Source organism: Massilia sp. HP4 (genome assembly GCF_005222695.1).
Taxonomy (GTDB): Bacteria; Pseudomonadota; Gammaproteobacteria; order Burkholderiales; family Burkholderiaceae_D; genus Telluria.
In genome coordinates this window covers 1-57,671 of the sequence record NZ_STGG01000012.1, presented here as the reverse complement: position 1 = coordinate 57,671, position 57,671 = coordinate 1, and the positions used below count along the sequence as shown (strand labels likewise).

At 66.2% G+C, this 57,671-nt stretch carries 46 protein-coding genes (1 of these 46 running past the window's edge); 27 read left to right on the top strand and 19 right to left on the bottom strand.

What is annotated here, in order from left to right; all coding sequences use genetic code 11:
- The 3 genes from E8M83_RS05710 to E8M83_RS05700 all read right to left on the bottom strand — a co-directional run.
- Positions 1–1,066 carry the 5' end (the start) of a GH92 family glycosyl hydrolase gene (locus E8M83_RS05710; RefSeq protein WP_137172411.1) on the bottom strand. 1,274 nt of this gene lie to the left of the window's left edge, so 1,066 of the gene's 2,340 nt are visible here — the first part of the coding sequence; it begins with the start codon at positions 1,064–1,066; its stop codon lies beyond the left edge, outside the window.
- A 142-nt stretch (positions 1,067–1,208) separates the two neighbouring features.
- On the bottom strand, positions 1,209–1,610 hold the full coding sequence (locus E8M83_RS05705) for a RidA family protein (protein ID WP_137172410.1): 402 nt from the start codon (positions 1,608–1,610) through the stop codon (positions 1,209–1,211).
- A 74-nt stretch (positions 1,611–1,684) separates the two neighbouring features.
- The gene (locus tag E8M83_RS05700) at positions 1,685–2,587 is read right to left on the bottom strand and encodes a LysR family transcriptional regulator (protein WP_137172409.1); all 903 of its coding nucleotides are present in this window, start codon (positions 2,585–2,587) and stop codon (positions 1,685–1,687) included.
- Between the two features lie 138 nt (positions 2,588–2,725).
- Between E8M83_RS05700 and E8M83_RS05695 the strand changes: the two genes are divergently transcribed.
- Positions 2,726–4,336, top strand: coding sequence for a CehA/McbA family metallohydrolase (locus E8M83_RS05695; RefSeq protein ID WP_229491427.1), 1,611 nt, complete (start codon positions 2,726–2,728; stop codon positions 4,334–4,336).
- Positions 4,337–4,339: 3 nt separating this feature from the next.
- Here the strand turns inward: E8M83_RS05695 and E8M83_RS05690 are convergent, their stop codons facing one another.
- Complete coding sequence (locus E8M83_RS05690) at positions 4,340–4,915, bottom strand: TMEM165/GDT1 family protein (RefSeq protein ID WP_137172408.1); 576 nt, start codon at positions 4,913–4,915, stop codon at positions 4,340–4,342.
- A 186-nt stretch (positions 4,916–5,101) separates the two neighbouring features.
- Between E8M83_RS05690 and E8M83_RS05685 the strand changes: the two genes are divergently transcribed.
- Together E8M83_RS05685 and E8M83_RS05680 are read left to right on the top strand one after the other, a co-directional pair.
- Positions 5,102–6,958 (top strand): M1 family metallopeptidase, encoded by a 1,857-nt coding sequence (locus E8M83_RS05685; protein WP_137172407.1) that lies wholly within the window; start codon positions 5,102–5,104, stop codon positions 6,956–6,958.
- The gene (locus E8M83_RS05680; protein WP_137172406.1) at positions 6,955–8,568 is read left to right on the top strand and encodes a serine hydrolase; all 1,614 of its coding nucleotides are present in this window, start codon (positions 6,955–6,957) and stop codon (positions 8,566–8,568) included. The genes E8M83_RS05685 and E8M83_RS05680 overlap by 4 nt, the downstream gene beginning before the upstream one ends.
- Before the next feature lie 54 nt (positions 8,569–8,622).
- On the opposite strand, the gene E8M83_RS05675 is transcribed toward E8M83_RS05680, so the two are convergent.
- Together E8M83_RS05675 and E8M83_RS05670 are read right to left on the bottom strand one after the other, a co-directional pair.
- Entirely contained in the window at positions 8,623–10,233 is a 1,611-nt protein-coding gene (locus E8M83_RS05675) for a S1C family serine protease (RefSeq protein ID WP_137172405.1), read from the bottom strand.
- Between the two features lie 121 nt (positions 10,234–10,354).
- Entirely contained in the window at positions 10,355–11,140 is a 786-nt protein-coding gene (locus tag E8M83_RS05670) for a class I SAM-dependent methyltransferase (RefSeq protein ID WP_137172404.1), read from the bottom strand.
- Between the two features lie 331 nt (positions 11,141–11,471).
- Here E8M83_RS05670 and E8M83_RS05665 point away from each other — a divergent pair, with 331 nt between their 5' ends.
- From E8M83_RS05665 to E8M83_RS05620, 10 genes are all read left to right on the top strand, one after another.
- The gene (locus tag E8M83_RS05665; protein WP_137172403.1) at positions 11,472–13,106 is read left to right on the top strand and encodes a TldD/PmbA family protein; all 1,635 of its coding nucleotides are present in this window, start codon (positions 11,472–11,474) and stop codon (positions 13,104–13,106) included.
- 13 nt (positions 13,107–13,119) lie between these two features.
- The gene (locus tag E8M83_RS05660) at positions 13,120–14,454 is read left to right on the top strand and encodes a TldD/PmbA family protein (RefSeq protein ID WP_137172402.1); all 1,335 of its coding nucleotides are present in this window, start codon (positions 13,120–13,122) and stop codon (positions 14,452–14,454) included.
- Between the two features lie 63 nt (positions 14,455–14,517).
- Positions 14,518–16,155: a TldD/PmbA family protein gene (locus E8M83_RS05655; protein WP_137172401.1), complete on the top strand. Its 1,638-nt coding sequence runs from the start codon at positions 14,518–14,520 to the stop codon at positions 16,153–16,155.
- A gap of 10 nt (positions 16,156–16,165) precedes the next feature.
- The gene (locus E8M83_RS05650) at positions 16,166–17,503 is read left to right on the top strand and encodes a TldD/PmbA family protein (RefSeq protein ID WP_137172400.1); all 1,338 of its coding nucleotides are present in this window, start codon (positions 16,166–16,168) and stop codon (positions 17,501–17,503) included.
- Positions 17,504–17,518: 15 nt separating this feature from the next.
- Entirely contained in the window at positions 17,519–18,142 is a 624-nt protein-coding gene (locus tag E8M83_RS05645) for a DUF4159 domain-containing protein (protein ID WP_137172399.1), read from the top strand.
- Between the two features lie 84 nt (positions 18,143–18,226).
- Positions 18,227–19,150 carry an AAA family ATPase gene (locus tag E8M83_RS05640; RefSeq protein ID WP_373995033.1) on the top strand — a complete coding sequence of 308 codons (924 nt, stop codon included), beginning with the start codon at positions 18,227–18,229 and terminating at the stop codon, positions 19,148–19,150.
- A 14-nt stretch (positions 19,151–19,164) separates the two neighbouring features.
- Positions 19,165–20,049 carry a DUF58 domain-containing protein gene (locus E8M83_RS05635; protein ID WP_137172397.1) on the top strand — a complete coding sequence of 295 codons (885 nt, stop codon included), beginning with the start codon at positions 19,165–19,167 and terminating at the stop codon, positions 20,047–20,049.
- A 3-nt stretch (positions 20,050–20,052) separates the two neighbouring features.
- Positions 20,053–21,036, top strand: coding sequence for a BatA domain-containing protein (locus E8M83_RS05630; protein ID WP_137172396.1), 984 nt, complete (start codon positions 20,053–20,055; stop codon positions 21,034–21,036).
- On the top strand, positions 21,020–23,128 hold the full coding sequence (locus E8M83_RS05625) for a hypothetical protein (protein WP_137172395.1): 2,109 nt from the start codon (positions 21,020–21,022) through the stop codon (positions 23,126–23,128). Before E8M83_RS05630 ends, E8M83_RS05625 begins: the two co-directional genes overlap by 17 nt.
- Positions 23,125–24,660, top strand: coding sequence for a hypothetical protein (locus E8M83_RS05620; protein WP_137172394.1), 1,536 nt, complete (start codon positions 23,125–23,127; stop codon positions 24,658–24,660). The genes E8M83_RS05625 and E8M83_RS05620 overlap by 4 nt, the downstream gene beginning before the upstream one ends.
- 22 nt (positions 24,661–24,682) lie before the next feature.
- Here the strand turns inward: E8M83_RS05620 and E8M83_RS05615 are convergent, their stop codons facing one another.
- Positions 24,683–27,106: a TonB-dependent siderophore receptor gene (locus tag E8M83_RS05615; protein ID WP_137172393.1), complete on the bottom strand. Its 2,424-nt coding sequence runs from the start codon at positions 27,104–27,106 to the stop codon at positions 24,683–24,685.
- A gap of 349 nt (positions 27,107–27,455) precedes the next feature.
- Between E8M83_RS05615 and E8M83_RS05610 the strand changes: the two genes are divergently transcribed.
- Together E8M83_RS05610 and E8M83_RS05605 are read left to right on the top strand one after the other, a co-directional pair.
- Complete coding sequence (locus tag E8M83_RS05610) at positions 27,456–27,653, top strand: hypothetical protein (protein WP_137172392.1); 198 nt, start codon at positions 27,456–27,458, stop codon at positions 27,651–27,653.
- A 2-nt stretch (positions 27,654–27,655) separates the two neighbouring features.
- On the top strand, positions 27,656–28,177 hold the full coding sequence (locus E8M83_RS05605) for a hypothetical protein (protein WP_137172391.1): 522 nt from the start codon (positions 27,656–27,658) through the stop codon (positions 28,175–28,177).
- On the opposite strand, the gene E8M83_RS05600 is transcribed toward E8M83_RS05605, so the two are convergent.
- The 8 genes from E8M83_RS05600 to E8M83_RS05565 all read right to left on the bottom strand — a co-directional run bounded on the left by E8M83_RS05600 (position 28,140) and on the right by E8M83_RS05565 (position 38,208).
- Positions 28,140–28,910 (bottom strand): spermidine synthase, encoded by a 771-nt coding sequence (locus E8M83_RS05600; RefSeq protein WP_137172390.1) that lies wholly within the window; start codon positions 28,908–28,910, stop codon positions 28,140–28,142. The two genes, E8M83_RS05605 and E8M83_RS05600, sit on opposite strands and share 38 nt — an antisense overlap.
- Before the next feature lie 50 nt (positions 28,911–28,960).
- A complete protein-coding gene (locus E8M83_RS05595) occupies positions 28,961–30,328 on the bottom strand; it encodes a PAS domain-containing sensor histidine kinase (RefSeq protein ID WP_137172389.1) in 1,368 nt (455 codons plus the stop codon).
- Positions 30,325–31,656, bottom strand: coding sequence for a sigma-54 dependent transcriptional regulator (locus E8M83_RS05590; protein WP_137172388.1), 1,332 nt, complete (start codon positions 31,654–31,656; stop codon positions 30,325–30,327). The genes E8M83_RS05595 and E8M83_RS05590 overlap by 4 nt, the downstream gene beginning before the upstream one ends.
- Before the next feature lie 28 nt (positions 31,657–31,684).
- Positions 31,685–32,917: an ABC transporter permease gene (locus E8M83_RS05585; protein ID WP_137172387.1), complete on the bottom strand. Its 1,233-nt coding sequence runs from the start codon at positions 32,915–32,917 to the stop codon at positions 31,685–31,687.
- Between the two features lie 18 nt (positions 32,918–32,935).
- On the bottom strand, positions 32,936–34,243 hold the full coding sequence (locus E8M83_RS05580) for an ABC transporter permease (protein WP_137172386.1): 1,308 nt from the start codon (positions 34,241–34,243) through the stop codon (positions 32,936–32,938).
- A gap of 9 nt (positions 34,244–34,252) precedes the next feature.
- Entirely contained in the window at positions 34,253–34,978 is a 726-nt protein-coding gene (locus E8M83_RS05575; protein WP_137172385.1) for an ABC transporter ATP-binding protein, read from the bottom strand.
- Between the two features lie 24 nt (positions 34,979–35,002).
- Positions 35,003–36,271, bottom strand: coding sequence for an efflux RND transporter periplasmic adaptor subunit (locus E8M83_RS05570; RefSeq protein WP_137172384.1), 1,269 nt, complete (start codon positions 36,269–36,271; stop codon positions 35,003–35,005).
- Between the two features lie 158 nt (positions 36,272–36,429).
- Positions 36,430–38,208: a YbhB/YbcL family Raf kinase inhibitor-like protein gene (locus E8M83_RS05565; RefSeq protein ID WP_137172383.1), complete on the bottom strand. Its 1,779-nt coding sequence runs from the start codon at positions 38,206–38,208 to the stop codon at positions 36,430–36,432.
- Positions 38,209–38,429: 221 nt separating this feature from the next.
- Here E8M83_RS05565 and E8M83_RS05560 point away from each other — a divergent pair, with 221 nt between their 5' ends.
- The gene (locus E8M83_RS05560; RefSeq protein WP_229491426.1) at positions 38,430–39,977 is read left to right on the top strand and encodes a hypothetical protein; all 1,548 of its coding nucleotides are present in this window, start codon (positions 38,430–38,432) and stop codon (positions 39,975–39,977) included.
- On the opposite strand, the gene E8M83_RS05555 is transcribed toward E8M83_RS05560, so the two are convergent.
- The gene (locus E8M83_RS05555) at positions 39,974–41,803 is read right to left on the bottom strand and encodes a phytase (protein WP_137172382.1); all 1,830 of its coding nucleotides are present in this window, start codon (positions 41,801–41,803) and stop codon (positions 39,974–39,976) included. The genes E8M83_RS05560 and E8M83_RS05555 overlap by 4 nt on opposite strands.
- Positions 41,803–44,331, bottom strand: a complete 2,529-nt coding sequence (locus E8M83_RS05550; protein WP_137172381.1) for a TonB-dependent receptor — start codon at positions 44,329–44,331, stop codon at positions 41,803–41,805. Before E8M83_RS05550 ends, E8M83_RS05555 begins: the two co-directional genes overlap by 1 nt.
- Before the next feature lie 279 nt (positions 44,332–44,610).
- On the opposite strand from E8M83_RS05550, the gene E8M83_RS05545 reads away from it, so the two are divergent.
- From E8M83_RS05545 to E8M83_RS05525, 5 genes are all read left to right on the top strand, one after another.
- Positions 44,611–45,474 carry a GGDEF domain-containing protein gene (locus tag E8M83_RS05545; RefSeq protein ID WP_137172380.1) on the top strand — a complete coding sequence of 288 codons (864 nt, stop codon included), beginning with the start codon at positions 44,611–44,613 and terminating at the stop codon, positions 45,472–45,474.
- On the top strand, positions 45,471–46,520 hold the full coding sequence (locus E8M83_RS05540; protein ID WP_137172379.1) for an AraC family transcriptional regulator: 1,050 nt from the start codon (positions 45,471–45,473) through the stop codon (positions 46,518–46,520). The genes E8M83_RS05545 and E8M83_RS05540 overlap by 4 nt, the downstream gene beginning before the upstream one ends.
- Positions 46,521–46,599: 79 nt before the next feature.
- Positions 46,600–47,091 carry a hypothetical protein gene (locus E8M83_RS05535; RefSeq protein WP_137172378.1) on the top strand — a complete coding sequence of 164 codons (492 nt, stop codon included), beginning with the start codon at positions 46,600–46,602 and terminating at the stop codon, positions 47,089–47,091.
- A 21-nt stretch (positions 47,092–47,112) separates the two neighbouring features.
- Positions 47,113–47,343 (top strand): hypothetical protein, encoded by a 231-nt coding sequence (locus E8M83_RS05530; protein WP_137172377.1) that lies wholly within the window; start codon positions 47,113–47,115, stop codon positions 47,341–47,343.
- Complete coding sequence (locus E8M83_RS05525) at positions 47,340–48,311, top strand: alpha/beta hydrolase (protein WP_137172376.1); 972 nt, start codon at positions 47,340–47,342, stop codon at positions 48,309–48,311. The genes E8M83_RS05530 and E8M83_RS05525 overlap by 4 nt, the downstream gene beginning before the upstream one ends.
- A gap of 7 nt (positions 48,312–48,318) precedes the next feature.
- Here E8M83_RS05525 and metE read toward each other — a convergent pair whose 3' ends face one another.
- The gene (metE, locus tag E8M83_RS05520; protein ID WP_137172375.1) at positions 48,319–50,610 is read right to left on the bottom strand and encodes a 5-methyltetrahydropteroyltriglutamate--homocysteine S-methyltransferase; all 2,292 of its coding nucleotides are present in this window, start codon (positions 50,608–50,610) and stop codon (positions 48,319–48,321) included.
- Between the two features lie 104 nt (positions 50,611–50,714).
- Here metE and E8M83_RS05515 point away from each other — a divergent pair, with 104 nt between their 5' ends.
- Positions 50,715–51,599, top strand: a complete 885-nt coding sequence (locus tag E8M83_RS05515) for a LysR family transcriptional regulator (RefSeq protein WP_137172374.1) — start codon at positions 50,715–50,717, stop codon at positions 51,597–51,599.
- Here the strand turns inward: E8M83_RS05515 and E8M83_RS05510 are convergent.
- A complete protein-coding gene (locus E8M83_RS05510) occupies positions 51,592–52,497 on the bottom strand; it encodes an AraC family transcriptional regulator (protein WP_137172373.1) in 906 nt (301 codons plus the stop codon). The genes E8M83_RS05515 and E8M83_RS05510 overlap by 8 nt on opposite strands.
- Before the next feature lie 99 nt (positions 52,498–52,596).
- On the opposite strand from E8M83_RS05510, the gene E8M83_RS05505 reads away from it, so the two are divergent.
- The 5 genes from E8M83_RS05505 to E8M83_RS05485 form a co-directional block, all read left to right on the top strand.
- A complete protein-coding gene (locus E8M83_RS05505; protein WP_137172372.1) occupies positions 52,597–53,337 on the top strand; it encodes an SDR family oxidoreductase in 741 nt (246 codons plus the stop codon).
- A 342-nt stretch (positions 53,338–53,679) separates the two neighbouring features.
- Positions 53,680–54,063 carry a 30S ribosomal protein S12 gene (rpsL, locus tag E8M83_RS05500; protein ID WP_005663517.1) on the top strand — a complete coding sequence of 128 codons (384 nt, stop codon included), beginning with the start codon at positions 53,680–53,682 and terminating at the stop codon, positions 54,061–54,063.
- Between the two features lie 140 nt (positions 54,064–54,203).
- On the top strand, positions 54,204–54,674 hold the full coding sequence (gene rpsG / locus E8M83_RS05495) for a 30S ribosomal protein S7 (protein ID WP_137172371.1): 471 nt from the start codon (positions 54,204–54,206) through the stop codon (positions 54,672–54,674).
- A 129-nt stretch (positions 54,675–54,803) separates the two neighbouring features.
- Positions 54,804–56,909 carry an elongation factor G gene (gene fusA, locus E8M83_RS05490; protein ID WP_137172370.1) on the top strand — a complete coding sequence of 702 codons (2,106 nt, stop codon included), beginning with the start codon at positions 54,804–54,806 and terminating at the stop codon, positions 56,907–56,909.
- Positions 56,910–56,984: 75 nt separating this feature from the next.
- Positions 56,985–57,671, top strand: a 687-nt coding sequence (locus tag E8M83_RS05485; RefSeq protein ID WP_137172369.1) for a GTP-binding protein, incomplete at its 3' end; no start/stop codon positions are given.

Sequence of the window (57,671 nt, the reverse complement as noted above, 5' to 3'; positions counted from 1 at the left end):
CCAGGTCCATGAACAGCGACGGCGCCAGCATGCTGTGGTACAGGGCGGTGTAGAACTTGGTGCGCATCGGGCCTTCGGCCTCGGCCTGCACCGCGCCCAGCGCGTCGTTCCAGGCCTTGCCGGCGCGCTCGCGCTCCTTGTCGAAGTCCCAGCCCGGCATCTCGGCCAGGTTGGCGATGGCGTTGTCTTCGCTCACCGCCGACAGCGCGACCTTGACCAGCAAGGTGCCGTCTGGCGGCACGCCGAAATTGAAGTCGGCCATCAGCTGCTTGCCTTCGACCAGCGCTTTATCTCCAGGCGTCTTGCCCGGCGGCGCGAAGCCGCGGTAGGCGATGGCCTCTTCGCGGTTGAGCAGCTGGCGGGTATCGATCGGGCGCGAGAACTGGATCGCGAAGTGCACCTGGCGGCCGGGCGCCCAGCCACGCGTCTCGCGCATGCCGGTGATGGTGGTGCTGTTGCGCACGCGCAGGCGCGCCCACAGGTTCTTTTCGTCGTAGTTGTAGATGCTGGTGCGTAGGTCGAGCAGCACCTTGGCCGGCTCGCCGGCCTTGAATTTATAGCGGTGCAGGCCCACGCGCTCGCTGGCGGTCAGTTCGACGTCGACTTCGTGGTCTTTCAGGCGCACGGCGTAGTAGCCCGGCTCGGCCTTTTCCTGGTCGTGCGAGAAGCGCGAACGGTAGCCCGAGAACGGACGCTCCGGATAGCCCGGCTCCAGCTTGGTCTCGCCGCTGTAGGGCATCAAGAGCACGTCGCCCAGGTCCGAGTGGCCGCTGCCCGAGAAGTGGGTGTGCGAAAAACCCAGGATCGAGCTGTCGGCGTAGTTGTAGCCCGAGGCCCAGGGATAGCTCTGGCGGAAGTGGCGGTGCTGGGTGTCGGGACTGAGCTGCACCATGCCGAACGGGCGCGATGCGCCGGGGAAGGTATGGCCGTCGCCGCCGGTGCCGATGAAGACGTTCACGGCCTCCGCCGGGCTGCCCGGCGGGGCGGCCAGCGCGGGAACCGCACTAAACAAAAGCGCCGCAGAGGCGACGATCGAGAGTTGTCCGAAATTGAGTCTGGCCGTCATGAGGTCTCCACACGTGGCGGCGGCGAAGCGCGCCGCCTGTTTTAATTGCACTATGCCCATCTGCAACTTATAGGTGGAGTCCGGTTTTCGGGCAATCTTTACTGTGTTTTAACCCATTTGTTTAGCCAGTTTACTAAACATTTCAAGCGTGGCGCTTGGCGACCGCTTCGATTTCGACCAGCGTATCGGGGGACGCCAGCGAGGCCACGCCGATCCCGGTCAGGGCCGGGCGCGGCAGGCCGAGGTGCTGCACCAGGATCGGCGCCACGGTCTCGAGGTGTTCGCCGATCTCGCCGCGCACATAGACGCGCAGCTGCAGGATGTGCTCGACCGAGGAGCCGGCCGCGGCCAGCACGACGATCAGGTTGCGCGCCGCGCCCTCGGTCTGTTCGGCCAGCGTGGTGTGCCTGACCTTGTACTCGCGGTCCCAGTCGACCTGGCCCGATACGAATACCAGGCCGCTGTCGTGGTCGATGGTGGCGTGCGACAGGCCGTGCGGGGCGCCGTCGTACAGCGCGGGTGGGTTGATGCGTTCGATGCTCATGCGGGGTCCTTTGCCGGTGATGGCGATGTGAATGGTGACTGCGGCAGCTTAGGCAAACGGCGCGCTTGCGGCAATCAAGCCGGGCTTGTAGCCGATACAAGGCGCGCCCTGGCCCGCTCCAGCACCCAGGACAGGAAAGGATCGTTGCGCGCATTCGGATGGCAGGCCGCGACGACCTGGTAGCCGGGCGGGTACTTGGGCAGCGCGATCTCGAACACCCCGTCTTGCGGCAGCAGCCGCGATGGCATGAAGGCGACCAGCGTCGATCCTCTCAGGTATTCGAGCGCCATGAAGAAGGAGGGCGCCGAGGCCACCACCCGGCGCCGCAAGCCCTGGCGCGCGAACCAGCCGTCGGCCGATCCCCTGAAGCTGGCCACGCCCGGGTTGGTGACGATGAAGTCGTGCTCCCCCAGCGCCGTTAGCGGCATGACGCCGCCCTCGGCCAGGGCCCGGTTGCCGGTGACGCAGCGGTACTGTTCGGTAAACAGCGGCTGGGTCACCAGGCCTGGCGCCACATATCCGTCCACCGTGAAGATCAGGTCGATCTCGCCCTGGTGCAGCTTGCGGGTGAGGGCGCTGACCTCGATGTCGACCACGGCCACCTTGACCCTTGGCGCCGCGACCCGCAGCTCGCGCACCAGGTCGGCCACGATCACCTTCTGGGTGTAGTCGGTGCCCGAGATTACCAGCGTGCGCTCGGCCTGTTCGGGCCTGGCCTCGACCGGCAGCGGAATCGCGTTCAACTGGGCCAGCACCTGGCCGATGTGCGGGGCGATCAGCTTCGCATAGGGCGTGGGCGCCATGCCCTGGCCGGTGCGCACGAACAGCGGGTCGCCCAGGATGGTGCGGATCTTCTTCAACTGCAGGCTGACCGCCTGCTGCGACACGTCCAGGTGTTCGGCCGCGGCCGAGATGGTGTCGAAGCGGTTCAGGGCGTCGAGCGTGCGCAGGTGGGTGAGTTCGAGCTTGTCGATCATGGCGCTCAACCTTAACCGGCCGCAGCATGGTTCGCAAGTTGTCTTTTTTGGAAATCAATCAAGGAGCGTGATTGAAATGGCAATTTTAGCGAGATGCCGCGCAATATGTTCATGGCATGAAATTGCAAAAATTGCATCATGAAAACCTCATTCCTGCCCCCACTCCTGGCCCTGTCGCTGTGCTGCAGCCTGGCGCAAGCCGCCCCCGCAGAACACCAGGAATTCGAAGCCACCCTGCTCGCGCCGTTCCAGGCCGGTGCTGCGCAGGGGCGGACCTTTACCCTGAGCTTCGCCTATCCGGGCCCGGCGCGCACGGACACCGTCGACTGGCGGGTGGAACTGGTGCGGCCCGGCGGGCGCGTCGCCCTGCGCTGGCACGGCGCGGCGCCGTTCACGGGCGAGACCATGACGGTCAGCGTGCCATGGTCCGGACGTCTCGGCTTGACGCCGGCGCCGGGCGGCATCTACCGTGTCCGGCTGCACGCGACCGTGCGCGGCGACGCCCATGAAGAGATCGAGCAGGATTGGGAGATCGCGGTCGGCGCGCCGCCCGAGCCCACGATGCCGGCCTTCGCGCCCCTGCCGCGGCCTTTCGAGCCGGCCGCCGCCCCGGCGCCCGGCGCGCTGCCCTACACGGTCTATCGCGGCAACCTGCACAGCCAGACCAACCACAGCGACGGCGGCGCCGACCTGGCCGAGTGCAGGGGCGCCCAGTCGCCCCTGACGTCGCCGCATGGCCCGGACGCCGCCTTTGCCTATGCGCGAAGCCGCGGCCTGGATATCCTGGTCGCATCGGAACACAATCACATGTACGACGGCTCGGAAGGCAGCGCGCCGAACGCCGACCCGGCGGCCGCCAGGGGGCTGTACCGCGCCGGCCTGGAAAGCGCCGCCAGCTTCTCGCGCAAGCATCCTGGGTTCCTGGCGGTGTATGGCCTGGAGTGGGGCGTGATCAACAACGGCGGCCATATCAATATCTTCAACAGCGACGAGCTGCTGGGCTGGGAGACCAATGCCAAGGGCGAGCCGATGGCCGACACGGTAACACCGCGCGGCGACTATGCAGCGCTGTACACGCTGATGCGCGAGCGCGGCTGGGTGGGGCAATTCAACCATCCGGCGCATTCGGGCCAGTTCCAGGTCGATGGCGTGCCGCTGGCCTACACCGAGGACGGGGGCGAGGCGATGGCCTTGTGCGAGGTGATGAACAGCACCGCGTTCTCAACCAACGTCAGCGAGACCGAGACCCGCCGCAGCCATTTCGAAGGCGCCTGCAACCGGCTGCTGGAGGCGGGCTACCGCGTGGCCTTCAGCACCAACCAGGACAACCACTGCGCCAACTGGGGCGCCTCGTTCACCAACCGCACCGGCGTGCTGCTGCCGTCGAACACGGCGCTGGACCGCGCCAGCTTCGTCGAAGCGCTCAAGGCGCGCCGCGTATTCGCGACGATGGACAAGGATTCGCAGCTGGTCCTGACCGCGAACGGCCGCCTGATGGGCGAGCGCTTCGACAACCGCGGGCCGCTGACCCTGTTGGCGAACTTCGCCAGCCTGAGGGGCAAGAAGGCCGCCTCGGTGGCGATCATGGAAGGCGTCCCGGGCCGCAAGGGCACGGTCACGCAGATGTCGGACCAGGCCGAGACCACCTTCACCCCGAACCCCGGCGCACACTTCTATTATGCGAAGGTGACCCAGGACGACGGCAATGTGCTGTGGTCGGCCCCGGTGTGGGTGATACAGGCTGAATGACGATCAGAAGCCCAGGCCTGCGCCCATCCCCAGCAGGGTGGCGATGCCGAGCACCGCGAAGATCAGCGCCGCGATGCCATGCACCAGCTTCAATGGCACGCGGTTCGCGATCCGTTCGCCGAAATACACGGCCGGCACATTCGCCAGCATCATGCCGAAGGTGGTGCCGGCGACGATCGCCGCCATCGATTCATAGCGTGCGGCCAGCGCCACGGTGGCAACTTGCGTCTTGTCGCCCATCTCGGCCACGAAGAAGGCGATCAGGGTGGTCAGGAACACGCCGTACCTGGGCAGCTGCGCTTCTTCGGCGTCGATCTCGTCGGGGATCATCGTCCACGCGGCCATCGCCAGGAAGGACAGGCCCAGCACCCAGCGCATCACGCCAGCGCCCAGCAGCTCGCTGACCAGTGCGCCGACGGCTGCCGCGAAGGCGTGGTTGGCCACGGTCGCCACAAAAATGCCGAGCACGATCGGCAGGGGGCGGCGAAAGCGCGCGGCGAGCAGGAAGGCCAGCAACTGGGTCTTGTCGCCGATCTCGGCGAGGCCCACGATGCCGGTCGAGACGAGAAAGGCGTCCATCAATCGGGAGAGGCAGGAGGAAGGCCGCGATCATAGCAGAGCCGGCCCTGGCCTTGCGGAGCGCACGCGTATTTATCGCGCATGAATCGCGCATGAAGGCGCTGCCGGCGCGCTTTCGCTGGCCAGGCGTGCATGCTATCCTGCACCCGCCTCGGCCTGCCGGGCCGACCTTCCCTGCGAGAGACCATGAATAAAAGCACCCTGCTGCGCGCCAGCACCGCGGCCTTCCTGAGCGCCTGGAGCGCCTACGCCTTCGCCCTCGATCCCCTCAGCTACGCCAGGTACGACCAGGTCAAGACCACCGCCCTGCACCTGGACCTGAAGGCCGACTTCGCCAAGAAAAGCCTGGATGGCTACGCCGAACTGACCCTCGACTGGCTCGACAAGAAGGCAACCACGCTCGACCTGGACACGCGCGAACTGACGATCTCGAAGATCGAGGCGCAGGATGCGAAAGGCGCCTGGCGCAAGACCGACTACTCGCTCGGCAAGTTCGACGAGGAGAAGGGCCAGCCGCTGCACGTCAAGCTGCCGGCCCGGCAAAAGAAGATCCGCATCCACTACCGCACCGCGCCGACCGCCACCGCGCTGCAGTGGCTGCAACCGGTGCAGACCATGTCGGGCAAGTATCCGTTCATGTTCAGCCAGTCGCAGGCGATCAATGCCCGCTCCTGGGTGCCGATCCAGGACACCCCGGCGGTGCGCTTCACCTATAGCGCGCGCATCGAGGCGCCGGAAGGCCTGCGCGTGGTGATGAGCGCCGATAACGATATGAAGGCCACCGGCAAGGGCGGCTGGAAATTCAATATGCCGCAGCCGATTCCATCCTACCTGCTGGCGATCGGCATCGGTGAACTCGAAGCGCGCACCCTGGGCGGCCGCACCGGCGTCTACGCCGAGCCGCAGCGCATCAAGGCCGCCGAATACGAGCTGCTTGACACCGAGAAGATGGTCGAGGCGGCCGAGAAGCTGTACGGCCCGTATCGCTGGGGACGTTACGACATGCTGGTCCTGCCGCCGTCGTTCCCGATCGGCGGCATGGAAAACCCGCGCCTGACCTTCCTGACCCCGACCATGATCGCGGGCGATCGCAGCCTGGTCGACCTGATCGCCCATGAGCTGGCGCATAGCTGGTCGGGCAACCTGGTGACCAACGCCTCGTGGAAGCACTGGTGGCTCAACGAGGGCTTCACCACCTACGTCACCACCCGCATCCTGGAGGAGATCTACGGCAAGGAAGTCGCCCTGATGAACCTGCAGCTGGAGCAGGAAGAAGCGCTCGAGATGCTCAAGGATCTGCCGCCCGCCAAGCAGGCGCTGGTCTCGCGCCAGCCGGACACCTCGGCCGAGCACTACCCGGACACCTCGCTGGCCTATCCGAAGGGCGCCTGGTTCCTGCACACCCTCGAGCAGCGCGCCGGCCGCGCCGCCTTCGACACCTTCCTGCGCGGCTGGTTCGACGGCCACGCCTTCCAGAGCGTGACCAACGACCAGTTCCTGGACTACCTGCGCAAGAATCTGCTGGCCAAGAACCCGAAGATCATGAGCGAGGCCGAGCTGGACGAGTGGATCTACGGACCCGGCATTCCGCAAAGCGGGAAGCGCGCCGTGTCGCATCGCCTGGCGCAGCTGAACGCCTCGATCGATGGCTGGATCAAGGGCACCGTGTCGACCGAACAGTTGAAAGCCAAGGACTGGAACGCCGCCGAGTGGATGAAGTTCTTGAACGATATCGACAACAAGGCCGATGCGAAAAAGCTGGAAGAGCTCGACCGTGCCTACGACCTGTCCAACACCAGGAACAACGAAGTCGCGTTCCGCTTCTACCGCGCCTCGGTGCACGCCGGCTACCGCGCCGTGCGTCCGCAGCTCGAAGCCTTCCTGATGAGCGTGGGCCGCCAGAAATTCGTGGTGCCGCTGTACGCCGCCCTGCGCGAGAAGCCGGACGACCGCGCCTGGGCCGAAGGTATCTATAAAAAGGCGCGCGAGCGTTACCACCCCGAGACGCAATCGAGCGTCGATAAAGCGATGGGCAAGCAATGATGATCATGAATCGCATCGCCGGCGTCGTGCTGCTGGCGTTCTGCGCGGCTGGCGCCGCCCTTGCACAGACTGCCGCCGCGCCAGCCGCATCCGCGGCGGCGCCTGCCTACAACCTGGAAGCCGACGTCAATCGCGTGCTGAAAACCTTCGACGTCCCTGGCATCGCCATCGCGGTGGTCAAGGACGGCAAGGTCGTGGTCACGCAAGGCTTCGGCGTGCGCAAGCTGGGCGATGCGACCCCGGTCGACGGCAATACCATCTTCGAGATTGCCTCCAACTCCAAGGCCTTCACGGCGGCGGGCCTGGCGATGCTGGTCGACCAGGGCAAGCTCGCATGGGACGACCCGGTCATCAAGCACCTGCCCGACTTTCGCATGTACGATGCGTACGTGACGGCCGAGATGACGGTGCGCGACCTGCTCACCCACCGCAGCGGCCTGGGACTGGGCGCCGGTGACCTGATGTGGTGGCCGACCACCACCTTCAGTACCGACGAGATCATCCACAACCTCCGCTACATCAAGCCGGCGACGAGCTTTCGCAACAGTTATGCCTACGACAACCTGCTGTACATCGTGGCCGGCAAGATCATCGCGCAAAAGTCCGGCAAGGACTGGGGCGCGACCATGCGCGAGTGGATCCTCGATCCGGTCGGCATGCGCGCCACCACCACCAGCCTTGACCAGCACAAGCCCGGCATGAACGTGTCGGCGCCGCACAGCAAGATCGCTGGCAAGGCGGCGGTCGTGAAACCGATGCCGGTGGCGAATGCGATCGGCGCGGTGGGCATCAACACCAATGCCGAGGACATCGCGCGCTGGATGAATGTGCTGCTCGACGGCGGCCGCATCAAGACGGGCGCCGACGGCAAGGAAGTGCGCCTGTGGTCCGAGAAACAGGCGCGCGAGATGTGGACCGCGCAGACGCCGATGAAGATCAACGAGCCTCGTGCGCCGCTGGCGGCCACCAAGCCGAACTTCTTCGCCTATGGCCTGGGCTTCCAGCTGCGCGACTACCAGGGCAAGCTGGTGGCGATGCATGGCGGCGCGCTGCAAGGTTTCTATTCGCGCGTGCTGCTGGTGCCCGAGGCAAAGCTGGGCATTGCGATCTTCACCAATGCCGAAAGCGGCCCGTCGCTCAATGCGCTGCAATACCGCCTGCTGGACCAGTACCTGGGCGTGGCGCCGACCGACTGGATCGGCCGTATCGCCGACGTCGACCGTGAGGCAAGCGAGAAGGAAGCGGCGCGCGTAAAAGGCGAAAGCGCCAGCCGCGCCAAGTCCTCGAAGCCGTCACTGGCGCTGTGGGACTACGAGGGCGAGTACGAGGACGCCTGGTATGGCAAGGCGACCGTCAAGCGCCAGGGCAGCAAGCTGGTGATGTCGTTCTCGCGCACGCCCGACCTGACCGGCGAGATGGAACACTTCCAGCACGATACCTTCATCGTGCGCTGGAAGGAGCGCAACTTCAACGCCGACGCCTATGCGACCTTCTCGCTGGACCACGACGGCTCGATCGAGCGCCTGCGCATGAAGCCGGTGTCGACGGAGACCGATTTCAGCTACGACTTCCAGGACCTGCTGTTCACGCCCGTGAAAAAGGCGAAGTAAAAGAAAACGCCCGCGAATCCGCGGGCGTTTTTCATGTGGGCGAATCGAACGCGTTTATTTGCGTTCCCACACCTTCATCATGTCTTCCGACCCCTGCATCCTGATCCCGTTATCCGACAGGATCGATTCGGTCGCGGCCAGGGTCGCCTGGCGCGGCAGGATCATGGTTTCGCCATAGCGCTGGTCGAAACGCAGCACCAGCTGCTCGTCCTTCAGGTCGCGCAGCAGTTCCACCAGGTGGCGCAGGCTGCGCACGTGCTGGCCGTTCACCGACTCGATCACGGAACCGAAGCGGTTGTTGTAGCCGCTCACCAGCTTGTGCGGGAAGAACGGCGCGCTGATCACCACCAGCTCTTCGCGCTCGGGCGTTGGCGAATCGCCGCGCTGCGTGACCAGCGGGCTGGCGTTGAAGGCATAGGCGTTCATCCCCGGCGCGCTGCCGGCGACGAAGCTCATGAATTCGCTGGTGGCGCGCGAGAAGGTCATCGGGCCGTAGATGAAGTAGGACGGGTAGCCGCCGTCGAGGTCCGAGATCAGCAGCGGACGCGGGCCGGTGGCCGGCACCTCGACCTTCATCTGCTTGCCGCCGCGAACGATCGTCATCGGCACCTTGCCGCTCTTCGCCACCTGCTGGACGCGGTACTGGAAGCGCACGCGCAGGTTCGAGCTCAGCTTGACCATGCCCTGGTTGTCGACCGCGTGCTCGCCGATGTGGGTGATCACGTCCCATTCCTTGAGCGGCCAGCTGGCGTCGACCCGGTACGGCCGGTGCACCACCGCGCCCTCGACCGATTTATCGAGCTTGAGGAACTGGCGCAGCGCCGGATTCTCGAGCGTCTGCACGCTGTCGTGCAGCAACGGCTTGCCGTCGTAGCGGCCGTCGGCCACGTCGCGCAGGAACAGTTCGATCTCTTCGTTCGGGATCACGTAGCCGATGTTCTGGGCATTGGCCGCGCCGGCGAAGGCCAGGCCGACCATGCGGTCGCCGGACACCACCGGGCCGCCGCTGTTGCCGGGATTGATCGGGGCGTCAATCTGGATCCGCAGGCCCGAGCTGAAGGCGCCGTAGTTGACGAATTCCACGCGCGAGACGATGCCGGTGGTGGTCGACAGCGAGTTGCCGCCGACCGGATAGCCATAGGCGAACACCTGCTGGCGCACGTCGGGCAGCACCGGCGCGCGCGCGACCGGCGGACGCTTGTCGAAGAAGGATGGATCTTCGAGCTCCAGCACGGCGAGATCGATGCCGCGCGCCAGGGCGATCACCTTGGCCGCGACCTTGTCGCCCGACTGGCTGGCCTGCACCTCGACCTGGCTGGCATAGCCGACCACGTGGGCATTGGTCAGGATGCGCTTGCCCTCGATGATGACGCCGGAACCGGTGACCGAGGCTGGCGCCGCCTTGGTCCAGGGTTTGTAGGGCTCGGGGCGGCGGATGGTGGCGAAGATCTTGACGACCGAGTTCTCGACGGCGGGCAGGACCGGCGCCGGCACGGCGCTCTTGGCGGCAACCGGTGCTGCAACGGTGGGTGCTGGAGCGGTAGCGGGGGAGGGAGCAGGTGCGGGCATGGCCTGGACCTCGGGCGGCACGGTGTCCTGGGCATGCGCGGCGCCGCAGGCGCCAAGGAGGAGGGCGGCCAGTCGCAATGTCGGCAGAGTCTTCATGGTTTCCTTCGGTTGGACGATTCAGGATGCAACCGGAAGAATATACACGCGCGCCGCAAAAGGAAATACGTGGATCGTCACGAAGGCCGGCATTGCCGTTCTTCGTGACGGGCTGCTGACCTTATTGTTTAATGAATTTGAGCGTCATGCGATCGCTCTCGCCGATGGCCAGGTACTTCTCGCGGTCCTTGTCCTTGTTGGTCAGCACCGGCGGCAGGGTCCATACGCCTTTTTCATGGTCGGCGGTGTCCTTCGGATTGGCGTTCACCTCCGACTTGGCGGCCAGCTTGAAGCCGGCGCGTTCGGCCATGCGGATCACGTATGTCTCGTGCATATAGCCGCTCGAGGCCTTGGCGTCCTGCTGCATCTTCGCCGGCAGGCGGTGCTCGACCACGCCCAGCACGCCGCCGGGTTTCAGCACCTTGTGCGCCTCTTTCAGGACCGTGAGCACGGCGTCGTCGCCGTTGCCCAGCCAGTTGTGCAGGTTGCGGAAGGTGACCACCATGTCGACGCTGTTCGGGGCGCCCAGCTCGAAGCTGTTCGGCGGCGCGAACAGCACCGGGGTCACCTTGCCGTACACGGCGCCATTGGCCGCCAGCCGCTCGCGGAAGGCCTTGCCGCCGCGGCTCTCGGCGTCCGGAACGGCGCCATACAGCTTGCCCGCGTCGCGCAGGTAGGGCGCCAGGATTTCGGTGTACCAGCCGCCGCCGGGCGACAACTCGATCACCGACATGGTCGGCTTGATGCCGAAGAAGGTGAGGGTTTCGTAAGGATGGCGGTAGGTGTCGCGGGCCTTGTTGGCGGCTGCGCGGTGTTCGCCGGCGATGGCGGATTTCAGGGCGTCGTCCGCGTGGGCGGCGCCGGCGATGCCGGTTGCCAGCATCGCGGCCAGGATCAGTCGTTTCATTGTGCGAGGTCTCCATGGTGGGTTGGACGGCAGGTCAAGGCGCCGCCGTCGTCGCGCAGATGATCGAACAGGCAACCTGTGTAGTCAAGCGTTCCTCGCATATGCATATGCGGGGAATATTTATTGTACTGACAGTGCCCAGCACAGGCAGAGAACACTGCATTGAGGTGGCACAAAGATTGCCTATTCAAAACGTTAAGTCGATGCTATCTTTGAGAGGTTTGCCGCGTGTCACATAGGCAAAACCTAAAACAATAGCGATGTACATACAAGAGCGGCGCCGCGCTGTTTGCGGAACCGCTGCCCGGAAGTAGGTCATTCAGGAGAACACATGGAACGCCGTACCTTTCTCAATCTCAGCAGCCTGGCCGCCGCCTCGATGCTGCTGCCTTTCGGACGCGCGATTGCTGCCGAGGAGCTGGTCAGCTCGATGCCCGTCGCCGCCAAGAAGGCGCTGGCCGACGTCGCGCTGAACGCCGCCACCAAGGCCGGCGCCAGCTACGCCGACGTGCGCATCGGCCGCTACCTCAACCAGTTCATCACCACCCGTGACCTGAACGTCGAGAACGTGGCCAACACGGAATCGGCCGGCGTCGGCGTGCGTGTGATCGTGAACGGCGCCTACGGCTTCGCCGCGACTTCGGACATGTCGAACGACGGCATCGCCAATGCGGCGCGCCAGGCTGTCGCCATCGCCAAGGCAAACGCGAAACTGCAGACCGAGCCGGTGCAGCTTGCACCAGTCAAGGGCGTCGGTGACGTATCGTGGAGCACGCCGTTCACCAAGGACTGGCGCACGGTGCCGATCGCCGAGAAGACCGATATGCTGATCGCCGCCAACAAGGCGGGCATGGAAGGCGGCGCCAACTTCATGCGTTCGATGCTGTTCCAGGTCAACCAGCAAAAGTACTTCGCCTCGACCGATGGTTCCTACATCGACCAGGACGTGCATCGCCTGTGGGCGCCGGTGTCGGCCACCGCGGTCGACAAGGCCACCGGCAAGTTCCGCTCGCGCGACGGCCTGAGCTCCCCGGTCGGCAAGGGCTATGAATACTTCGATGCTCGTCCCGAGCACAAGATCAAGGCCGCCGGCGGCGTCGCCACCCTGTACACCGAGACCTACGACATCGTGGAAGACGCGCGCGCCGCGGGCCGCGACGCCAAGCGCAAGCTGACCGCCAAGTCGGTCCAGCCGGGCAAGTACGACCTGATGCTGTCGCCAGAACACCTGTGGCTGACCATCCACGAGAACGTCGGCCACCCGACCGAACTCGATCGCGTTCTGGGCTACGAGGCCAACTACGCCGGCACCAGCTTCGCCACGGTCGACAAGCTCAAGTCGAAGACCTTCAAGTACGGCGCCCCGATCGTCAACCTGTATGCGGACAAGACCACCCCGGGTTCGCTCGGCGCGATCGGCTACGACGACGAAGGCGTCAAGTCGAAGCGCTGGGACATCATCAAGGACGGCATCCTGGTCAACTTCCAGGCTACGCGCGACCAGGCCCACATCATCGGCGAAAAGGAATCGCACGGCTGCTCGTACGCGGACGGCTGGAACACGGTGCAGTTCCAGCGCATGCCGAACGTGTCGCTGGCGCCGGGCAAGGCCAAGCTGACCCCGGACGAAATGGTCAAGGGCATCAAGAAGGGCATCTACATCATCGGCGATGGTTCGTTCTCGATCGACCAGCAACGCTACAACTCGCAGTTCGGCGGCCAGCTGTTCTTCGAGATCAAGGACGGCAAGATCGGCCAGATGCTCGAAGACGTGGCCTACCAGTCGAACACCCAGGAATTCTGGGGCGGCTGCAGCGCGATCTGCGACGAGCGCGACTGGCGCATGGGCGGCTCCTTCTTCGACGGCAAGGGACAGCCGCCGCAGATCAGCATCGTCTCGCACGGTTCGTCAACCGCGCGCTTCAACGGCATCAACGTGATCAACACCGCTCGCAAGATCGGCTAAGGCAGGAACGCACATGAGCATCTTGACCCAGGAACAAACGAAGAAAATCACCGACCGCGTGCTGTCGCTGACCAAGGCCGACGAGTGCATCGTCAATATCGAAGGCAGCACCATCGGCAATATCCGCTTTGCGCGCAACGCCGTCTCGACCGCCGGCCTGGCCGACGACACCCGCATCCAGGTGCAGGTCGCTTTCGGCAAGAAGCAGGGCACGGCCACCATCAACGAATTCGACGACAAGTCGATCGAACGCGCGGTGCGCCGCGCCGAAGACCTGGCCAAGCTGGCGCCGGACAATCCGGAGTTCATCCCGGCGATCGCCAAGACCGCCTACAAGCCGTCGGACACCTTCGTGCAGAAGACCGCCGAGATCGATCCGGAATACCGCGCCCAGGCCGCCGCTTATGCGATCGAGGGCTGCCGCAAGCGCGGCCTGGTCTCGGCCGGCTTCTTCACCGACCGCACCAGCTTCGAGACCATCGCCAACTCGAATGGCCTGTTCGGCCATCAGGCATCGACCTCGCTCGACTTCACCCTGACCGTGCGCACCGAAGACGGCCGCGGTTCGGGCTGGGTCAAGCGCTCGGCGCGCGATGTCTCCAAGTTCGACCCGCGCGAAGCGGCCGAGATCGCGATCGAGAAGGCATTGCGCTCGGTCGACGCCAAGGCGCTGGAGCCGGGCCGCTACACCGTGATCATGGAGCCGGCGGCGACATCCGACCTGCTGTCGTTCATGCTGGGCGGCTTCGATGCGCGCCGCGCCGACGAGGGCCGCAGCTTCCTGTCGAAAGCCGGCGGCAAGAACCGCCTGGGCGACAAGCTGTTCGACAGCCAGGTCAATATCTGGTCCGACCCGTGGGACAAGGATGTCGCCGTGCTGCCATGGGACGACAATATGCTGCCGCGCGAGCGTGTCGAACTGGTCAAGGACGGCAAGATCAATGCCCTGGACTACTCGCGCTACTGGGCGCAGCAGAAGCAGCAGCGTGCGGTGGGCGCGGCCGGCAACATCATCATGGCCGGCACCAGCAAGACGACCGAAGAGCTGATCGCCAACACCAAGAAGGGCGTGCTGGTGACCCGCACCTGGTATATCCGCATGGTGGATCCGCAATCGGTGCTGCTGACCGGCCTGACCCGCGACGGCACTTTCTATGTCGAGAACGGCAAGATCAAGCATCCGATCAAGAACTTCCGCTTTAACGAGAGCCCGGTCTCGATGCTGAACAATATCGAGGAAATCGGCAAGCCGGTGGTCATCGGCGCCGATGAAGCGCGCTACTCGATGCTGATCCCGTCGATGAAGATCCGCGACTTCAACTTCACGTCGCTGTCGGACGCTGTTTAACGTAGGGTGGGCGGCTTTGTCCGCCCACGCGGATGCCTCCGAGGCACCGCACCTGGAGAATCCATGGAACGTCGAAAATTCCTGCAGATCGGCGCTGGCACTGCTGGCGCCATGCTCATTCCGGTCTTCGGCAACGCGATCGCGGCCGAAGACCTGCTCAACCCGATGGCGCGCAGTGCCAAGAAAGCCCTGGCCGACACCGCGATGGGCGCGGCCACGCAAGCCGGCGCGTCGTATTGCGACGTGCGCATCGGCCGCTACCTGAACCAGTTCATCATCACCCGCGACCTGAACGTAGAGAACATCAGTAACACCGAGTCGAGCGGCGTTGGCATCCGCGTCATCGCCGACGGCGCCTACGGCTTCGCTTCGACCAATAGCATGACGCCCGACGGCATCGCCCAGGCCGCGCGCCAGGCCGTGGCGATCGCCAAGGCGAATGCCAAGCTGCAAACCGAGCCCGTGCGCCTGGCGCCGGTCAAGGGCGTCGGCGAAGTGGCGTGGGCCACGCCGATCGTGAAGGATTGGCGCACCTTGCCGGTCAAGGAAAAAGCCGACATGCTGATCGCCGCCAACAAGGCCGGCCTGGATGCGGGCGCGAACTTCATGACCGCCTCGCTATTCCAGATCAACCAGCAAAAATACTTCGCGTCGACCGACGGCTCGTACATCGACCAGGACATCCACCGCCTGTGGGCTCCGATCAATGCCACCGCCGTCGACCAGAAGACCGGCAAGTTCCGCTCGCGCGGCGGCCTGGGCGCACCGGCCTCGATGGGCTATGAATACTTCGACGCCAAAGCCGAAGACAAGGTGCGCGCCGCCGGCGGCGTCACCACGCTGTATACCCGCTCCTATGACATCGTCGAGGATGCCCGCCTGGCTGGCAAGCAGGCGCGTGAAAAGCTCAGCGCCAAGTCGGTCGAGCCGGGCAAGTACGACCTGGTGCTGTCGCCTGAACACCTGTTCCTGACCATCCACGAAAACGTCGGCCACCCGACGGAACTGGACCGCGTGCTCGGCTACGAAGCCAACTACGCCGGCACCAGCTTCGCGGGCCTCGACAAGTGGCAGACCAGGAAATTCAAGTACGGCGCCGAGCGCGTCAATTTTGTCGCCGACCGCACCACGCCAGGTTCTTTGGGCCTGATCGGCTACGACGACGAAGGCGTGGCCGCCAGGAAGTGGGACATCATCCGCGACGGCATCCTGGTCAACTACCAGGCCACGCGCGACCAGGCCCACATCATCGGCGAGAAGGAATCGCACGGCTGCTCGTATGCCGACAGCTGGAGCACGGTGCAATTCCAGCGCATGCCGAACGTCTCGCTGGAGCCGGGCAAAGCGCGCCTGACGCCGGACGAGATGGTCAAGGATGTCAAGAAGGGCATCTACATCCTGGGCCGCGGTTCCTACTCGATCGACCAGCAGCGCTACAACTTCCAGTTCGGCGGCACGCTGTACTACGAGATCAAGAACGGCAAGATCACCGGCCCACTCGAGGACGTGGCCTACCAGGCGAACACCCAGGAATTCTGGAACGCCTGCTCGGCCATCTGCGACGAGCGCGACTGGCGCATGGGCGGCTCTTTCTTCGACGGCAAGGGCCAGCCGAGCCAGGTGAGCGCGGTATCGCACGGATCGAGCACCACGCGCTTCAACGGCATCAACGTCATCAATACCGCACGCAAGATCGGATAAGGAGACCGGGATGAAAACCCTTAATAACGAACAAGCCAGGAAAATCACCGATCGCGTCCTGTCGCTGTCGAAAGCCGACGAGTGCACGGTGCAGATCGTGGGCAGTCGTGTCGGCAATGTGCGCTTCGCGCGCAATAGCGTGTCGACCGCAGGCCTGACCGAAGATATGCAGCTGGTCGTGCGCGTGGCCTTCGGCAAGCGCAGCGGCACCGCCGTGGTCAACGAATTCGACGACAAATCACTCGAAAAAGCGGTACGCCGCGCCGAAGAACTGGCCAAGCTGGCGCCCGAGAACCCGGAATTCATGCCGGCCATCGCCAAGCAGGAATACCGCGCCACTAACACCTTCGTGCCCAAGACCGCCGAGATCGATCCGGACTTCCGGGCCCAGGTCGCGGCCACCAGCATCGAGCTGGCGCGCAAGAACAAGCTGGTGACCGCCGGCTTCTTCACCGACAGCACGCGCTTTTCGACCATCGCCAATTCGAATGGCGTGTTCGGCCACCAGGACTTCACCGACCTGTCGTTCAGCCTCACAGCGCGCACCGAAGACGGTCGCGGTTCGGGCTGGGTGACCCGTTCGGCGGTCGACGCCGCGCGCTTCGATGCGCGCGAAGCGTCGGAGATCGCGATCGAAAAGGCGCTGCGTTCGGTCGAAGCGCGTGCCCTGGAACCGGGCCGCTACACCGTGATCCTGGAGCCGGCGGCGACGTCTGAAATCCTCGGCAATATGTTCAGCGCTTTCGATGCGCGCTCGGCCGACGAAGGCCGCAGCTTCCTGTCGAAAGCCGGCGGCAAGAACCGCCTGGGCGACAAGCTGTTCGACAGCCAGGTGAACGTCTGGGCAGATCCGTGGGACAAGGACGTGCCGGTCGCGCCGTGGGACGACGAATCGCTGCTGGCGCGCGAGCGCACGCAGTTGATCAAGGACGGCCGCATCGCCTCGCTCGACTACTCGCGCTACTGGGCCCAGAAGATGGGCAAGCGCGCTACCGCGGGCCACGGCAATATGATCATGGCCGGCGGCACCAAGTCGCTGGAAGAGCTGATCGAAGGCACCAAGAAGGGCATCGTGGTCACCCGCACCTGGTATATCCGCATGGTCGATCCGCAGTCGCTGCTGCTCACGGGCCTGACCCGCGACGGCACCTTCTACGTCGAGAATGGCAAGATCAAGTACCCGCTCAAGAACTTCCGCTTCAACGAGAGCCCGGTCACGATCCTGAACAATATCGACGAACTGGGCATGCCGCAGATTATCGGTGGCGACGAAGTGCCGTTCCAGATGGTGCTGCCGCCGATGAAGGTGCGCGACTTCAACTTTACTTCGCTGTCCGACGCGGTCTGACGGTTGGGCGATTAGATGGCGAGTTTCGACTTCTACTTCACACGCCTGATGTATGAATCGGGCAACTGGGACGTGGATGTCCGCATGCCCAGCAACGTGCTGAACTCCCTGGTGGAGTACACCACGTTGCGGGTCGATACGACCGAGCGCATGGTGGCCCTGTCGGATCCGAAGATGCTGCAGGCGCCGTTCTGCTACCTGGCCGGCCACAAGCTGGTGCAGTTCACCCCGGCGGAACGGAGCAATTTCGAGAAGTACGTGCGCGGCGGCGGCTTCGTGTTCGTGGACGACTGCAACCACGATATCGACGGCCTGTTCGCCAAGTCGTTCGAAGCCGAGATGGCGAAGATCTTCGGGCTGCATGCGCTCAAGAAGATCCCGAACAACCATCCGCTGTACTCGTGCTTCTTCAAGTTCGAGGACGGGCCGCCGACGACGTCGATGGAACTCAATGGCTGGGGCGACGACCTGGTGCACGAGTACCTGAAGGCGATCGAGATCGGTGGGCGCATCCGCGTGCTGTACTCGAACAAGGACTATGGCTGCGAGTGGGATTACGACTTTCGCAACAAGCGTTTCCTGGCGGTCGACAATACCCGCTTTGCGGTGAACATCATTCAATATGCGTTGGGAGCATGACCAGTGTCGGACAGTAATTCGGTAGCATGGAGTGAGCAGGATATCGCCGCCCTGACGGCGAAAGTGGGTGCGCTGAAAGCCAGCATGGCGCGTGTGATCATCGGCCAGGAAGACGTGGTCGACCTGCTCGTCACCTGCCTGCTGGCGGGCGGCCACGCGCTGGTCGAAGGCGTGCCGGGCCTGGGCAAGACGCTGCTCGTGAAGTCGCTGGCGCAAGCCACCGACATGCAGTTCCGCCGGGTACAGTTCACGCCCGACCTGATGCCGTCGGATATCGTCGGCACCGAGATCCTGGAAGAAGACGCGAGCACCCACCAGCGCGTGTTCCGCTTCCAGCCCGGCCCGGTGTTCACGCAAGTGCTGCTGGCCGACGAGATCAACCGCGCACCGCCCAAGACCCAGTCGGCGCTGCTGGAAGCGATGCAAGAGCGCTCGGTGACCTTCGCCGGCCACACGCACAAGCTGCCGCGTCCCTTCTTCGTGCTGGCCACGCAGAATCCGATCGAGCAGGCCGGCACCTATCCGCTGCCCGAGGCCCAGCTCGACCGCTTCCTGCTGCGCATCGACGTGGTCTATCCGACCGAGGACGAAGAAGTGCTGATGGTCTCGCGCACCACCCATGCGGGCCTGCAGGATGCCGAACCGGTGATGGACGTCGAGACCCTGCTGCGCCTGCAGCAGCTGGTGCGCGACATCGAGATCGGCGACCACCTAGTGCGTTATGCCACGCGCCTGGTGCGCGCCACCCGTCCGAGCGAGACCACGGTGGAGGCGGTGAAGAAGCATATCGGCTGGGGCGCCGGCCCGCGCGCCGGCCAGGCGCTGGTGCTGGCGTCCAAGGCACGCGCGCTGATGCAGGGCCGCCTGGCAGTGACCCGCGAGGACATCGGCGCCATGCTGCTGCCGGTGCTGGCGCACCGCGTGCTGCGCAACTTCGAGGCCGAGGCCGACGGCATCGCCATCGCCGACGTGCTGCAGTCGCTGCGTAACGAGATCAAGGTTCCCTGACCGCCGCTGCTTCGATGTCGCTTGCAAATACCGCGCTGATCGCGCACACAAGGAAGCTCGACCTCGTGATCCGTCACGTGCTGGCCGGTCTCGGTCATGGCATCCACGCCGGACGGGAGCGCGGGGCCGGGGTCGAATTCTCCGAATACCGTGCCTACGTTCCCGGCGACGAGTGGCGCCGTGTCGACTGGAAGCTGGCGGCGCGCGCCGACCGTTATTTCGTGCGCGAGGCCGAGCGCGACAGCCATGTCGCGGTCTGGCTGGTGCTGGACGCCAGCGCCTCGATGGCTGAACCGAGCCGCAGCGTCGAAGGCCTGGATAAACTGGCTTATGCGCGCATGCTGCTCGGCTGCGTCGCCGCGATCGCCCAGCGCCAGGGCGATGCCTTCGGCCTGGTGGTGCTCGGTGACGGCAGGGTGGCGTTCACCGAGGCCTCGCGCGGTCCGCGTCACCTGCAGCGTGTGCTGGCCCAGCTCCAGCGCGCCGAGCCCGCAGGCAGCCTGCCCGATGCCGCCACCCTGAAGGCCAGCCTGCACTTCGCCCAGTCGCCGAGCACGATCTATGCGGCCAGCGACCTGCTCGACTGGCCATCGCCGCTGTCGATCGCCCTGACCCGCCTGCGCCAGATGCGCCACGACGTGCGTGTGCTGGGCCTGCAGACCCAGGCCGAGGTCGACGCCAGCTTCTCAAGCGACCTGGCCTACCGCGATCCGGAGCGCGAAGAGGGCGTGTTCCGTTTCGGGGCAGACTTGAAAGAGGGCTACCGCCGCAACCGCGAGGCACACTTCGGCGCGGTCACGGCCCAGTGCCGCAAGAACGATATGCCGCTGACCCTGGCCGCGATCGAGCAGTCGCCGATCGAGGTGCTGCGGCGCTGGCTGCGGCGGCCCGGAAGGTAAATCATGAACGCTTTATGGTGGTTCGCACTGCCGATCCTGCTGCTGCCGGTCTGGTGGCACCGCAAGAAGCGCGTGCAGAACAAGGCGGCGCCGATGGCGACCGCGCGCTTCCTGCCGCGCACCGAGCCGCGCCAGACCCGCGTCTGGCGCTGGAGCGATCCGCTCCTGTTGCTGGTGCGCTGCCTGATGCTCGTGGCGCTCATCGCCTGGCTGGCCGATCCGGTCTATCCGTGGCGCGGCGATACCGTGGTCGTCACCCAAGGCGCCGATCCGTCCTGGGTTGAAAGCCAGGCCAAGGAGGCCGGCCTGGCGAATGCCGAGCGCGTGACGCTGCCCGCAGCGCAAGCGCTGGGCTGGGTGCGTACGCACGAACGCGAATGGCGTTCGGAGGCGCGGCTGCTGGTGCTGGGCGATGTGCCGATGCCGGCAGCAAAGCCCGTGTTCGGCCGGCAGGTCGAGGTGCGCACCCAGGCCGCGGCGCCCGCCGAGGCAGAACGTCACGTATATATTGCCAGCGAGCGCGCCGGCGAGTGGCGCCGCATGTTTGCCGCCCAGGGTGGCCCGGAAAAGATCGTCATCGACGACACGCCGGGCGCTGGCACGACACTGATCGTGTGGGACCGTGCCGAAGCGCCGCCGACCTCGCTGCGCGCTGGGTTGTGGTGGGTGACTAATCCGTCAGCCTTCCCCGAACTGGCCAAGGCGCGCAACCTGGATGGCCTGCGCTATGCCGACAACGGGCGCGGCCGCCTGTGGCATCATGCCGACTGGCCCCCGCAAAACCCTGAAGCCGCGCGGGCGCTGCTCGACAGCTGGCAGCAGCTGCACGTCGGCCCGCGTCCGTTCACGATGGCGCCGCAGGTGTTCGCGGCCAGCCCGGGCGCCAATGCGCCGGCGCCGGGCGGCGCGCTGCGCGGCATCCTGCTGGCCGTCCTGGCTGCATTATTTGTCTTGGAAAGGAGTCTCACGCATGCACGGAGGCGTTGAGATCACCAAACGGGTTTGGCGCGCAGCCCAGCTGCGCCGCCTGCCGCTGTGGATAGGCGGGGCCTTGCCGTGGCTGGCGATTCCCTCGGGGCCAGGCCTGTTGGCCTGGGCCGGCTGGTGCGCGCTGGACTGGGTCAAGCTGCGTCGCCGCGTCACCTTCGAGTGGACCGCCTGGCTGGACGGCGCCGTGCCCGAGATGGAGGACAGCGCGGCCCTGCTCGAGGCGGCCGATTCCCCGATCGCGCGCCTGCAGCAGCAGCGCCTGTTCGACCGCCTGGACGCCGTCATCTCGCCGGCCCAGCTGCGCCAGATCGTCGCGCGCCACGTTTCGAGCGGCTATCCGATCATCCTGGTCAGCGCCGTGCTGGCGGGGATGGTGTGGTATGCGACCACCAGGCCGTCGGATGGCTCGGCCCCTGTGGCGCCGAGCCCGGTCGGCAGCGCGACTGCGGCGACGCTGGCTGGGCTGAACATCAGGCTGGCGCCGCCGGCCTATACCGGCATCAAGCCATCCGAATCGGCGCCGCGCGACCTGCAGGTGCCGGAACAGACCGTCGTCAGCTGGTGCCTGAAGGATGGCACGGCAGGCGACAACAAGATCGAACTGGGCAACGGCCAGGTGCTGGAGCCAGGCCGGGAATGCGCGCGCTGGACCGCCACCGAATCGGTGGTGTGGCGCTGGCGCGGGGAACGTCACACCTTGCGCGTGATCCCCGACCAGCCGCCCGAGATCACGATCGCGGCTCCCACCCAGATGATCCAGGACCTGCGCGAGAACGCGACCGGCACCGCAATGGCGATCCAGATCCGCGACGACTACGCGATCCGGCGCGCCACCCTGCATATGACCCTGGCGCGCGGCAGCGGCGAAAACGTGAAATTCACCGACCGCGAGATGCCGCTACCGGCGTCAAACGATCCGAAGCAGCGCAACTGGTCGAAGCAATGGTCCCTGGCCGAGCTGGAGCTGGAGCCCGGCGACGAGCTGTATTTCTTCGTGCGCGCCACCGACAACGCCGGCCGTCCCCAGACCGTGCAGTCGCCCACCTACACCGTACGCCGGCCGGCCCCCGAGCAGGAAGCGGAAGAAGAGAGCGCGGCAATGCCGTCGCTGGTCAAGCCGGCCTCGCTGCGCAGCCAGCGCCAGATCATCATCGACACCGAGCAGCTCATCGCCGACATGCGCGGCACGAAGATGGCGGCCGACGACGTGCGCGACCGCAGCGAGCGCATCGCCAACGACCAGGCGCAGCTGCGCCGCCGCTACGGCCAGTTCCTGGGCGAGGAGTCGACCCTGTTCGCCGATAACGCCGGTTCCGGCACCGGCACCGGCGGCGCGCGGAAGCAGGACGATCACGAGGACCACGACAGCCACGAAGGCCACGACCACGGCCCTGGCGAACATCCGCATGAAGAAGGCCACGGTCACGACCACGGCAGCCCGAACACGCGCAAGAGCGCCATCGTCAACGAGACCCAGCACATCCTCGAAACCTATGGCCACGCCCACGACGAGGCCGAGAACGCGACCATGTACGACGAAGGCACCAAGAAGGTGCTGCGCAGGGCGCTGGTGGCGATGTGGGATGCCGAGAAATCGCTGCGCGCCATCTCGCCCAGGACGGCGCTGCCGCCCGAGCATGTGGCGCTGGAAGCGATCAAGCAATTGCAGCAGGCCGAACGCATCTACCTGCACAAGACGGCGTTCACGCCGCCGCCGATCAAGGAAGAAAAGCGCATGACGGGCGAAATGGCGGGCGCCGCCAGCTACCGCCGCGAGCAGGCCGGCCAGGATGCACCGCTGCCTGAAGAACTGCGCGCGCTGGTGGGAGCGCTGTCGGGCGACGCCGGGCTACCGGCCCTGTGGATGCGCACCGCCAACGACTGGGTCCGCACCCGCCTCAAGGACGACGAACAGCGCCTGGCCGCCCAGCGTGCGATCCAGGACGTGGCCGACGGCTGCATCGCCTGCCGCCCGGTGTTGCGCGCCTGGCTGCGCAGCGGCGCCGGCGAGGGCCAGGTGCTGCTGCAGGCGACATCGACCGTCGACACCGCGTTCGCGCGCCACTGGCGCGAGGCCGCCAAGCCATGAGCCAGACCATCATCATTGCCGCCATCGCCCTGGCCGGCATCGTCAGCGCCGTACTGTATCTGCGCCGCCGCCAGTGGCTGGACGCATTGCTCATCAGCGTCGCGGCCATCGCCCTGGGCCTGTTCGCTGCCGACTGGCGCGTGCCAGGCGAGGCCGGCCGCACCCTGGCGATCGACCCGGCCGCGCCGCCGCTATCGCTCGAGGGCGTCAACGCCTTCAGCCTGCAAGGCGATGGCCTGCGCGCCGCCGCATGGAACGATTTGCCGGCCCTGCCGCTGGACTGGGCAGCGCCAAAGGGCGGCGCCTTGCGTCTCGTGTTCCCGAGCCAGGTGGCGCTGGGCCGCCCGTTCACCTTGCGCGCCGAGCGAGAAGACAAATCCGAGGCCCGCCTGGAACTGCTGGCCGAGAACGGCCAGCGCATCGCGCAGGTGAGCGGTGCGGGCGATCTCGCCGTCGAATGGATGCCGCCGGTGGCCGAACGCGTGGTGCTCAAGGCGCGCCTACTGGGCGCCGGCGACAAGGTGCTCGCCGAAGGCCCGGTCCCGTTCACCGTGCACGAGCCGGCGCTGCTGCAGGTCGTGGGCCGCTTCGGCGCGCCATCGTTCGACCTGCGCGTGTTGAACGACCTGCTGGCCGGCAGCGGCGCCTTGCTCGACTGGCAAGTCACGCTGGGCCGCGATCTTACGCGCACCGAGGCGCCGCGCGAAGCCATGACGGCGCCGAACCTGATGGTGATCGACGCCGCCAGGTTCGAACGCATGGGCGCCGGCGAACGCGCGGCACTGCTGAAACGCGTGGCCGACGGCATGCCGCTGCTGGTGCTGGGTGGGAATGCGAACGATCCGGGCATCTGGTCGCGCACCCTTCAGTTGCCGCTGCGCGTGCAGCCGCTGGGCGGCACGCTCGATGGACGGTTGAAGATGCCGCTGGCGCCGCTGCTGCCGGCGGCGCGCGAGGCCGGCCCCTGGGTTGGATCGGACGAGATGGTCTGGACTCGCGACTGGCAAAAAGGCCGCATCGCCTGGCTGGGCGTGAGCGAATGGCACCGCCACGCGATCGCCGAGCCCCGCGCGCTGGCACTGTGGTGGCAGGGTGTGCTCGACCGCGTCGGCGTCGAACGCCGCCAGGAAACCGAATGGCTGGCCGCCGGCGAGATGCCGTTGCCCGGCCGGCGCCTGGAAGTCTGCGCACGCGGCGTGAGTGGCGAAGTCGCTTTCCCGACCCTGAAGCAATCGATGCAATGGCAGGCCCGCGCCGACCGCACCGATGCCTCTTGCGTGGCGCTATGGCCGCGCCAATCCGGCTGGCTGGAAATGAGCGACAGCAAGGCCGGCACGCACGCCGTCTACGTGTACGCCGCGACCGACTGGCCGCAATGGCAGGCCACGCAGAAGCGCGACGCCACGGCGCGCTATGCCGCGCGCACGCCGCTGGCGCCGCAGGACGGGCCTACCCGCCCCATGCCGGCCTGGCCGTTCGCGCTGGCCTTCGCCGCCGCGATGCTGCTGCTGTGGTGGCGAGAGCGCCGCTGACCGGCGCTCCCGGTCGCGCGCGTCAGAAGGTGTAGTCCGCCTTCACATAGGCCGACCGTCCGTTCATCCCGAACGGGCAGGTCTCCCAGCAGTGCGTGAACCCCATCTGCGGGAATGGCGCGGCGCGCACCGGATCCCAGCGCGTCGGATAGGTGTCGAACAGGTTGTTCACGCCCGCCGACAGCGCCAGGTTCTTGTTGAAGGCGTAGCGGCCGGTCAGGTCGACGATCCACTTCGCTTCCCAGGTCTGCACGAAGGGCGCCGTGAACCCTTGTCCCTGCACCTCGCCGAAGTAGTTGGCGCGCGCCGTCAGGTTCCACGGCCCGGTTGTGTAGTCGGCCGACACCACGTGGTGCTTGCGAGGCTGGCCGCGCTCGATCAGCGTCACCTGTGCGTCGTCGAACAGCTGGGCGCCGGTGAGCACCGGCGACTGCGAGTGGCGGTCGTCGACCTCGGTCTTGTTGAAGCCCAGCTGGCCGGACAGCACCAGCGTCGAGCCCTGGCCCCGGATGGTCTGCTGCGCCACCAGGTCGAAGCCGGTGGTGGTGGTGTCGATCGCATTGGTGAAGAACTGGGCCTGGCCCACGCGCAGCGGGTCGAGGATGGCGCGGATCGGGCACGCGGCCGGCGTCGCGCAGGCGCCGGACTCCGGCGCGATATTGCTGGAGAAGACGATGCGGTCGTCGATCCTGGTGCGGTACACGTCGGCCGTCAGCGAGAAGCCCTGGGTCGGGCGCAGGATCATGCCGATGCTGGCGCTCTTCGAGGTTTCTTCCTGCAGCGGCGCGATGCCGAAGGCGCGCGTGACGGCGCTGTCCTCGCGCGCGGTGAGGGTCTCGGTCAGCACGCCGGCCGCGTTCAGGTTGGTCGAGACCGAGCTGTAGAACTTCTGCTGCACGCCCGGCGCCCGGAAGCCCGTGGAGGCGCTGCCGCGGATGCCGATCGTGCGGCTCGGGTCCCAGCGCAGGCTCAGTTTGCCGATGGTGGTGTTGCCGAAGTCCGAATAGCGCTCGTGGCGCGCTGCGGCGCCGAGCGTGACGCTATCGCCGAACTTGCGCTCGAGGTCGAGGTAATAGGCCGTGTTGTGGCGCCCCTCATCGACCGCGGTGGCTGGCGTGTAGCCGGGGAAGCCCTGGATGCCGGAGGCCGCGATGCCGCCGTTCTGGTCGCGAATGATGATGGCCGGATTATTGGTGCGGCCGTACTGGTAGGACACCGGGTCGCCGGCCTCGATCTCGTAATTGTCGCGCCGCCATTCGAAGCCGGCGGCGACGAACAGTTCGCCGCCCAGCACGTTCACCGGTCCCTTGAAGTCGAGGTTGAAGGTGGTTTGTTCGAACTTGAGCGTGCCGGTGTCGGCCGATGTCGGCGACTCACCGTTCTCGTACCAGTAGCTGACGTTGATCGAGTTCCGCTCGTGGAATTGCAGCTGGCTGCGGCCGTGGTTGACGCTGGCGTCCGCGTTCCAGCCGTTCGGCAGGTCGTGGCGGTAGCCGACGGCGAGCGAGGCATCCTGCACGGTGGTCACGATATTCGGCAGGAAGCCGTTCGGATAGATCTGGGGCACGTTGCGCGAGTCTTCGGCCGGGCGGAAGAAGCCGCCCGAATCGCCCTTGCGCTTGGAGGCGCCGCCGAAGGCATACAGCTCGCCGCCGGCGGTCGGGATGGCTGAGTTCATCCACAGGTAGTAGTCCTTGGCATTGCTGTCCCCCAGGCGCTGGGTGACGCGCGGCGGGTCGACGCGCAGGGTGTCCGGGCCGGCGCGATTGGTCTCGTCGCGCTTTCTTGCCTCGACCGACAGGTTCAGGTAGCCGCCGTCCGCGCCCAGCGCGAAGCCGCGGTTGGCGCTCGCCGAATAGGTGTCGCCGTCGCCTTCGTCGGTGGTGCCGGCGCTGGCGCTCAGGGTGCCGTTGCCGGCGCCCTTCTTGAGGATGATGTTGATCACGCCCGCGATCGCGTCCGAGCCGTACTGCGCCGCCGCGCCGTCGCGCAGCACTTCGATAGCCTGGATCGCCGACAGCGGGATCGCATTGATGTCGGTGCCGGCCGAGCCGCGGCCGATGGTCTGCTGCACATTGACGAGGGCCTGCTGGTGGCGGCGCTTGCCGTTGATGAGCACCAGCAGCTGGTCCGGGCCCAGGCCGCGCAGGGTGGCGGGGCGGATGATGTCGGTGCCGTCGCTTACAAAAGTAGAGGTGAAGTTGAACGAGGGGTCCAGGTCTTGCAGCACCTTGCCCAGTTCGAGCGTGCCAGCGGACTGGATGTCCTTGCTGTTGATGAGTCCCACCGGGACCGCGGTATCGAGCGCGGTCTTGGCCTGGGTGCGCGAGCCGAGTACCACGACTTGCGACATATTGTCTTCGACCTGCTGGGCGCCTGCGGGCGCCAGCGCCGCCATGAGTGTCGACGCCAGCAGGGCGCGTTTCGGCAGCATTTTCTTCGTCATCCTGTATCCCCCTGCGTTGAGTTTTGTCATGTCACCCAGTCATCCGGATGTCATTTGATGTTAGCAATGGGTTATGGAAATAAAATACGACGCAATTCAAATAAGTAAATACAAAGGTAAATTTTTGCCGAGTCGTCTCGTTAAAGAGACGGTTCAGCGCAATTCAGAAGACTTTCATGAGTGCCGGGTAATGCGCTGAGAATAAGGAAGTTTTTAATGGGAAATCTTGCTGAGAGCTATTTGCGGGATTGTTACGTTCTTTAACAAGATTTCCACGAGTGCGCTCTCGAGTGGCCTTAGCATGTGGTTTCAAGCCGGCGCTTTCGCCGCAATCGTAGGCAGCCACATCATGATCCAACGACGAAGCGACGAGCGGTCCGCGCTCGCTACCGAATATGCGTTGTTCCTGGCCGAGACGCGCGGCGTGTCGGCTGGGTTGGTGTACCTGGAGAGCTGCAATGTCTCACAAGAGATCCTGCTGCGCGCCATGCAGGATCCCGCCGCCCGCCGCAGCCGCGAGCGGCGCCAACGGCAACGGAACGATTAAGCATGAATATCACCCAGCTATGCAAGCGCTACGGCCTGGAGCACCACGGCAGCCTCGAAAGTGCCTGGGACGCACACGGGCCGACCGGCATCGTGCTGATGCAGCTCTGGCACGCTCCCAACCAGAAAGTGCAAGACCATCCGCTGGCGGGCGCGCAGCTGCGGGTGCGCTGTTCCCATGCCGGCGACGGCGAAGATGACGATGCGAGCCTGGATGACGATGCGCGTGACGCCCGCATGCGCAGCATCGCGGCGGTGGAGAAGGGCGCGCGCGGCTATGCCGCGATGTCGATCCCGCCGAGCCAATCGCGCGGCGCCGGCGCCTGGGCCAAGTACGCCAACCTGGAGCGGGTGTTCCCGGTGCTGGCGCTGGAGCGCGAAGCCGGCGGCGCGGTGTTCGCGGTGCTTGGCGCGCCGGTGCCGGCTTCCGAATTGGGCGTGACCGGCGAATACCCCGGACGCCAGGCCCCCAAGCCGCGCCATATGCTCACGCGTGGTCGCGCATCCACTCTTTCAGGCCGTTGACCCAGTCCTTGGCCGGCAGGTTCAGGCGCCGCTTGATCTCTCCGGCGCGCTCGTACAGCACCGAGAAGTCGATCTCCTGTGCGTCCCTGAAGGCCAGCACCACCACGTTCGCATCGTGCACCTCGGGCAGCCACACGACGGCGTCGAAGACCTGCTCCATGTGCAGGAAGTTCTTGTCGTAGTTGCCGAAATCGCCGAACACATTGGCGGTCATGATGCCGCCCGGCGCCAGGCAATCGTGGCAGCCCTGGTAGAACTCGACCGAATCGAGGACCGGGCCGCGCGCGTCCTGGTCGTATAAATCGACTTGCAGCACGTCGAGCTTGCCGTGGTTGGCCGGGTCGAGCACGAAGTCGAGCGCATTCATCTCGCGCACCTGGAGGCGGGCGTCGTCATCAGGCAGGCCGAATAGGGCGCGGCAGATCGCGATCACGTTCGGATTGAGTTCGACCGCCGTGACCCGCGCGTCGGGAAAGCGCTGGTAGCAGAACTTGGTGAGGGCGGCGCTGCCCAGCCCGAGCTGGGCGATATGACGCGGCGCGCGCTGGAACAGCGTCCACATCATCATCATCTGCACGTATTCGAGCTCGATCGTATCGGGCTTCGCGAGGCGCATCGCACCCTGGACCCAGGACGTGCCCAGGTGCAGGAAGCGCACGCCCTCGAACTCGTCGATGGTGGCGGGCGGATGGCTGGGCTGGGCGAAGCGGGGATCGATGGTGGACGATGACATGGCGGAGACGGGCGAAGAACAAAGCCGATCTTACCAGAGCGCTCCAGCAATCAGCCGGTTGAAGGCCCGGGCAGCGCCGGCAGGATCAGCGTGACCGCCAGGCCGCCGCCGTCGCGGTTGGCGAGCAGGATGCGGCCGCCGTGGGCTTCGGCGATCTCGCGCGCCAGCGCCAGCCCGAGGCCGGTGCCGCTGCGCTTGGTCGAATAGAAGGGCACCAGGGCCTGGGTCAGCACTACCTCGCTCATGCCGCTGCCGCGATCGAGCACGTCGATGCGCAACTGGTCCTGCGCGCGCCGCACCTGCAACCGGACCTGGCCTGGCTCTGACCCCGATTCGTGCGCATTCTTGAGCAGGTTCAGGAGCGCCTGCTCGATCTGGGCGGGGTCGACCCAGGCCGGATCCGGCGGCAGCTCGCCCTCGACCGCAAACGCGACCTGGCCAGCCAGGCGCGCGACCAGGCCGGGCCAGGGGCAGGCTTCCAGGCGCGGGGCCGGCAACTTGGCGAAGCGTGCATAGCCGAGGATGAAGCTTTCCAGGTGGCGGGTGCGCTCGCCGATCGTTTGCAGGATTTGCGGCAGGCGCTCCACTTGCCCGCGCCGTACCAGCTCGGCGCCGGAATGCGCGAGAGAAGCCAGCGGCGCCAGCGAGTTGTTCAGTTCATGGCTGATCACGCGGATCACCTTTTTCCAGGTCTGCACTTCCTGGCGCCGCAGTTCGATCGTCAGGTGGCGCAGCAGCAGCAGCTCATGGCGCCGTCCGTTCAGCTTGAAGGTGCTGCGCGCCAGGTGGTAGACCTCTTCGTCTTCGCCCTGGTCCATGCCCGCGGCACTGAACAGGCCATCGCCGCCGCGCGCCAGCGCTTCGCGCAGGGCCGGCGCGGCCTCGTCGAGCACGGCGCCCAGCGCAAGGCCTTCCAGCTTGCGGCCGTGCGCCAGCAGCTGCCGCGCGGCGACGTTGGCATACACGATCACGCCTGGATTGGCAGGGGAGTCGGCCACCAGCAGCATCGCCACCGGCGTGTTCTGCACCATCGAGTCGAGCAGCAGCTCGCGCTGGGCCAGGCCGAGGCGCTGCTCGCGCAGCACGGCGCCCAGCCGGTTGTGGGCCGCGATCAGGTCGCTCAACTCATCGTTGTGCGGCCAGTACAGGCTGAAGGAAAAGTCGCCGTCGCGGTAGCTGTCCACCGTGCCCTCGAGTGCGCGAAACAGCGACAGGATGGGTTGGACCTGCGTGCGCAGGGTAATAATCGCGACCGGCAGCAGTCCGGCCAGGCACAGGCACGCCACCAGCAGCGGGCGGCCGGGGAACAGGGCATCGAGGCCGAGCACGGCCAGCATGCCGAGCACGAGCAGGGTGCCGACCAGCGCCGACAGGCGCGTGACCAGCGAAAACCTGGCCCGGGCCGGCGCCTGGATCATGGGCGCGCTATCCCGAGGCGTTCCATGCGCCGGTACAGCGCCTGGCGCGACAGCCCAAGCTCGTTAGCTGCCTGCGCCACCACCCCGCCGGCGCGCGCCAGCGCTCCCACGATGGCCTCGCGGTCGGGCTCAGTGTCCTGGGCCGGCAGGCTGGCTGCCGGCAGGCCGAGGTCCGCTACCTTGATGGTGTCGCCGCTGGACAGCAGGTTGGCGCGCGCCATCACGTTCTTCAACTCGCGCACATTGCCGGGCCAGGGGTGGGCCGTCAATGCCGCCTCGGTGGCCGGATGCAGGGTCTTGCCGTGTGCAAGAAAGGATTGCGCCAGCGGCAGGATGTCGCCGGGACGGCTCGCGAGCGGCGGCAGGCGCAGCTCGATCACGTTCAGGCGGTAGAACAGGTCTTCGCGGAAGGTCCCGGCGCGGATCATCGCCGACAGGTCGGCATTGGTGGCGCTGATCACGCGCACCTTCACCTGGCGCTCGCGATTCGAGCCGAGCCGCTCGAAGCGGCCGGTTTCCAGTACCCGCAGCACTTTCATCTGGCCGGCCAGCGGCAGGTTGCCGATCTCGTCGAGGAACAGCGTGCCGCCGTCGGCCGCCTCGAACTTGCCTTCGCGCGCCCTCGAGGCGCCGGTGTAGGCGCCGGCGTCGGCGCCAAACAGTTCGGCCTCGATCAGTTCGGACGGCAGGGCGCCGCAATTGAGCACCACGAAGGGGCCGTCGGCCACTTGCGAATTGGCCTGGATGATCTCGGCGATGCGTTCCTTGCCGGTGCCGTTCGGCCCCGTGATGAGAACCGGCACGTCGGCGCGCGCCACCTGGCAGGCCAGGTGCAGCACGCGCTCGGTGGCCGGATCCTGCCATACCAGGCCGCGCAGGTCGAAGTTCAGCTCGAGCTCGCGCTTGGCGCGGCGCTCGCGCTGCAGGCGGCTGCCGAGTGCGCGGTTGGCCTGGCTTAGCTCGATCAGGTTGCTGACGGTGGCCAGCAGGCGCTCGTCGTTCCAAGGTTTGGAAAGATAGTCGGCGGCGCCGGCCTTGACCAGGTCGACCGCCGCATCCAGGTGGGTCCAGGCGGTAAGCAGGATCACCGGCAGGTCAGGGTGGCGCAGGCGGATCTCGCGAAACAGCGCCACGCCTTCCTCGCCCGACGTGGTGTCGCCCGTGAAGTTCATGTCCTGGATCACCAGGTCGACCGGCTCGCGGCCGAGGATGGACAGGCCTTCCCCGGGCGAGGCCGCGCGCAGCGCCGCGATATCGTGCAGCGAGAACAGCACGTCGAGCGCCATGGCGACGGCGGCGTTGTCGTCGATGATGAGAACAGTGGGCATGGCCGCCAGCATAGCATCCCCGCCTGGCCTAGGTGCTGCGGGTGGCCATCGCCGGCGAGGTGCTGGCCGCGCGCCATGCCGGGCCGTAGGCCGCCAGGATCCCGATCGCCCAGAACATGAAAGCGCCGCCGACCAGGTATATCAGCGGCAGGCGCGTCATTTCCAGCTTGTTTACCAAGAGCTGGTTCAGGCCCACGCCCAGCAGCACGCCGCCGAACACGCCGCCGCTGGTGATCAGGACGTTCTCTACGATGAAGTAGCGCAGGATGTCGATCTTGCGCGCGCCGAGCGCACGGCGCACGCCGATCTGCTTGCGGCGCTGGGTTACCCACAGGCTGGCCATGCCGACGATGCCGCTGCAGGTCACCAGCAGCAGCAGCACACTCACCGTCACCAGCATCCAGGACAGCGCCACGTCGGCCCGGTAGCGGTCCTGGCGATCGCCTTCGACCGTCTCGATGCGCAGGATCATGGGCGTGGCCGCCGACTTGCGCAGCGCCTGTTCGGCCTCCTGCATCACGCGGTCGCGCTGGCCTGCTTCGGCGCGCATGGCGTAGGTCGTGCCCGGGCGTCCATAGGAGAACACCGGCATCACGACCGAATACTCGCCCTCCATGCCGACCTCGGCATGCACGCTCTGCAGGCGCTCGACCACGCCGACCACCAGGGCCCCACGCGCTTCGTTGCCGGTACCGAAGTACATGCGCTTGCCAACCGCTGGCGCGCCCGGCCACAGTTTCCCGGCCAGCGCACGGGTCATGATAACGGTCTCCGGGGGCCTGTTCTCGGCCACCTCGTTGACCTCGGGAATTTCATGCGGCAGGAAGTCGCGGCCCTCGACCAGCGTCAGGCCGAAGGTCTTGACCATCGAGCCATCGGACGCGTAGATCGAGGCGTAGGCGCTCTCGCGCTCCTGGCGCGGATCGGCCGAGATGCTGGTGGTGCTGCCGCTTTGCGACATCGGCATCTGCGACACCTGGCCGGCCGCTACCACGCCGGGGACCGCGCGCAGCACCTCGAGTTCGCGCTTGATGGTGGCCAGCATCTGGTCCGGCGTGTCCTGGTTCAGGTTACGCACCGAGAAATAGAAGGTCGCCGCTTCGTCGGACAGGCCCGAAGGGCGGGCCGCCATCTCGCGCCGTTCGTTCACGATGTGCAGGGCGTTGGCCAGGATCGCCAGGCTCAGGGCGACCTGCATCGCTACCAGGATCGGGCCGGTCTTGTTGCGCAGCAGCGCGGACAGGATGGGTCGGATTTCCATATTCAGTGCTCCACGTGGTTATTGCGATTTGAGCTGGATCGCCGGCGTCACCTGGCAGGCGCGCCAGGTGGGCAGCAGGCCGGCGATCAGCGAAGCGAGGATCGACATGACGAAGGTCAGGGCCAGCATCTCCCAGTCCATGCGCGCCACGGCTGCCATGTTCTTGCTTTCCATGCCTATCAAGGCCAGCGCGCCAAAGGCCAGCACCAGTCCGAGTATCCCGCCGGCCAGTCCGACCACACCGGTCTCGATCAGGAACTGGCGGAAGATGTCGCTCTTGGATGCGCCGAGGGCGCGACGGATGCCGACTTCAGAGGCGCGCACCGAAAACTTCGCCAGCAGCAGGCCGACCGTATTGACCAGACACAGGACCAGGAAGCCGAAGGCGAGCCAGGCCGACAGCCGGGTATCATTGCCCACCACCTTCTGCTTTTCCATCCATTCCATCACGTTGTACAGCTCGACCGGCGCCTGGCGTTTCAGGCGGCCCAGCTTACGCTGTTCGCCCGCATAGTTATCGAGGAAGGCATGCAGGTTGGCGCGGTCCATGCTCGAGCGGGTCTCGAGCCATACCTGGATCCAGGTGCATTCCGAGGCCAGCAGGCTGGCGTAGCCGGGATCGCGCTGTTCGCTGCAATTCATGCTGCCATAGGCCGGCATCTCGCGCCGTATCGCGGTCGTGAACGGGATCATGAAGTCCTGGCCGGTGGCCGGGCCGCTGCCGATCAGTTTGTAGTAGCGCGGCATCGGGTTCCATTCGTCGAGCACGCCCACCACCGTGAACGGCTCGCCGCCCATGCGCAGGCGCTGGCCCACCGGGCTGGCCTCGCCGAACATCTTTTCGGCAACCGCGCGGCCCAGCACCACGACATTGGCGCCGCTCGCTTCTTCTTCGGCGCTCCAGGCCCGGCCGTGCAGGAAAGGCACGTCGAACATGGCGAAGAAATCGCGCGTCGGCGCCAGGCCGTAGCCGCTGAAGGCCGGAATGTCGGTCCTCGGCGGCTCGATCGGCATGCCGGTGCCGAACATGGCCGTGCCGCGGTCGCCCGGCTTGGCGCGCAGCAGGTTGGTCGCGTCCTGGTAGCTCATCTGCATGTCGATGTGCTCGGCGCCCGGGATATAGCCGTCGACCTGGGCGTTGTCGATGAAGGGCACGAACAGGCGATCGCTCTTCGATGGAATCGGGTCGCCCGACATCGCGTGCAGGATGGCGAGGGTGGCGACGCTGGCGGCCACGCCGATGGCCAGGGTCAGAACCATCAGCGCGGTCAGGTAGCGGTTGCGGCGCAGGCTGCGCACGCCGAGCTTGAAGTAGTAGCCGAACATGGCCGCTCCTTATGCCGTGACCGACGCGTCGGCCGGGGCGTGACCGTCGACCAGCGACGGCCCGCGCCGCACCAGGTCGGACACCTGGCCGTCGATGATGTGCACGTTGCGGTGGGTGCGCACCGCCAGCTCCGGATCGTGGGTCACCATCAGGATGGTGGTGCCGGCCGCGTTGATCTCTTCCAGCAGCTCCATCACGCCGCGCGCCATCTGGGTATCGAGGTTGCCGGTCGGTTCGTCGGCCAGCAGCAGTTTTGGCGAGCCGGCCAGCGCGCGCGCGATCGCCACCCGCTGCTGCTGGCCGCCCGACAGCTCGGCCGGGTAGTGCTTCATGCGCGAGGCCAGGCCGACTTTCGCCAACGCGTCCTCGATGCGCTCCTTGCGCTCGCGCGCATTGAAGCCGCGGTAGCGCAGTGGCACGTCGACGTTGTCGAACAGGTTCAGGTCGGGGATCAGGTTGAAGCCCTGGAAGATGAAGCCCAGCTTTTCATTGCGCAGGCGCGAGCGGGCCGCGTCGTCCAGGCCCTGCACATTCACGCCGTCGAGGACGTACTCGCCCGAAGTGAATTCTTCGAGCAGGCCGGCGATGTTCAAAAAGCTGGTCTTGCCCGAGCCGGAAGGACCGGTCACGGTGACGAATTCGCCCTGGCTGACGTGGATCTCGAAGCCGCGCAGCGCGTGGGTCTCGATCATGTGGGTGCGGTATACCTTGCTCAGGTTGGTCATGCGCAGCATGGTTGGCTCCTTGTTGGATTGTGCTTATTGATTGATCGATACGCGCGCTGCGCCGTTGAAGGCATCGGTGCCCGCCACCACCACCTGGTCGCCCGCCTTCAGGCCGGACAAGATCTCGACCGCCGAGATGCTGGTGGCGCCGACCTGGATCGGCGTGCGCACCGCGATCCCTTCGCGCACCACATAGGCGTGGCGCCCGCCCTCGTTTTCCAGGAACGGGCCGCGCTGCACCATCAGGACGTTCGGTTTTTCTTCGATCAGCAGGCGCGCGGTCACGCGCTGGCTCTGGCGCAGGCCCTTGGGCTGCTCGCCGTCGAAGCGCACCCGCGCCAGCACCTGGTTCTTGACCACCTCGGGCGACAGCGCCGACAGCTTGCCGGTGGCGCGGCCCGAGGGCAGGGTGATCTCGGCGCTCATGCCCAGGCCCAGGTCGCCGGCATAGGTTTCGGGCACTTCCACCTCGACTTCTAGCTTGGACAGGTCGACCAGCGTCATCAGGGGGGCATTGGCGATGACCACCATGCGGTTCTGGACGTTCAGGGTGCCGATGAAGCCGTCCACCGGCGCGCGCACGGTCAGCTCGTCGACCCTGCGCTGGGCATTGGCCATCGACAGGCGCGCGCGCTCCATCTCGTTGGTCTTGGTGTGGATCGCCAGCTGGACGTCGTCGCCTTCCAGCGCGGCCGCCTGCGCCGCGTGTTTCGCGCGGATGCCGGCCGAATTGAGTGCATCCTGGGCCTTCTGGTAGTCGATCTTGGCGATGATGCCGACCACGCCCACGCTGTCGTAGCGTTCCACCGTGCGCTGGGCCGACAGGCGCTCGATCTCGGCGGTGTCGGCTTCGCGCCTGGCCAGCAGCTTCTGCTTGCTGGCCAGGATCTGCTGGCGCGCCACCTCGGCCTTGAGCTGCTCGTAGGTCGAGACTTCGCGCTTGAGGGCGTCGGTCAGGTCGGGCGATTCCAGCACCGCCAGCACGTCGCCTTTCTTGACGGTGTCGCCGGCGGCGACCTTCAGGTTGACGGTGGCGGGCGCGGTCGAATACAGGGTCGGGCTGACGGCGGCCACCACGCGGCCGTTGACGGCGGCGTCGCGCACCAGGGTGCCGCGGCCGACTTCGGCGATGCGCACGCGGCTGCCCGAGACCGAGTGCTCGCTGCCGTCCCAGGCGGCGAACAGGGCGAAGCTGGCGGCGGCCAGGGCGACGGCGCCGCCCAGCAGCAGCGCGCGGCGCTTGAGTTTGTGGCCGGCCGGCGGGGCGACGACGGCGTCTTGATGGGATGTATCGCGAATCATGGAGTGTCCAGTAACGACGGGTTGCCTGTCGTTATTGCACAATCCATGCCAGCTTGTAAGTTATTGATTTACAAGGGGGTGACCGGCGGACGCCGCTGTCCGCGGTGTCCGTTCGGTCCTCGGCCGGTCGTTCGCGGACAGGGCCGTCCGCGAGCGATTTACTTCTGCGGCTGCTGCTTCTGCCCGTACTTGCCGACGATCTCGCCCTTGGCCAGCACATGGCCCTTCATCGCCGCCAGCACCTGGTCGCGGTCGGCGCCGAACGGCACGTCGAGCATCTTGTCGAGCGCATAGACCTGGAAGTGGTAGCGGTGCGCCGGTTCGCCGACCGGTGGCTTGGGACCGTAGTAGCCGGGCGCGCCGCGCGTGGTGCGGCCCTGCAGCACGCCGTCAGGGTCGGACAGGCGGGCCTGCTCCTGCACGCCTTCAGGTACGCTGGTGATATTGGCCGGGATGTTCCACATCACCCAGTGCACGAAGGGCGTGACTGGCTTGGCGTCCGGGTCTTCCATGATGACGGCGTACGACTTGGCGCCGGCCACGGCTTTCCACGACAACGCGGGCGAGACGCCGTCCGCGTACTCGGTGTAGCGGTCGTCCATCATGGCGTTGTTGCCGAAGCTCGACGACGAGACGCTCAACTGGCCCATGGCCTCGGTCTCGGGGCGCTTGTTCGCCAGCGGGACCTTGTTGCCCTTGTTGACCTGTTGTTCGGTGGGGCCGGCCGGCGCCTTCGGCGGCGTGGCCGCTGCCGCCTTGCCGCCGCTGTAGGCGATGCGGTAGATCACGCCGTTGGCATCGTCCGCCATCAGCAGCGAACCGTCCTTCGCCAGCGCCAGGCCGACCGGGCGCGCGATATGGGTCTTGCCGCCGTCGGTCAGGAAACCGGTGACGAAGGGTTCCACGGATTTGGGCTGGCCATTCTCGTAATGCACGCGCACGATCTCGTAGCCCGATGCCGGCACCCGGTTCCACGAGCCGCGCATGGTGACGAAGGCGTCGCCCTGGTACTCGGCCGGGAAGGCGCTGCCGGCGCCCCATACCCACTGCATCGGCGCCGCGTGGGCGGTATAGCCGAGCACCATCGGGGTGCTACGCGCCTTCCACTGTTCCTTGGTGATCTCGCCCTGCGGCGTGCTTTGCGGGTAGATCTCGCCGGCCCCGTACACATGCGGCCAGCCATACTGCTTGCCCAGCTCGATCTTGTTGATTTCTTCGGGCTGCACGTCGTCGCCCAGGAAGTCGATGCCATGGTCGAAGCCCCACAGTTCGCCCGTGGTCGGATGCCAGCCGAAGCCGATCAGGTTGCGCAGGCCGCTGGCGTAGATGGTGCGGCTCTTGCCGTCGGGGGACACGCGCAGCAGGGTCGCGTTCTCCACATTGCTCTCGTTGCAGGTGTTACAGGTGCTGCCGACGCTCAGGTACAGCATGCCGTCGGGGCCGAAGGCCATGGTGCGGTTCGGGTGCTGGCCCGAATCGGGAAGGTCACCGATCAGCATCGTCAGTTCGCCCAGGCGGCCGTCCGGCTTGATGTCGGCCACGAACAGCTCCTTGACGGTGACCAGGTACAGCTTGTTATCGCGGATCGCCAGGCCGTGGGCGCCGGCACGGTTGGCCACTGTGATCGGGGCGCCGTCGGCGCGGCCATCGCCGTTGGCGTCGCGCAGCAGCAGCACGTCGCCCTGGTCGCGCCGGCTCACGTAGACGTCGCCGTTGGGCGCCACCGCGATGATGCGCGCGTTCTTGAGACCGGTGGCGAAGGCGCTCACCGTGAAACCCTGCGGCGCCTTCAGGGCGGCGATGCGCTCGGGCGTGGCCTCCACCTTGTTGGGTTTCCAGACATTGATCTTGGTGGAGAACATGGTGCCGTCGCCCTGCTGGGCGATAGCGGAGCCGAACACCATGCACAGCGCGGCTGCGAGCGAAGCGCGTTTCATCGGGGGCCTGCCTTTCCTGGTCGTTATTGGTGGGAGCCTTGCGAGAACGATCGTGCCAGCGATTTGGAGCGCGGTATGTTGGGAAACGTACATTGTCGGATTCGATGTTGGGAATGCACGACGGGTAATTTCAGCTCGCCAATGTTTCCGATCTTGCAAGTTGGCAATCCGGCCCCTATGTGGGACCTGCACCCGGCGCCGCCGGTTCACATGGACAGACCTTGTCGTTGTTCGACCACCTGCAAGACCTGTGGCGCAGCCTCGCGCTCGCCCCATCCCCCCCGCCGCCCCGCCATTTCTTCATCCCGGACGAGGTGGCTCGCCTGTACCGCCTCGATGGGGCCGCCGGCATCGACGACCAGACCTGGAACGATTTGCTGCTCGAATCGTTCGAAGAGAAATTGGCGCCGCAGGCCAGCATCTTCGCGCGCCAGGTGCTACACCAGCGCCTGCGCGCCGGCATCGACGATGCGGCGTGCACCGCGCAACGCGTGCGCCTGCAGGCGCTGATGGACGACCCGGCGCGGCTGGATGCGATCGACGCCAGCCTGTCTACCTTGCGCCATGCCGATGCCGAGATAGCTGGCATGCTGTTCCAGGATACGGCGCCGGCAAGCCCGTGGTGGTCGCGCTGGCTATGGCTGCTGCCGCTCGCGCTGCTGCTGTCGCTGGCTGCCCTGGTGACCCTGCCGCTGGGCTGGGTGCTGACCCTGGCGGCGCTGGCGCCCCTGATGGCGCTGCAGATGCGCCTGCACCGCCCGCTTGAGGAATGGCGCGCCACCACCCGCGCGCTGCACGCGCTGCTGCGCACGACCAGCCTGCTGGGCGGGCAGGGCGGGCAGCTGCTGGAACCGTTCGTGGCGGCGCGCCCCAGGGCGGAACGCCTGCATCTGCGCCTGGCGCGCTCGCTGAGCCTGCGCATGATCCCGGGCGCGATCCAATACGCCGACTGGTTCGCAGCGGCCAATGTGACGTTTTACTTCAAGACGCTGCGCATCGTGCACGCCGAGCGTGCCTTGCTGCGCGAGTGCTACCTGGCCTGCGCGAACCTCGAGGCCGATGTGGCCCTGGTGCGCCAGCTCGCGTCGATCGGGCGCTGGTGCTGGGCCGAGCGCGGCGACGCGCGCACGCTGGTGCTGGAGGAAGGCATCCACCCGCTGATGGACAGGCCGGTCGCGCTGTCGGTGACGCTGGCTGGCAAGGGCGCTTTCGTCTCGGGCCAGAACGCTTCGGGCAAGAGCACCTTCCTGCGCATGGTCGGCCTGAACGCGATCGCGGCGCGCGCCTTCGGCTTCTGCTACGCCACGCGGGCCTGCCTGCCGGCGCTGCCGGTGCGCGCCAGCATGCAGAACGAGGATTCGCTGCTGGGCGGCGAGAGCCTGTACATGGCCGAGCTGCGGCGCGCGCGCGAATTGCTGGACGCCGCCGGCCAGCCGCCGGGCATCTGCCTCATCGATGAGGTGTTCCGCGGCACCAACCACCTGGAGTCGGTATCGGCCGCCTGCGCGGTGCTGGAGGAATTATCGGAACGCGACCTGGTGCTGGTGTCGTCGCATAACCTGGTGCTGGCGCCGCTGCTGAGTGAACGGTTGGCGCCGTTCTTCATCGACACCGCCAGCGGCAGGCCGGTGCTGGCGCCAGGCGTATTGCGCAACCCGAACGGGATTGCGCTGCTGGCGACCCAGGGTTTCGGCGAGCGCATCGAAGGGCGAGCCGCCGAGGTGGCGCGCAGGTTGAGCCGCCACCTCGCACAGCCCGACCGCGCTTAGTCCTCCAGCTTCAAGGCCTTGGCGATATCGTCCCACGCCACCGCCTTGTAGTTCTGGGCAGCGTCCGGCATGCGCTTGAAGCCGTCGTGCACCACCAGCATACCGCGTGCGTACGGGCCGCCGAAGTTGGCCGAGCTCACTTCCAGGCCATCGGTTTCGGATGCGCCGTCGATGCCGGCCACCGGATCCATGCCGATCCGGAACGCGCCGCGTACCTTGAACGGCGGCGCCGCGTCGAACACCACATAGCTGCTGTTGCCCTGGCTCGACACCACCAGGTAGCTGTGCTTGTCGCCGTGGTAGATGCCCATGCCTTCGATGTCATCGTGCAGCCACTCGCCCACCGGCATCACCATCTTGAGGGTGGCCGGTTGATCGGCCCTGGCCGAGGTGACCCACAGGGCCTTGTCTTCTTCACCCACGAACAAGAGGCCGCTGCGGTCGTCGGCCACGCAGCCTTCGGGTTGCGTGGCGACCTTGAACTGGCGCGCCAGGCTGGCGCTGAACTTGCCGCCGCTGCGGCCGATCTGCCAGTGTTCGTAGCGACCGTCCTTGTCATTGACGAAAGCGTCCAGGCCGCCCGCGGCGGTGCGGTAGGTGCAGGTGCCGTAGATGTCGTCCAGGCCGGTCGGCAGGCGCGCCGCTTCCGTCAGCATGCCCTTGGCGTCGATCGTGAACAGCACCATCGCATTCTCGTCGCGCTGGGTGGCCACGGCCAGGTCGAAGCGCTCGTCGCCGAAACGCAGGCCCTGGCGCACGTCGACATTGTTCAGGCGGCCGGCCGGCAGGAACTGGGTTTCCTTGCCCTGCAGGTCGTACACCAGCATGCCTTGCTTCTTGTTGGTGCCGAGGATGCGCGACTGGGTCGCATCCTTCGGGTTGACCCAGATCGCCGGATCGTCGGCCGCATCGCCCAGCTGGGCCACGGGTTCGGTCTGCATGCGCGGCAGCACGATCGGCAACGCGCGCGGGGCCAGGGCGTCGGCCTTCCATGCCAGTGCCGGCGCCTGCCAGCCCTTTTTCGTATTCACCATCAGCGCAGCGCCGCCCAGCGCCACCAGCTGCTTGCCGCCCAGTGCGCGCGCCGGCAGCGCGGTCCAATTGGCGCCGGTGCGGCGCCAGGTCAGCAAATCGCCTTTCTCGTCCAGGGCCGCCACGCCGCCCGGCAGCACGGCCAGTCCCTCGATCTCGCCGGCCAGCTTGCCGTAGGGTGCACGCAGCGCCACCGGCACCCGCGCCGACGGACCTTCGGCATTCGCGCCGAAGGCCCACAGGCCCATGCCTTCCTCGGCCACGAACAGGGTGGCGTGGGCATCGTCGACGCGGCAGTGGGTGACCGCGGTCGGCAGGGCCAGGCGGCGCACCAGGCGGTACTCCGTGCCCAGCAGCCACTGCTGCGCCTGGCCATCGGGGCCGACCATGAACACGTGGTCCAGGCCCTGGGCGTCGCGGTACATGCAGGCCGCCTCCAGGCCGAAACCGGCTTCCGGCATCGGCGGCAAGGCTTTCAGGGAGCCGGCCGCGAGGTCGACCTGCACCGGCTGCACGCGCTCGGTGTTGGAATCCATGACGATGGCCAGCACGCCTCCGTCGACGGGACGCAGGTCGAGCTGTTCGGCGCGCACGGCCAGGCGGGCGCGTTCGCTGCCGTCGGCGCCGACCAGGCGCAAGGCATTCTTGTCGAGCGCCAGCCAGGCGCCGCCCGGCAGCGCGGCCAGGGCCTCGGTCTTGGCCAGCGAAGCTGGCACGTTCGGCGCGGTGGCGGCAGCCGCGGCCGCGGCCGCGTGCAGGGTGGCGAGGAGAACCAGGGAAACGATTTTTTTCATTAGAAGATGCTCGCTTTCAGGCCGATCTTGAAGGTGCGGCCGTATTGTTCGTGTTGCGAATTGCGGGACTTGTCGCCCATGTAGACGTAGTATTTTTCGTTGTTCAGGTTGCTGGCATCGAAGGTCAGCTGCCAGCGTTTGTCGAGCTTGTACGACATCGAGAAGTCCAGCTGCTTCTGGGTGTCGACATAGCGGTCCTGGGTTGCGTCGAGCACGTCCTCGCCCAGCTCCAGCAGGTAGGGCGACTTGTAGTTCATCGCCAGGCGCGCGCTGAAGCCACCGGCCTCGTAGCCGACCATCAGGTTGCCGATGCGGTTCGACTGGCCGGGCATGCGGATCTCGCGTGCACCGATCCCGCCGTCGCCATCTGCGCTGTCGATACCGGCGCGCGAGTGGGTGATGGCGCCGTTGACACCGACCAGCAGGCCGTTGAACGGCGCCGGCAGCATGCGCAGCGGCTGCTGCCAGGCCAGCTCGATGCCGCGCACCCGGGCTTTCTCGCCATTGGCGTACGAGATCGCGCTGGAGTAGTCGGCCCATTCTCCGCGGCCGGCCAGGTCGGTAGCGTAAGTAAAGTCCTTGATATCCTTGGTGAAGACATAGGCCGACACCACGCCGTCGCCGCCGAGGGTGCGCTCGATGCCCAGGTCCAGGTTGTGCGAGCGCAGCGGATTCAGGTCCGGGTTGCCGATGGTGGCTTCGTCGTCGCCGTCCAGGCTCACGCCCGGCGCCAGCTGGGCGAAGTTGGCGCGCACCACCGAGTTGCTCCATGCGGCGCGCAGGCTGGTGTGCTGGTCGATGTCATAACGCAGGTGCATGCCCGGCAGCCAGTTGGTGTACGAGCGCGCGGCGCCGCGTGGCGTGATCTCGTCTTCGTCCGTCACCTGCGAGCCATCGGCCTTGAAGCGGGTGCGCTCGGCGCGCACGCCCGCCAGCAGCGACCAGGCGCCGCTGCGCAGGCTGGCCTGCACATAGGCGGCGTCGATGTCTTCCTGCAGCTTGAAGTCGTCCAGTGCCGAGTCGACGATCGCGCGGGCGCCGTCGCGGTCCAGGCCGGCCAGGCGGGCGCGTACCAGGTTCGGGTCGAGCGTGTAGCCCAGGTTGCCGAAGGGGTAATCGATGCGGGTGCCATTGACAAAGGCGCTCATCGAGGTCGGACCGGCGCCCCAGTAGTCGCCGTCTTCGGGATCGTCGCTGCCGAACTCCCAGGCGTCGGTGTCGGTGCGCTTGTCGCGGCGGGTGGCCTTGGCGCCGAACTTGAACGCGCCGCTCCAGTCGCCGGCATCGAACTCGCGTTGCAGGTCGAGGCGTAGCTGGTGGCTGCTGTCCTTCGCATAGGCACGCTCGATCGCGAACGAGTCGAGTTCGTAGTTGGCGGCGTCGGCCACGCCGGCGGGGGCGATCAAATGCGGTGCGCGGGTGTTGGTGAAGCCGACGTCGGGGAAGCTCTCGACGTTGGTGAAGCGCGCATCGCTGATCGCGTTCGGCGTCTTGTCGGTGGCGCGGCTGGTGGCGGCCTCGAGGTGCATCTTCCAGGCGTCGCCGAAGCGGCGGTCCATCGAGCCGGTGAGCGAGCGGATCTCTTGCGTGTACTTGCGCTGGCGCAGGCGGCGCTCGACGGTGGCGGGGGCGAGTTCGCCCTCGGCCACGCTCTCGTCGTCGTTCTCGAAATCGCCCACCGTCATGCGGTCGCGCGATTCTTCGTCCGAAAAGCGGCTCATGAAGCCGCGCAGGGCGTAGCTGGTGGTGGCGTCCGGGCGGTACTCGAGGTTGACGGCGCCGGCGCGGCGTTCGCGCGTGGGCAGGTAGTCGCGCATCTCGAAGCCTTCCAGGCGCTTGCCGTCCCAGGCGCCGCCCGTTTCCACGTTGTCCGAGCCGAACTTGCGCTTCTCGCCCGACAGGCCGGCGGCGATGCCGAGCTTGCCGTCCATGAAGCGCTGGGCCCACAGCAGGTTGGCGCTGGGGCTGTTCTGGTCGGTGTTGGTGTCGTGGCTGGCGGCCACGCCGACGCTGAGCAGCTTGCCCGGCAGGTCGAAGGCCGACAGGGTCTTGACTTCGACCGTGCCGCCCAACGAGTTGGCGTCCTGGTCGGGCGTGGCCGACTTGGTCACTTCCAGCGAGCGCACCAGGCCGGCCGGCAGCACGTCCAGCGCCACTGCACGGCGCGTCGCTTCCGGCGATGGCACCAGGGCGCCATTGATGGTCACGCTGTTGTAGTCGGCATCCAGGCCGCGCACCACCACGTAGCGGCCCTCGCCCTGGTCGCGCTGGACCGACAGGCCGGGCACGCGCGCCAGCGCCTCGGCGGCGTTCTTGTCCGGCAGGTGGCCGATGTCGTCGCTGCTGACGACGCTGACGATATTGTCGGCCTGTTCCTGGGCAGCGATGGCGCGCGCCAGGCTGGCGCGCTGGCCGGTGACGACCACGCTGGATTCGACGGCCGGAGTCGGCGCCGGCGCCGGAGCGGCGTGGACGCCGGCAGCGGCCAGCAGGCTGGCGGTGATGGCGGGGAGGGCGAGATAGCGCATGGGGGCAAGAAGGTAGTTGGAGTGGGGCGGATTCTGGTGTCCCAATATGACGAGTTGGTGACGCCGGTCCGCTGCGAAGCCCGCATGAGCCCAGGATGAGCTGAAATGACTCGCCGCCCAACGGTGCGCGCCGCGTGGCGCAGCCGGATGGAGGCGTCGAAGATGGTTTGCCGTGAGCCGTTCGGACCCCGTGCCGGGATGCGACAGCTTTGTCATCCTGTCATCCTGCGGTCATCTGGCTGCGCTATGTTCCGGCGATCCACCTCCAACGCTGCCCCCATGTCCAACGTCATCCGCCATGCCCTGTTGATCGGCGCCCTGCTCGGCGCCTTCGCCTTCCTGTTCGTCGGCGCCGGGACCGGCATCCCGATGGCAGAATGGGACTGGGTGGACATCGCGAGCGAGGGCGGCACCTCGCTGCTGGCGGCCCTGTGGTGCCTGATCGTGCTGTCCAGCCGCCCCGATGGCCTGGTCACGCGCCTGCTGGCCGGCGGCCTGGCCTGCATCATGCTCGGGTCGTGGGCCGACTGCCTGGACGAGGTAGTCGACATCGACAAGGCCGCGCTGTGGGACAACGCGCTCGAATCCTTGCTGCCGCTCGGGATGCTGATCCTGACCGTCGGCATGTATTACTGGCGGCTGGAGCAGGCCACCCTGTCCGACCACATGCGCAAGCGCGAGCGCCTGTTTCGCAATCACCGCCCGTTCGACCGCATCACCCAGCTGGCCGACGCGGCCTACCTGCGCGAGCAGCTGCGCCTGGAGAGCAAACGCATGGGAGGCGAGGGCGCCAGCGCGCTGGTGCTATTCGATATCGACGAATTCCATCGCATCAATCGCGAGCATGGCCAGGCTGAAGGCGACCGCGTGCTGCAGGCGGTGGCGCACATGCTGCTGCTGAACCTGCGCAACGAAGACCTGCTGTGCCGCTATGCGGGCGACCGCTTCGCGGTGTTGATGCCAGGCCTGCAAGAGGCCGACGCGCGCGACGCCGCCCAGCACCTGTGCCGCATGGTGTCGTCGATGCGGCACCATGCGCCGAACGGCCGGGTGCGGGTCACGCTGCGCCATGGCTGCGCGCCGGCACGCGGGGCGCCGGATGCGCTGCTGGCCGACCTGTGCCGCCAGATGGACGCCGTGTGATCGCCTGGCAACCTGCCGGAGAACCCTCGATCCCGGCGCGGCAGCAGCCCGCGCTGGCGCTGGAATACGGTCGCTCGCGCGATGCGGACGACGCCGACCTGCTGCGCGACACGGGGCTGGTGGCCGGCCTGAACCCCGATGGCCTGGTGGCGCCGGCGCAGTACCTGCAGCAGCTGGCGAACACCCTGCGTACCCTGGACAGTCCCGACACCAGCTTCATGCTGGGCCAGCTGCTGCTTCCCGGCCACGACGGCGCGGCCAGCCACGCGCTGGTGCAGGCCCCGAACCTGCGCGTGCTGCTGCAGACCCTGTGCCGTCACCATGCGCGCCTGACGCCGCTGCTGCGGCCGCGCTTCGAGAGCTGGGGGGAGGTGGCGCTGCTGTACTGGGTCGACGCCTATGGCGCTCCCGGCATCCGTCCGGCCCTGGTCGAGATGCACATGACGGCGCTGGTCGCCCTGTGCCGCTGGCTGGGCGGTGAGCGCCTGCCGTGGCGCTTCTGCTTCAACCGCGGCGCGCCACGCCACGTCGAACAGCACCACGTCCACCTGGGCACCGAGCTGCGCTTCAACTGCCAGCTCGACGCCATGCTGCTGCCGTCAGACTGGCTGGATCGGCCGTGGCCGCGCGCCAGCGAGATGGCGGCGCGCGTGGCGCAGCAGGCGGCCGAGCAGGAAGCCCCGCGCGCGCCGGGCCTGCTGGCCGCGCTCTACGACTACCTGCTGGCCAATGTGCGCATGGCGCCGACGCTGGAGCGCACGGCGGCCGACTTCGGCGTCAGCCCGGCGACCTTCAAGCGCCAGCTGCTGCGCCATCACACCCATTTCCAGGGCGAGCTGGACGGGGTGCGCACCCATGTGGCGCTGTGGCTGTTCCAGGTCGAGCGGGCCGACAACGAAGAGGTCGCGCGCTACCTGGGCTTTCATGACGCGGCCAATTTCCGGCGCTCGTTCAAGCGCTGGACCGGCCTCACGCCGGGGCCGATCCGGGCCGCGCTGGACGGTGAACTGGGCTGGCTCGGCGCGGCGCTGGAGCGCGGGGTGTAGCGCACGAGAGAATTTGCGTACATTTTCCCCTTCGAGAAGTGGTATCTTCCACAACCAAGAGCGTTTTCGAAGAGAAGGAATGAGCGCCAGCCAGGTCTTGCACATCGTCTGTCCAACCCAGAAGCGCGGCTTTGCCGCGCTCATGTCCTTTTGCTTCGTCTGCCTGCTGGCCTACGGCCTGGCGAGCGGCGCGCGGCGCGACCTGTCTCCCGGCGTCATCGTCTTTACCGCCTGCGCACTGGCCATCGTCAGCGTGGCCGCCTGGGCGCTGTACCGCAACTTCGTGTTCCGGGATGAGCTGTACATCGCCCGCGACGGCGAGCTGCCGCCGATCGAGCTGGCGTTTGTGCTCGACCAGATCCGCGCGGTGCGGCTGCTGCCGGCGCCTGAAGCCTGGACGCCCGAAGCAAAATGGGAAGCCCTCGGCTTCGGCCATGGCCGGATCGAGATCGAGACCGCGACCCACCGCTACCATTTCGGGGCGGGTCTCGACCAGGCCGGGGCCGAGGCGGCGCTGGAACGGATCCACGGTTTCTGCCTGGCGCAGCGCGGCCTGGCTGTCGCGGCGTGAACAACAATGAAGGGGAGCGGCATGTCCGAGCTTGAAAGGAAGTGGTGGTTCCAGTCGATCGTGAGCATACTCACGATGGCGTCGACGATCGGGTTGCTGTATGCGGCGGGACTCCCGCCTTTCCGCTACAGCGCGGCGCAGTGGGGCGTCTGGTTCTTCTGTTTCGTGGGCTTGCAGCGCCTCTTTTCCTTCCTGGGCTGGATGACGGTGCTGATCGTCTCGCCCAAGACCATCACCGCGGAGCGCGCATGAGATCCCCTGCCATCTTCGCCGCCGCCCTGTTGTTCCTGGCCGCCGGCATGGCGTCGGCCCAGGTGAGCGAGCAGGGCATCACCCTCGACACGCCGACCGGCCAGGTTGCCGGCACCCTGCAATTGCCGGCCGCCACGGACGGCAAACAGCGCGTGGCCCTGATCATCGCCGGTTCCGGCCCGACTGACCGCGACGGCAACAGCACCCATATCCCGGGCCGCAACGACAGCCTCAGGCTGCTGGCTGTCGCGTTGGCCGAGGAGGGCATCGCCACGGTGCGCTACGACAAGCGCGGCGTCGGCGCCAGCCTTCCTGCCGGGCCGACGGAATCCGAGCTGCGTTTCGAGACCTATGTGGATGACGCGGCGGCCTGGATCGCCAAGTTGAAGGCCGACCCGCGATTTTCCTCGGTGGCCGTGATCGGCCATAGCGAGGGCGCGCTGATCGGCATGCTGGCGGCGCAGCAGGCCGGCGCCGCGGCCTTCGTCTCGATCGCCGGCGCCGCCGATGGCGCTTCGGCCATCCTGCGCAAGCAACTGGCCGGCAAGCTGCCGCCCGAGCTGGACAAGGAGAACGAACGCATCCTGGTGGCGCTGGAAAACGGTACGACCGTCGACCAGGTGCCGCCGGCGCTGGTGGCCTTCTACCGCCCGAGCGTCCAGCCCTACCTGATCTCATGGTTCAAGTATGTGCCGTCGCAGCGCATCGCATCCCTGACCATGCCGGTGCTGATCGTGCAGGGCAATACCGATATTCAGGTCGAGGTCGCCCAGGCCAACGGCCTGCACCGCGCCAAGCCGGACGCCACCCTGGCGATCATTCCTGGCATGAACCACATCTTCAAGCATGTGCGGGCCGATCCGGTGCTGCAGGCCGCGGCCTACAGCGATCCGTTCCTGCCGGTGTCGCCATTGCTGGTGAAGGCCTTGGCAAGCTTCCTGGACAAGCCGGCGCCGGCCGCCGACTAAGCCACCATCAGGCGGCGCGCAGGGTATGCGCCGCCGCCACCATATTGCGCAGCGCCGGCAGCACCTCGTCCCAGTTGCGGGTCTTGAGGCCGCAGTCGGGATTGATCCACAGGCGCCCGGCCGGGATGCGGGTGGCGGCCTTGCGCATCAGGTCCACGATGTGGTCCTGGCTCGGGATGTTGGGCGAGTGGATGTCGTACACGCCGGGACCGATCTCGTTCGGATACTGAAAATCGTCGAAGGCATCGAGCAGCTCCATATCCGAACGTGAAGTCTCGATCGTGATCACGTCGGCGTCCATCGCGGCAATCGCCGCGATGATGTCGTTGAACTCCGAATAGCACATATGGGTGTGGACCTGGGTCTCGTCGCGCACACCGTTGGCGGCGATGCGGAACGATTCGACCGCCCAGTCGAGGTAGGCCGCCCATTCGGCGCGCCGTAGCGGCAAGCCTTCGCGCAGCGCCGCCTCGTCGATCTGGATCACGCGCACGCCGGCCCGTTCCAGGTCCAGCACCTCTTCGCGGATGGCCAGGGCCAGCTGGCGGCAGCTCACGGCGCGCGGCTGGTCGTCGCGCACGAAGGACCAGTTCAGGATCGTCACCGGGCCGGTCAGCATGCCCTTCATCGGTTTGTCGGTCAGCGACTGCGCGTACGTCGTCCACTTGACCGTCATCGCCCGCGGGCGGCGCACGTCGCCGAACAGGATCGGCGGCTTGACGCAGCGCGAGCCATAGGATTGCACCCAGCCGCCCTTAGTGAAGGCATAGCCGTCGAGCTGCTCGCCGAAGTATTCGACCATGTCGTTGCGCTCGGCCTCGCCGTGCACGAAGACGTCCAGCCCCAGCGCTTCCTGCTCGCGCACGCAGCGCGCGATCTCTCCGCGCATCGCTTCTTCATAGGCGGCCGCATCGATGTCGCCCTTTTTATGGGCATTGCGCGCCTGGCGGATCGCCGCCGTCTGCGGGAAGGAACCGATGGTGGTGGTCGGGTAGCTTGGCAGCCGAAGCAGGGCGGCCTGCTTGGCGCTTCGCTCGGCATGGCTGCTGGCGCGCTGGCCCAGCTGCGGGGTGATCGCGGCCAGGGCCTGCGCGACCTCTGGGTTCGACACGCGTTTCGAGGCGCGGCGGCGGTCGATCGCGGCGGCATTTTCCACCAGCTCGAGCTGCACCTGCGAGCGGCCATGGTCGAGCGCCTGGGCCAGGATGCGCAGTTCTTCCAGCTTTTGCACGGCGAACGCCAGCCAGGAACGGATCTCGGGGTCGAGCGCGGTCTCGTTCTGCAGGTCGACCGGCACATGCAGCAACGAGCACGATGGCGCGATCCACAGGCGCTGGCCCAGCTGGCGCTGGACCGGCTCGAGCCATTCCAAGGTGGCGTGCAGGTCGGTCTTCCAGATATTGCGGCCGTCGATCACGCCCAGCGACAGCACCTGGTCCGGGCCCAGCGCCGCGATGACCGGCGCGATCTCGGCGCGGGCATTGATCGCATCCAGGTGCAGGCCGTCGACCGGCAGCGCGCAGGCCAGCGCCAGGTTGTCTTCCAGGCGGCCGAAATAGGTCGCCAGCAGCAGTTTTACGCCGCTGTGCTGGAGCGTGTCGTAGGCGCTGGCATAGGCCGCCTGCCAGCGTGCATCGAGTTCGGTGACCAGCGCCGGCTCGTCGACCTGCACCCATTCGATGCCCTGCGTGACGAACCAGGCCAGCAGCTCGGCATACACCGGAAGCAGCCGGGGCAACAGGTCGAGCCGGTCGCTGCCGTCCTTGGCCTTGCCCAGCCACAGGTAGGTGAGGGGGCCGACGATGACCGGCTTGGCCTTGACGCCCAGGGTGCGGGCCTGGGCCAGTTGTTCGTCGAAGCGCGCGGTGTCGAGCGCAAAGCGGGTGCCGGCGCTGAATTCGGGGACGATGTAGTGGTAGTTGGTGTCGAACCATTTAGTCATCTCGCCGGCGTGGACGCCGCCGCAGGCGTGGTCGTGGTTGCCCTGGCTGCGGCCGCGCGCTACCCGGAAATAAGAATGAAGCGAGGCATCGAGCGCATCGCCATGGTGGCTGTGCGCGCGCTGCGGCACGTTCCCGAGCGTGAAGCTCATGTCCAGCACCTGGTCGTACAGCGAGAAGTCGCCGACCGGCGCGAAGTCGAGCTTCGATTGCTGCTGCCAGTGACGCTGGCGCAGTCCTGCGGCCTGGGCGCCGAGCTCCTGGGCCGTGGCGTCGCCCTTCCAGAAGCGTTCGAGTGCGAATTTCAGTTCACGGCGCGCGCCGATGCGCGGAAAGCCGAGGGTATGGGTGGTCGTCATGATGGTGTCAGCCTGATCAATAATGGATGAGTTCATCATAGGCCGCTCAATCCATGAATAAAATTGGTATGATTTCATCCATCCATTAATTCTGTTCATGTGACATGATCGAACGCATCCACCTGTCCATCATCCGCGAGGTCGACCGCCGCGGTTCGCTGACCGCCGCCGCCGACGTGCTGTGCCTGACGCAGTCGGCGCTGAGCCATACGGTGAAAAAGCTCGAGCAGCAGCTCGGCACGCCGGTATGGACGCGCGAGGGACGGGCGCTGCGCCTGACCCAGGCCGGGCGGTCCCTGCTGGCCCTGTCCGAACGGCTGCTGCCGCAACTGGAGCATGCCGAGCGCCTGATGCACGAATACGCGCGCGGCGAGCGCGGCACCCTGCGCATCGGCATGGAGTGCCATCCCTGCTACCAGTGGCTGCTGAAAGTGGTGGATCCCTACCTGGCGGCGTGGCCCGAGGTCGACGTCGACGTCAAGCAGCGCTTCCAGTTCGGCGGCCTCAAGGCCTTGCATGGCTATGAGATCGACCTGCTGGTCACGCCCGACCCGCTGTTCAAGCCCGGCTTGCGCTTCGTGCCGGTGTTCGACTACGAGCAGGTGCTGGTGGTGGCGCGCGACCATCCGCTGGCGGGTAAGCCGCATGCCGAGCCGGCCGACCTGTCGGACGACGTGCTCATCACCTATCCGGTCGATATCGAGCGGCTCGACATCTATAACCAGTTCTTCCTGCCGGCCGGCTGCGCGCCGCGCCAGCGCAAGACGATCGAGACCACCGACATCATGCTGCAGATGGTGGCCAGCGGGCGCGGCGTGGCGGCGCTGCCGCGCTGGCTGGTGGACGAATACGCGGGCCGGATGGCGGTGGCGCCGGTGCGGCTCGGGACCGAGGGCGTGTTCAAGCAGATCTTCCTGGGCACGCGCGAGGTCGACGCCGGCACCGCCTACCTGGAAGCCTTCGTCGAGATCGCGCGCGGCACTAGCTAATGGCCCCCTCGCGCACATACCTGGCCGGCGGCACGCCCACGTGGCGCGCGAAGGCGACGCTGAACGTGCTGGCCGAACTGTAGCCGACCCGCTGCGCCACCTCGGCGATGCTGCAGGCGCCGCGCCGCAGCAGGCCGGTCGCCAGCGCCATGCGCCAGGCCAGCAGGTATTCCATCGGCGCCTTGCCGACCGCGCGGCTGAAGCGCTCGAAGAACGCCGAGCGTGACAGCGCGGCCTCTTGCGCCAGTTCGGCCATGGTCCACGCGCGCGCCGGCGCCTCGTGCATCCGGCGCAGCGCCTGCGCCAGGCGCGCGTCGGCCAGGGCGCGCACCAGTCCGGGCGATGGCGCGCTGCCTGCCGTCGAGCGCAGCGCTTCGATCAGCAGCACCTCGAGCAGGCGCGCCATCACGACCTCGCGCGCCGGACGCTGTCCACGCGATTCATCGCCGACCAGTTGCGCGAGCGTGGCCAGGCGTGGCTCGCCGCGCACGTGCACGAAGTGCGGCAGCAGCGACACCAGCAGGTCCGCATCGGGCGAGGAAAACTCGCAGTGCCCGATGATGAAGCGCACGTCCGGCGGCCCATCCTGCTCGCCAAGCCGGAACTCGCCCGGGCCCTGCGCTACCGGCGGCATGTCGTGGTCGCCCGGTGCCGGCGCCTGCATGCTCGTCATCGCGAAATTCCAGGCCGCGGGGATGAGCACGAAGTCACCTGGCGCGAGTACCGCTTCGGGGTTGCCGTCCACGGCGAGCCGGCAGCGCCCGTCGAGGACGATGCAATACGAAGGATGGCCAGTCTCGGCGCGCCGCACGCGCCAGCGGCCGGCGCCGCCGACCACCTTCGTCAATCGCACGCCTGGCTGCAAGAGGCTGACTACTTCCGCTAGTGGATCGGTCATTTCTGGACGCTCGCAAAAGGAATATGGACTGCCGATTGTAGCGCGTCCTGCGGCGCCGGGCTATCGTGTCAGCACCACAACCCACCGCAGGAGTCCATCATGAAAACCGTCCTGATCACCGGCTGCTCGTCCGGCTTCGGCCTCGAGATTGCCCGTCATTTCCTTGAGCGCGACTGGCACGTCATCGCCACCATGCGCGCGCCCGATGCCACCATCCTGCCGCCATCCGACCGGCTGCGCGTGCTGGCGCTGGATGTGACGGACGGGGCCAGCATCCGCGCCGCGTTCGACGCCGCGGGACCTATCGATGCGCTGGTCAACAATGCAGGCATCGGCGTGATGTATCCATTGGAAGGCGTATCGACGGAAACGGTGCACAGCGTATTGGCAACCAATACGCTCGGCACGATCGCAGTGACACAGGCAGCGCTTCCCGGCTTTCGTGGCAGGGGAGCAGGGGTGATCGTCAACGTCACCTCGGCCGTCACCATCGAGCCCTTGCCGCTGCTGTCGGTGTATACCGCCAGCAAGGCGGCCGTGAACGCGTTCACCGAATCGCTGGCGATCGAGCTTGCGCCGCTCGGCATCCGCCTGCGCCTGGTGCTGCCGGGCCGCTCGCCGGAGACGCAGTTTGGCGCCGGCGCGCGCGAGCGCATGACAGGCCGGATGCCCGAGGCCTACGCGCCGCTGCTGGCCGCCGTCTTTGGCGGCGCGCGCGAACCAGGCCTCGTCACGCGCGCGCAGGATGTCGCCCAGGCGGTCTGGCGTGCGGTGACCGATGCGGCGACGCCGATGCGGATACCGGCGGGCGCCGACGCCGAGGCAATGATGGCGCCATGAGCCGGCCGGCGCCGCGCCATTCCGGGACCATGCAGGAGCAAATCCCCTACTGCAGAGCCGGCCTGTCGCGACCATGACACATTCGCCACGGTTTACCGCCCAAAGGGCCGGGAACGACTTGGCGGGGCAGCAAATCGGTTGACCCGTCGTCACATTCAGCGTATATTCGCGAGTTCTCGTTTTTATTCTGCACATCGTATACGCATTCGCAGCCGCTCCTTTCGTTGAGTGGCTTTCGTCGCCTCCGCTGTCAGTTCTTACGGGACTAGGTTTAGTCCCCGGGCCAGCATGTTCGCCGTCCCGGGTCGTCAATTCAGTAGCAATTTTGTTGGATTAGGAACGATGCCAACCATCAATCAACTGATTCGCAAGCCGCGTGAAGCCGCGGTTGTGAAGAGCAAGTCGCCGGCACTGGAAAACTGCCCGCAAAAACGTGGCGTGTGCACCCGTGTGTACACCACCACCCCGAAGAAGCCTAACTCGGCACTTCGTAAAGTCGCTAAAGTGCGTCTGACCAACGGTTTCGAAGTCATTTCGTACATCGGCGGTGAAGGCCACAACCTGCAAGAACACAGTGTCGTGCTGCTGCGCGGCGGTCGTGTGAAAGACTTGCCAGGTGTGCGTTACCACATGGTTCGCGGTGCACTGGATACCCAGGGCGTCAAAGACCGTAAGCAAGCGCGCTCGAAGTACGGCGCCAAGCGTGCCAAGGCTGCGAAGAAGTAATATCTTCGGTCGTGCATGTCACAGGCACGTCACATTAATTAGATAAGTTGAGCCGGCCGCAAGGCCGAGTAAGTGAAGGGTCATGAGGGCCTTTCGCGAGTGCGGTCACCGCACTCAACTGAAGACAGGAAGGAATTGAAATGCCACGTCGTCGTGAAGTACCCAAGCGCGAGATCCTGCCGGATCCAAAATTCGGCAACACCGATGTCGCCAAATTCGTCAATGTTCTGATGCTGTCCGGCAAGAAGTCGGTTGCAGAAAACATCATCTACGGTGCATTCGAACACATTCAATCCAAGTCGGGCAAAGACCCGCTGGAAGTGTTCACGACCGCGATCAACAACGCCAAGCCGCTGGTGGAAGTCAAGTCCCGCCGTGTCGGTGGCGCCAACTACCAGGTGCCAGTGGAAGTTCGTCCGGTTCGTCGTATGGCGCTGTCCATGCGTTGGTTGCGCGAAGCCGCAAACAAGCGCAGCGAAAAATCCATGCCGCAACGTCTGGGTGGTGAACTGCTGGAAGCGGCTGAAGGCCGCGGCGGCGCAATGAAGCGTCGTGACGAAGTCCACCGCATGGCAGAAGCGAACAAGGCGTTCTCGCACTTCCGCTTCTAAGCATCAGGACTTGGCTTGGGGCTTTTTGCCCCAATCTAAGGCCCCTGTAGTATCTGTTGTTCAGGCCGAGCTCATTTTGATCGTCAAGATGTTGCTCGGTTTTGTCCATTCAAAGATTTAGGAAAAATTATGGCACGCAAGACCCCCATCGAGCGCTACCGCAATATCGGTATTTCGGCTCACATCGATGCTGGTAAAACCACCACCACCGAACGCGTCCTGTTCTACACGGGCGTCAACCACAAGCTCGGCGAAGTGCACGATGGCGCTGCGACGATGGACTGGATGGAGCAAGAGCAAGAGCGCGGCATTACCATTACCTCGGCAGCGACGACCTGCTTCTGGAGCGGTATGGCCAAGAACTTCCAGCCTCACCACATCAACATCATCGACACCCCGGGCCACGTTGACTTCACCATTGAAGTCGAGCGTTCGATGCGCGTGCTCGACGGCGCTTGCATGGTTTACTGTGCAGTCGGTGGCGTGCAGCCACAGTCGGAAACCGTGTGGCGTCAAGCTAACAAGTACAAAGTCCCACGTCTGGCATTCGTCAACAAGATGGACCGTACCGGTGCGAACTTCTTCAAAGTGTACGAGCAGATGCGCGCACGCCTGAAGGCGAACCCAATCCCGGTCGTGATCCCAATCGGCGCGGAAGACAGCTTCCAGGGCGTGGTCGATCTGGTCAAGATGAAAGCAATCATCTGGGACGAGGCTTCGCAAGGCATGAAATTCGAATACGCTGACATCCCGGAGCACCTGGTTGAGCAAGCGAACGAATGGCGTGAAAAGCTGGTCGAGACCGCTGCTGAAGCGAACGAAGACCTGATGAACAAGTACCTGGAAGAAGGCGATCTGTCGGAAGAAGAGATCAAGGCCGCCCTGCGCCAGCGCACCATCGCATCGGAAATCGTGCCGATGTTGTGCGGTACCGCGTTCAAGAACAAGGGCGTGCAAGCCATGCTCGACGCCGTGATCGAATACCTGCCATCGCCAGTCGACATCCCGCCAGTGGCAGGTACCGATGAAGACGACCAGCCGGTCACCCGTAAAGCTGACGACAGCGAGAAGTTCGCGGCACTGGCATTCAAGATCATGACCGACCCGTTCGTCGGCCAGCTGATCTTCTTCCGCGTCTACTCGGGCATGATCAATTCGGGCGATACCGTCTACAACCCGATCAAGGGCAAGAAAGAACGCCTGGGCCGCATCCTGCAGATGCACGCCAACCAGCGCGAAGAGATCAAGGAAGTCCGTGCCGGCGACATCGCCGCAGCGGTCGGCCTGAAAGAAGCGACCACGGGCGAAACCCTGTGCGATCCTTCGGCGATCATCACCCTGGAAAAAATGGTCTTCCCTGAGCCGGTCATCCAGCAGGCTGTCGAGCCAAAGACCAAGGCTGACCAGGAAAAAATGGGCCTGGCGCTGAATCGCCTGGCACAAGAAGATCCATCGTTCCGCGTGCGTACCGACGAAGAATCGGGCCAGACCATCATCGGTGGTATGGGCGAGCTGCACCTGGAAATTATCGTTGACCGCATGAAGCGTGAATTCGGCGTGGAAGCAACCGTCGGCAAGCCACAGGTTGCCTACCGCGAAACCATCCGCAAGGCAGTCACCGATGTCGAAGGCAAGTTCGTCAAGCAGTCGGGCGGTCGTGGTCAGTACGGCCACGCAGTCCTGTCGATCGAACCGCAAGAGCCAGGCAAGGGCTTCGAGTTCATCGACGCGATCAAGGGCGGTGTGGTTCCTCGCGAATACATCCCTGCAGTCGAGAAGGGTGTGCGCGAAACCCTGACCACCGGCGTGCTGGCTGGTTACCCAGTGGTCGACGTCAAAGTCACCCTGACCTTCGGTTCGTACCACGACGTCGACTCGAACGAAAACGCGTTCCGCATGGCGGGCTCGATGGCGTTCAAGGACGGCTGCCGTAAAGCGAATCCGGTCATCCTCGAGCCGATGATGTCGGTCGAAGTCGAAACGCCGGAAGACTACGCCGGTAACGTGATGGGCGATCTGTCGTCGCGTCGCGGCATGGTCCAGGGCATGGACGAAATCCCAGGCGGCGGCGGCAAGATCATCAAAGCCGAAGTGCCACTGTCGGAAATGTTCGGTTACTCGACCTCGCTGCGTTCGGCGACCCAGGGCCGCGCGACCTACACGATGGAATTCAAGCACTATTCGGAAGCTCCGAAGCACGTGATTGACGCCATCGTTACCGCGAAGTCCAAGTAATAGATAATGGAGGGATGGGACGTCCCGTCCCTCCAGTTCAACAAAATATATCGTTTCTCTTAAAGGAATTTGGAAATGGCAAAAGGTAAATTCGAACGGACCAAGCCGCACGTCAACGTCGGCACCATCGGTCACGTTGACCACGGCAAAACCACCCTGACGGCTGCAATCGCTACCGTCCTGTCGAAGAAATTCGGCGGCGAAGCCAAGGCCTACGACCAGATCGATGCGGCTCCAGAAGAAAAAGCACGCGGCATCACCATCAACACCGCGCACGTCGAGTACGAGACCGAAAACCGTCACTACGCGCACGTTGACTGCCCAGGCCACGCCGACTACATCAAGAACATGATTACCGGTGCTGCGCAGATGGACGGCGCGATCCTGGTGTGCTCGGCCGCCGACGGCCCAATGCCACAGACCCGCGAGCACATCCTGCTGGCGCGTCAGGTTGGCGTTCCATACATCATCGTGTTCCTGAACAAGTGCGACCTGGTCGACGATGCAGAACTGCTGGAACTGGTCGAAATGGAAGTCCGCGAACTCCTGTCGAAATACGAGTTCCCAGGCGACGACGTGCCAATCATCAAGGGTTCGGCACGTATGGCCCTCGAAGGCAAACCAGGCGAAATGGGCGAAGAGTGCATCACCCGCCTGGCTGAAGCCCTGGACACCTACATCCCAACGCCAGAGCGCGCTGTTGACGGCGCCTTCCTGATGCCAGTCGAAGACGTGTTCTCGATCTCGGGTCGCGGCACCGTG

What these genes read in the sequence shown, in the direction of transcription:
- E8M83_RS05705 (WP_137172410.1), bottom strand. Translation starts at nt 1,610, where the DNA reads ATGAGCATCGAACGCATCAACCCACCCGCGCTGTACGACGGCGCCCCG.
- E8M83_RS05700 (WP_137172409.1), bottom strand. Translation starts at nt 2,587, where the DNA reads ATGATCGACAAGCTCGAACTCACCCACCTGCGCACGCTCGACGCCCTG.
- E8M83_RS05695 (WP_229491427.1), top strand. Translation starts at nt 2,726, where the DNA reads ATGAAAACCTCATTCCTGCCCCCACTCCTGGCCCTGTCGCTGTGCTGC.
- E8M83_RS05690 (WP_137172408.1), bottom strand. Translation starts at nt 4,915, where the DNA reads ATGGACGCCTTTCTCGTCTCGACCGGCATCGTGGGCCTCGCCGAGATC.
- E8M83_RS05685 (WP_137172407.1), top strand. Translation starts at nt 5,102, where the DNA reads ATGAATAAAAGCACCCTGCTGCGCGCCAGCACCGCGGCCTTCCTGAGC.
- E8M83_RS05680 (WP_137172406.1), top strand. Translation starts at nt 6,955, where the DNA reads ATGATGATCATGAATCGCATCGCCGGCGTCGTGCTGCTGGCGTTCTGC.
- E8M83_RS05675 (WP_137172405.1), bottom strand. Translation starts at nt 10,233, where the DNA reads ATGAAGACTCTGCCGACATTGCGACTGGCCGCCCTCCTCCTTGGCGCC.
- E8M83_RS05670 (WP_137172404.1), bottom strand. Translation starts at nt 11,140, where the DNA reads ATGAAACGACTGATCCTGGCCGCGATGCTGGCAACCGGCATCGCCGGC.
- E8M83_RS05665 (WP_137172403.1), top strand. Translation starts at nt 11,472, where the DNA reads ATGGAACGCCGTACCTTTCTCAATCTCAGCAGCCTGGCCGCCGCCTCG.
- E8M83_RS05660 (WP_137172402.1), top strand. Translation starts at nt 13,120, where the DNA reads ATGAGCATCTTGACCCAGGAACAAACGAAGAAAATCACCGACCGCGTG.
- E8M83_RS05655 (WP_137172401.1), top strand. Translation starts at nt 14,518, where the DNA reads ATGGAACGTCGAAAATTCCTGCAGATCGGCGCTGGCACTGCTGGCGCC.
- E8M83_RS05650 (WP_137172400.1), top strand. Translation starts at nt 16,166, where the DNA reads ATGAAAACCCTTAATAACGAACAAGCCAGGAAAATCACCGATCGCGTC.
- E8M83_RS05645 (WP_137172399.1), top strand. Translation starts at nt 17,519, where the DNA reads ATGGCGAGTTTCGACTTCTACTTCACACGCCTGATGTATGAATCGGGC.
- E8M83_RS05640 (WP_373995033.1), top strand. Translation starts at nt 18,227, where the DNA reads ATGGCGCGTGTGATCATCGGCCAGGAAGACGTGGTCGACCTGCTCGTC.
- E8M83_RS05635 (WP_137172397.1), top strand. Translation starts at nt 19,165, where the DNA reads ATGTCGCTTGCAAATACCGCGCTGATCGCGCACACAAGGAAGCTCGAC.
- E8M83_RS05630 (WP_137172396.1), top strand. Translation starts at nt 20,053, where the DNA reads ATGAACGCTTTATGGTGGTTCGCACTGCCGATCCTGCTGCTGCCGGTC.
- E8M83_RS05625 (WP_137172395.1), top strand. Translation starts at nt 21,020, where the DNA reads ATGCACGGAGGCGTTGAGATCACCAAACGGGTTTGGCGCGCAGCCCAG.
- E8M83_RS05620 (WP_137172394.1), top strand. Translation starts at nt 23,125, where the DNA reads ATGAGCCAGACCATCATCATTGCCGCCATCGCCCTGGCCGGCATCGTC.
- E8M83_RS05615 (WP_137172393.1), bottom strand. Translation starts at nt 27,106, where the DNA reads ATGACGAAGAAAATGCTGCCGAAACGCGCCCTGCTGGCGTCGACACTC.
- E8M83_RS05610 (WP_137172392.1), top strand. Translation starts at nt 27,456, where the DNA reads ATGATCCAACGACGAAGCGACGAGCGGTCCGCGCTCGCTACCGAATAT.
- E8M83_RS05605 (WP_137172391.1), top strand. Translation starts at nt 27,656, where the DNA reads ATGAATATCACCCAGCTATGCAAGCGCTACGGCCTGGAGCACCACGGC.
- E8M83_RS05600 (WP_137172390.1), bottom strand. Translation starts at nt 28,910, where the DNA reads ATGTCATCGTCCACCATCGATCCCCGCTTCGCCCAGCCCAGCCATCCG.
- E8M83_RS05595 (WP_137172389.1), bottom strand. Translation starts at nt 30,328, where the DNA reads ATGATCCAGGCGCCGGCCCGGGCCAGGTTTTCGCTGGTCACGCGCCTG.
- E8M83_RS05590 (WP_137172388.1), bottom strand. Translation starts at nt 31,656, where the DNA reads ATGCCCACTGTTCTCATCATCGACGACAACGCCGCCGTCGCCATGGCG.
- E8M83_RS05585 (WP_137172387.1), bottom strand. Translation starts at nt 32,917, where the DNA reads ATGGAAATCCGACCCATCCTGTCCGCGCTGCTGCGCAACAAGACCGGC.
- E8M83_RS05580 (WP_137172386.1), bottom strand. Translation starts at nt 34,243, where the DNA reads ATGTTCGGCTACTACTTCAAGCTCGGCGTGCGCAGCCTGCGCCGCAAC.
- E8M83_RS05575 (WP_137172385.1), bottom strand. Translation starts at nt 34,978, where the DNA reads ATGCTGCGCATGACCAACCTGAGCAAGGTATACCGCACCCACATGATC.
- E8M83_RS05570 (WP_137172384.1), bottom strand. Translation starts at nt 36,271, where the DNA reads ATGATTCGCGATACATCCCATCAAGACGCCGTCGTCGCCCCGCCGGCC.
- E8M83_RS05565 (WP_137172383.1), bottom strand. Translation starts at nt 38,208, where the DNA reads ATGAAACGCGCTTCGCTCGCAGCCGCGCTGTGCATGGTGTTCGGCTCC.
- E8M83_RS05555 (WP_137172382.1), bottom strand. Translation starts at nt 41,803, where the DNA reads ATGAAAAAAATCGTTTCCCTGGTTCTCCTCGCCACCCTGCACGCGGCC.
- E8M83_RS05550 (WP_137172381.1), bottom strand. Translation starts at nt 44,331, where the DNA reads ATGCGCTATCTCGCCCTCCCCGCCATCACCGCCAGCCTGCTGGCCGCT.
- E8M83_RS05545 (WP_137172380.1), top strand. Translation starts at nt 44,611, where the DNA reads ATGTCCAACGTCATCCGCCATGCCCTGTTGATCGGCGCCCTGCTCGGC.
- E8M83_RS05535 (WP_137172378.1), top strand. Translation starts at nt 46,600, where the DNA reads ATGAGCGCCAGCCAGGTCTTGCACATCGTCTGTCCAACCCAGAAGCGC.
- E8M83_RS05530 (WP_137172377.1), top strand. Translation starts at nt 47,113, where the DNA reads ATGTCCGAGCTTGAAAGGAAGTGGTGGTTCCAGTCGATCGTGAGCATA.
- E8M83_RS05525 (WP_137172376.1), top strand. Translation starts at nt 47,340, where the DNA reads ATGAGATCCCCTGCCATCTTCGCCGCCGCCCTGTTGTTCCTGGCCGCC.
- metE (WP_137172375.1), bottom strand. Translation starts at nt 50,610, where the DNA reads ATGACGACCACCCATACCCTCGGCTTTCCGCGCATCGGCGCGCGCCGT.
- E8M83_RS05515 (WP_137172374.1), top strand. Translation starts at nt 50,715, where the DNA reads ATGATCGAACGCATCCACCTGTCCATCATCCGCGAGGTCGACCGCCGC.
- E8M83_RS05510 (WP_137172373.1), bottom strand. Translation starts at nt 52,497, where the DNA reads ATGACCGATCCACTAGCGGAAGTAGTCAGCCTCTTGCAGCCAGGCGTG.
- E8M83_RS05505 (WP_137172372.1), top strand. Translation starts at nt 52,597, where the DNA reads ATGAAAACCGTCCTGATCACCGGCTGCTCGTCCGGCTTCGGCCTCGAG.
- rpsL (WP_005663517.1), top strand. Translation starts at nt 53,680, where the DNA reads ATGCCAACCATCAATCAACTGATTCGCAAGCCGCGTGAAGCCGCGGTT.
- rpsG (WP_137172371.1), top strand. Translation starts at nt 54,204, where the DNA reads ATGCCACGTCGTCGTGAAGTACCCAAGCGCGAGATCCTGCCGGATCCA.
- fusA (WP_137172370.1), top strand. Translation starts at nt 54,804, where the DNA reads ATGGCACGCAAGACCCCCATCGAGCGCTACCGCAATATCGGTATTTCG.